Source organism: Niveispirillum sp. GW835-FHT14G11, from assembly GCF_058793615.1.
Map to the genome: position 1 here is coordinate 1 of NZ_JBXAFZ010000009.1, position 55,984 is coordinate 55,984.

The window sequence follows — 55,984 nt, forward strand, 5'->3', positions numbered from 1 at the left end:
CTGACCACCCTGGGTGCGGCCGCCAAGATCGGTGGCGAGACGCATATGCTGGTCGCCGGTTCCGGCGTGGCCGAGGCAGCCCAGGCCGCGGCCCAGGCGGCCGGCGTTTCCAAGGCCCTGGTCGCCGACGCTGCCGAATATGCCCACCCGCTGGCGGAGAATTTCGCGCCGCTGGTGGTGGCCGCCGTCAAGGCCGGCGGCTACAGCCATGTGCTGTTCACCGCCACGACCTTCGGCAAGAATCTGGCGCCGCGCGTCGCCGCCCTGCTGGATGTACAGCAGATCAGCGAAATCAGCGCGGTGATCGATGCCGACACGTTCGAACGGCCGATCTATGCCGGCAACGCCATCGCCACCGTGAAATCGTCCGACGCCATCAAGGTCATCACCGTGCGCGGCACGGCGTTCGAGGCGGCGGGCGAGACCGGTGGGGCCGGTACGGTTGAAGCCATTGCCGCCACCGGCGATGCCGGCCTGTCCAGCTTCGTCAGTGCCGAGCTGACCAAGTCGGAACGTCCGGAACTGACCAGCGCCCGCATCATCGTCTCGGGTGGCCGCGGCATGCAGTCGGGCGACAATTTCCCGCTGCTGGACGCGTTGGCTGACAAGCTGGGGGCGGCGGTCGGCGCATCCCGCGCGGCGGTGGATGCCGGTTTCGTGCCCAATGATTATCAGGTCGGCCAGACCGGCAAGATCGTGGCCCCGGAACTGTACATCGCCGTCGGCATCAGCGGCGCCATCCAGCATCTGGCCGGCATGAAGGACAGCAAGGTCATCGTCGCCATCAACAAGGACGAGGAGGCACCGATGTTCCAGGTCGCCGACTACGGCCTGGTTGGCGACCTGTTCAAGATCGTCCCGGAGCTGACAGAGGCGTTGGGGTGATCATGGGCAAGAACCTGCGCCAGGGCAAGCGGTCCCCGGCGCGGGTTTCCTGCCGAATGATTGGACGAATGTCGCCGGGACGCGGGGCGCGCGTTCATGCGACAACTATCACAGACAGAATTCCAACCCTGAATGGGGACTGCGATGATCGAGAAGGTGGGTGTGATCGGGGCCGGCCAGATGGGCAGCGGCATCACGCAGGTCTGCGCCGCGGCGGGCCTGTCGGTGGCGCTGTCGGACATCAATGCCGAACAGCTGACCAGCGCCGTGGCCGGCATCGCCCGCAATCTCGAACGCCAGGTCGCCAAGGGCAAGCTGATTGAGGCGGAGAAGGACGCAGCCCTGGCGCGCATCACCATTTCCACCGACCTGTCCGTGTTCAAGGACAGCGATCTGGTGGTGGAGGCGGCGACCGAGTCGGAGGATGTCAAGCGCCTGATCCTGAAGGCCTTGGTGCCCAACCTTTCGCCCACCGCCATCATCGCCACCAATACCAGCTCCATCTCCATCACCCGTCTGGCCGCCGCCACCGACCGGCCGCACCGCTTCATCGGCATGCATTTCATGAACCCGGTGCCGGTGATGCAACTGGTGGAGATCATCCGCGGCATCGCCACGGATGACGAAACCTTCCAGCTGATCAAGGCGCTGACGGCCCGGCTGGGCAAGACGGCGGCCATGGCGGAGGATTTCCCCGCCTTCATCGTCAACCGCATCCTGCTGCCCATGATCAACGAGGCGGTCTATACGCTGTATGAGGGCGTGGGCGGGGTGGAGGCCATCGACACGGCCATGAAGCTGGGCGCCAACCACCCGATGGGCCCGCTGGAACTGGCCGATTTCATCGGTCTGGACACCTGCCTGTCGATCATGCAGGTCCTGCATGAGGGCCTGTCCGACAGCAAGTACCGCCCCTGCCCGCTGATGGTGAAATATGTCGAGGCGGGCTGGCTGGGCCGCAAGGTCGGCCGCGGCTTCTACGACTATTCCGGCCCGGTCCCGCGCCCGACGCGGTGAGATCGTCACTCATCAGCAATTCGGATATCAAACGCCAGCCGGCCCTACACCGGCTGGCGTTTTCATTGCTGCCGGCGCCTGTGGCCTTATTGTTCAAATTGGCATATTATGTTATCTTCTTATAGGTGAGTTTGTCATTCACATGAGCATCCATCTCAAATAAAAAATTGAGCTGTTTCCATCATTTGCCCCCATTCCTTGATAAGTGGGAATCCCGGAAAGATTTCGAGCCTAAAGCTTCCGTTAGGCTTCCACCCACATCTGGATTCCCGCTTTTATGAGAATGACAACACGTAGGACAATTTACCAAGGGCGGATGGGCATGGGCTGACTGGCAGCATGATTGGGCAGATATCACAACCTGAAAAGATGCACCCAACCGGTTTCCCGTTTTCAACGCTTAAAGGTGGCTGACAATGTCCTGGAAAGCTGTGCTTGGTATGGCATTAACCTTTGTCCTACTCAGCAGCATACATGCCTTTGCTGAAGTTGTTGTCATAAGTGATAAATTTTCGAATGCGCCACTCGATAACAATCTTCCAACGGTTAAAATAAAAATGGAGAGCCGACATTTTACCAGAAATTTGTTGTGCGGGAAAATCCAAATGGAAAATAACTTGGATGACTACGTCATAATAACGGAAGAGATTTCCTTTTCTGAATTAAAAAATTGTCACTATGATAGAAATTTGGTCTCTGAATTTTTTGTTGGATATGATTCCGCTATATTGACGAGTACGAATAAGGAGATTCTGTCCAACAAGAACTTTACCGTGGCGCATATATGGCTTGCCATTGCCGCAGAGGTGCCAGTGAATGGCCAAATTGTCAATAATCCATATAAAACATGGTCGCAAATAGATAATCAGCTTCCAAATATACCAATTGAAATTTTTATTCCTCCACCGACTGATAATATAAGAAGTATGATTGACAAAACAGTAATTATTACTGGGTGTATGAAATCGGGAAAAATACAAAATTCAAATACACAATCTTGTACAAAACTGAGAAATGACGGAATAGTATCAGAATCTGGTGAAACGGACCATATTTCTTATGAAAACTCCATTTCGATAACAGACTATAAAAGCTATAAGCAGAGTAAATTTAATTATTCAAAGCTCGGAAATATTGCATTGGATGGCGTTCATCCATCTCCTGAGACCATCGCCGAGGCGAAGTACCCGGCAATTTTGCCGATATATGCCTATATAAAGCGAAATCCAATTTCCCCATCATCGCTGAATGATGCGCTTTCGGCGCTAGGGCGGGCTACTTCGCCGAATGGCCGCCTCGAGCAGCTCAACATGATGATCGCGCCCCGCCCCGACGATAAATGCGACCCACCCAAGCCACGATGCCCGAAGGATGGCAACTGTCCCCAAAGCATGCGGCCACCGGTTCTCCATTGCTGCCCCAAGAACGGCAATTGCCCGCAATAAGCTGCAAGTGCAAGGAGGCTATAATCATGTCAACCCCGGAAAATCCCGCCAATCAGGCCATCGATTTGTCGGGCCCGCAGAAATTCAACATCTTCGGCTATGAAATCGGCGAATGGTCGACGGGTTTGGCCCTGATCCTGTCCATCGTCGGTCTGCTATGGCAGGCGACGTCATGGTTCATCGGTGCCGATATCTCCCTGCTGCCGTTCCAGACTGTGGAGTTCACCTGTCCGCTCAGCACGGATGAGAATGGAGGGGAAACGATCTGCAATCCCGATCGCCCCTACCTCATTCTTGCGGTCGGTCGGTTGAATGTCGTGAATTCAGGATCTGATGGGTACGACACGTTCATCGATGCCGGCCAAGTGAAGATCGACTTCCTCAATAAAGATCAGAAATCCTTGAAATCCATCACCTTGCAGGCCCTGTATTTCTCCGACCGTACCGACAGCGGGACGTCGCAGGTTGCAGCATCCCCCCTTTATGTCAAGGCAGGGTCGGTATCAAGCACCGAGGTTGAATATTATCCGCGCAAACTGATCAACAAGGAAGGGGCGGTTGATCGACGTAACTTCCTCTCCTACGATGACTTCAAAAAGCTCGTATCGGTCGGCGAAAGTCAGAATTCTGTAAAATACATTGAAATAATTATGGAAATTAATGAGATAGAAGATAAACATAAGGAATACAAAATTCAATGTAAATTGCAGATTGACGATGAATTCAGGAATAATGCAATGGACCCCGAGAGGCTGAATTTCATCAGGGACTGCATGTAAAGGCGCGGCACGTAGCTGACGATTTCACCAGATCTTGATTCTGGAAAGCATGGCTAGTCCAACGAGATCGGGGTCTAGCCGGTGCACCCAGCCTGCTCTATCCAATCTTTCGGGGGGGTGGTACGCTGTTGCACCTGTGTTGTGTCCGTCGGAGATGCTGGTGCGTGTTGTCGCGTTATGTTGCCTGGGCGCCCTGCTACTGACCGCCCCCGCGCTGGCGGCACCCCCAGGCCCCGACTTCCCCAGCGCCCTGCAGCAGCGGTTGAACAGCGGGGTCGGCACGCCGGAGAATGACCGCGACAGCCAGGATCTGCTGACGCTCGGCCGTTTCTATGAGAAGCGGCAGTACGCGCCGGCCTGGATGGAACAGGGCCAGCCCTCGCCCCGCGCCCGCCTGCTGCTGATGGCCCTGCAGAAGGCCGCGTCGGAGGGGTTGAACCCGTCCGATTATGGCGTAGCCCGCATCGCCACCCTGCTGGAACGGGGCGACAGCCCCGATGCCCTGGCGGAGCTGGAGGTGATGCTGTCGCATGGCGCCCTGGATTATGGCCGCGATCTGGCCACCGGCCGGCTGGCCCCCATGGCCATCGACAGCGAGCTTTATGTCGAAAAGCGGGAGATCGACCTTCTAACCTTGCTGAGCCGGCTGGCCATGCTGCCCGATCCGGGTGTGGAACTGGCCGAACTGCCGCCGCGCCGGGCGGAGTACCAGCGCCTGAAGGGCGCCCTGCAGCTTTATCGTGAGCTGGCGGCGGCCGGCGGATGGAAACCCGTGCCCCTGGCCGAAGCCTCGCTGAAGCCCGGCGGCAATGATGAGCGGCTGCCGGCGCTGAGGGCCCGGCTGCATGTCACGGGCGAACTGCCGGCCGACGCACCCGTGCCGGAAGACCCGAGCCTGTTTGATGAGGCAACCATTGCGGCCCTGAAAATCTTCCAGGCCCACCATGGGCTGGAACCGGATGGGGTGCTGGGCCGGCAGACGCTGCTGGCACTCAACATCACGGCCGAACAGCGCGTGGCCCAGATCGCCATGAACATGGAACGCTGGCGCTGGATGCCGGTGGATATGGGCCCGTCCTATATCCTGGTCAATCTGGCCGCCTTCCATCTGTCGATCTTTGAGCAGGGGACGGTGGTGCACGAGGCGCGTGTGGTGGTGGGCACCAGTTCCACCCGCACACCGGTATTTTCACGCAAGATGAGCTATCTGGAGGTCAATCCCTATTGGCATGTCCCGGCCAAGATCGTGCGGGACGAGATTTTCCCCAAGGCCAAGCGCGACCCCTCCTATCTGGCCCAGCATAATTATGAACTGCTGTCCGACTGGACGGAATCGGCCGTGCCGGTCGATCCCAGGACGCTGGACTGGGCGCACATGACGCGGCTGCCCTATCGCGTGCGCCAGGCGCCGGGCGACAAGAACAGTCTGGGCCGCATCAAGATGATGTTCCCCAACCAGTTCGACGTGTACCTGCACGACACGCCATCCAAAAGCCTGTTCAACCGCGCCAACCGCAGCTTCAGCCATGGCTGCATCCGGGTGGAGCATCCGTTCGACGTAGCGGAGGTCATCCTGCGCCTGTCGGGCACCAGTGACTGGCCGCGCACCCGTCTGGATGAGGCACTGGCCAGCGGACAGCGCACCGTGGTGCGCCTGAAGCAGCCTATCCCCATCCATATCAGCTATGTCACATCCTTCGTGGCCGATGATGGATCGGTGAATTTCCGGTCCGACATCTATGGCCGCGACCGCAAGCTGGCCACGGCCATAAGGGCATCACGCGTGAAGTGGGATGCGGTGGAAGCCGAAGCCCGCATGGCCCCCGGCGGGGCCGCCGCCGGACGGGGTAGCGACAGCGGCAGCCGCTGATCACCCGGCCGGGGTGACCAATGGTCGGAGTATCTGACCAATGGTACGGCGGCGCCCGGCGATTGAGGGCGCAAGGTGATGAGTCCTTAAGAGATAGGCTGGAAATAGGCCGGAAGGGTGGATTTCCGCTTGCACCGTCTATGTCGTTCTGCCATGACTGCAATTGTGTCCTGCTTGTGACGCGGGACATTTGGCGAAATCTTGGACGAGAGTGTCTCTGGCGCAACGGACGCCGGGGTGGCTACTTCGGGGCTTGAGGGGGCAAGGGGCATGGTGGCACGGCCGAACATTATCGACCTGACCATTGGACATGAGTCCGTTTCCCCGCCGCAGCCGTCCATTTCCCCCGTCATCGATTTGGGTGCCGATACCGGCCGCCGCGGCTTCCTGCGCGGCCTGGGTGGCCTGTTCCTGGGTGCCGGGGCGGCCATCGCCGCCCCCACCATCATCACCAATCCCGCTGACGCCGCCCCGGTCAGCGCCCCGCGCCGGCAGCTGTCCTTCGTGTCGCTGCACACGAATGAGAAGCTGAAGGTCACGTACTTCACCAACGGTTCCTATGACCGTTCGGCCCTGAAGGACGTGAACCACATGCTGCGCGACTGGCGCACGGGCGAAGTGGGCAGGATGGACCCCAAGCTGCTGGACCTGCTGTTCCAGCTGCGCCAGCGCCTGCGCACGGAAGAGCCGTTCCAGATCATTTCCGGCTATCGCTGCCCCAAGACCAACGCCATGCTGGCATCGAAGTCGGAAGGCGTGGCCACCAAGAGCCTGCATATGGAAGGCAAGGCCATCGACATCACCATGGCCGGCCGGCAGCTGAGCCGCATCCGCCAGGAAGCCCTGAACCTGCGGCTGGGTGGCGTCGGCATCTATTCCAAGACCGGTTTCGTGCATGTCGATACCGGCCGCGTCCGCCAGTGGGGCGTGTGACGCCTCTCCCATACGAGACCTGCTGTCCTCTGGCCCGCCTCTGCTAAGATGCGGGCCGGTTCGTTTTCGAGCGGAGGCATCATGCGTCGGGTGGGATGGGGGCTTCTGGCCCTGGCTCTGGGCTCCGGCCCCAGCTTCGCTGCCGATAGCACGGCACCGGCCCCCCAGACCCTGCGCACGCCCGGCAAGGGCGACCCGGAGCCCATCGGTTCCTACGCCAATGGCTGCGTCCGTGGTGCGGTGTCGCTACCGACGGATGGAAAGGGGTTCCAGGTGATGAACCTGTCCCGCCGCCGCAATTACGGCCATCCCAGCCTGATCACCTATCTGAAGGCCCTGGCGGCGGAGGTGGAGCGGGAACAGCTGGGCATCCTGTCGGTGGGTGACCTGTCCATGGTGCGCGGCGGGCGCATGCCCACCGGTCATGCCAGCCACCAGATGGGGTTGGACGCCGATATCTGGTTCCCGCTGGACCTAGGCCGCCTGCCCGTCACGGACCGGGAGCGGGAGGATTTCGCCAGCATGGTCGATCCCAAGGCGCAGCGGGTGAACAGCAATTTCGGCCCCGCCCAGGTGCGGCTGCTGCGGCTGGCAGCATCGGCCCCCACCGTCACCCGCATCTTCGTGAACCCCGCCATCAAGCTGGCCCTGTGCCAGGGGGAGAAGGGCGACAGGGCCTGGCTGGGCAAGCTGCGCCCCTGGTTCGGCCATGCCGCCCATTTCCATGTCCGGCTGGCCTGCCCGCCCAATGCCGGCCAATGCGCGGCACAGGAAGCCCCGCCCGAGGGCGATGGCTGCGGCGAGGAACTGCTGAGCTGGTTCAGGCCGCCCCCGCCCTCCACCGGCCCCACCCCGCCGCCAAAGCCACCCCCGCCACCGCCGGCCGCCTGTCTGGCGCTGTATGCGGAGAAAGACCTCCCGTAGGTCGAACACGCAAACCCGCCCCCTGGTGTCGTGCGGTCGCCGCGAGGCGGCTTCATCACCATACACACCTTGTTGCGCTGAAATAGCATATATCTATATCTCCTTTATGATTAAATATTTGTTGAAACATTCCTGAAAATTTATATTCTTCAGACGTAATTTCCCTTTGGGTGTCAAATACTGGCGATATGCAACACTCCGATCAACGCGGTGACGATAGAGGTGGGATATGTCAACCATGCACCGTCCGGCGCTCGCATTGCTCACGTTGCTTCTGACGGGCTGCGGCACAAATGCCTTGCGGATCGAATATGCGACGGATGTCGTGTCCAAGGCTAGGACGACGGTCGAGGTCTATAATCAATACCTTATGAAAGTAAATGAAAGGCGCATAGCGCTGAATATCGAGATCATTTCCTTGGACCCCGCCTGTATTCCGAACGAGATCATATATAAAAATCCGGCAAATATTGCATTGCTGGAAAAATCGTTGGAAAAGAACAAAGACGCATATCCCAGGGGCTGGCTATGCGAAACGGCAGATGAAAAAATTAGATCCAGCCAGAACAAGATGTCGATTGCACCGGTTGGCAATGAAGTTTACCCGACATTGCTGCTGCTGAAATCCATCAGTTCCTATGCTGCCGGTATTGCCAAGATAATCGACGGCAAGGCTCCGGATCCGCTCAAGGACATCAACGAGGCCCTGGCCTTGGCCAGGTCTGCGGAAAAGCTGCTCTCGAACCTGACATCTGTTCCGACCCTGATACCGGCCGGCAACGACAAGCGCCTATCGGCAGTCGGTGCCTTCATAAAGTTGCTTTCTGGTCTGGCCGATGAGCAAAAGAAGGTGGAGGATCTTCAGAAATACCTGAAGGAGAACGCAATAAGCAAAGGCATCATCGTCAATTTGCAAGATCATTTAGAGACGTGGACAGGATTATTGAAATCAGATCAAAATCTACAATCTGGTTTATCCACTGTACTTGTCGGTGTTTTCCAGAGGGTGGATCCACCACTGCCAATTGCTCGTCGTCGCGAAATGGCGGCTCGCTATTATGAAACCAAGGCGGAAACATCGAATATCGATATCGTGCACGCAGCGGTAGACGCCGCTCTGACGGAGCTTTCAAAAACAGACGAGAATTTTCAGCGGATAATGGAGGAATCTCCAAAACTCACGGAAGAAGAAAAGCGAAGAAAGCTTGAAATAGAACGGAAAAGGATTGGCGAGATATTCGACGGCATCACGAATATCCTGATATCATTCAAAGGAGCGTGATCATGGCGACGAAAAAAGCCCTGCGCGGCGCGTTCAACAGCCTTTCCGACACGCTGGCGAGCCGCTTCAGCCCGAGTTTTCCGGAAGATGTCGCGGGCAGGTGGCTGGGTGTCATGGTCCATGCGGCAGCGGTCGGGCGCCGGATATCCGAATGGCATGCGCTGCCGGACAGTTCCGACCAGTATGACGCGGTCATCAAGTTGTTGAGCGAAGCGGCCAACGCGCTCGCGGCGGCCGATGAGGACCACGAGCGCATGGCCGCCTTGAACCTTGCGGAGGCGGCGCTGGACAGTTTGGACAGGCTCCTCGACAACCCTCCCGCATAGACGCCTTCCGTGTAGAGGCAATGCCCCTCACTTCCGCCGCGTCAACTGCCCCACATCACGCACGGCCCCCTTGGCGGCCGAAGTGGTCAGCGCCGCATAGGCCTTCAGCGCCTGGGAGACATAGCGCTCGCGCTTCTCGGTGGGCTGCCAGGCGGCCTGTCCCTTGGCCTCTTCGGCTTCACGACGGCGGGCCAGTTCTTCGTCCGACACGGCCAGATGGATGCGGCGGTTGGGGATGTCGATTTCGATCCGGTCGCCTTCCTGCACCAGGCCGATGGTGCCGCCCTCGGCGGCTTCCGGGCTGGCATGGCCGATGGACAGGCCCGACGTGCCGCCGGAGAAGCGGCCATCGGTGATCAGGGCGCAGGCCTTGCCCAGCCCCTTCGACTTTAGATAGCTGGTCGGATACAGCATCTCCTGCATGCCGGGCCCGCCCTTGGGCCCTTCATAGCGGATCAGCACCACGTCGCCGGCCTGGATGCGGTTGCCCAGAATGGCGGACACCGCCGCATCCTGGCTTTCGAACACACGGGCCGGCCCCGCGAAGACCAGGGAGGACGCATCCACACCCGCCGTCTTCACGATGCAGCCCTCTTCCGCCAGATTGCCGAACAGCACGGCCAAGCCGCCATCCTTGGAGAACGCGTTCTCCGTGGTGCGGATCACGCCCTTGGCGCGGTCCAGGTCCAGTTCCTGATACCGGCTGGCCTGGCTGAAGGCCATTGTGGTGCGCACGCCGCCGGGGGCGGCCTTGAAGAAATGCTGCACGTCGGGATTGTTGGTCTGGGCCACGTCCCAGCGGGCCAGCGCCTCGGCCAGCGACGGGGCGTCGATGCGCTTCACATCCGTGTGCAGCAGGCCGCCGCGCGCCAGTTCACCCAGGATGCCCATGATGCCGCCGGCCCGGTGCACATCCTCGATATGCACGTCGGCCACGGCCGGCGCCACCTTGCAGATATTGGGCACGCGGCGCGACAGCCGGTCGATGTCGGCCATGGTGAAATTCACCTCGCCCTCATGCGCGGCGGCCAGCAGGTGCAGCACGGTGTTGGTCGACCCGCCCATGGCGATGTCCAGCGCGATGGCATTCTCGAACGCCTGGAAGGTGGCGATGGAACGCGGCAGCACGCCGTCATCGTCCCCCTCGTAATATTGCCTGGCCAGACCGACGATGCGGCGGCCGGCTTCCTCGAACAGGCGGCGGCGGTCGGCATGGGTGGCCAGCACGGTGCCATTGCCGGGCAGCGCCAAACCGAGGGCCTCCGTCAGGCAGTTCATGGAATTGGCGGTGAACATGCCGGAGCAGGAACCGCAGGTCGGGCAGGCCGACCGTTCGATGACCTTGACCTCTTCATCGCTGTACTTGTCGTCGGCGGCGGCGACCATGGCGTCGATCAGGTCGATGGCGATCTCCTTGCCTTTGACCTGCGCCTTGCCAGCTTCCATCGGGCCGCCCGACACGAAGATGGTGGGGATGTTGAGGCGCAGTGCGGCCATCAGCATGCCCGGCGTGATCTTGTCGCAGTTGGAGATGCAGACCAGGGCGTCGGCGCAATGGGCATTGACCATGTACTCCACCGCGTCGGCGATCACCTCGCGCGAGGGCAGGGAATAGAGCATGCCGTCATGGCCCATGGCGATGCCGTCATCCACCGCGATGGTGTTGAATTCCTTGGCCACGCCGCCGGCGGCATAGACCTCTTCCGCCACCAGCTGGCCCAGATCCTTCAGATGCACATGGCCGGGCACGAACTGGGTGAAGGAATTGGCGATGGCCACGATGGGCTTGCCGAAATCCTCGTCCTTCATGCCGGTGGCACGCCACAGGCCACGGGCGCCGGCCATGTTGCGGCCATGGGTGCTTTTGCGGGAGCGAAGCTGCGGCACGGGGGTATTCCTTCAGGCTTGGTACGAAGATTTCAAAAATGGATCGCTGCTGGACAGAATAATATGAACGCGGCCGCCAAACCGCATCCAACATTCCTGCAACCCGTATATGACACCATCAGGGGCCGGTTCAAGCCGCCGCAGCCGCCAGTGTCACGGCCAGGGCGCGGCGGCGCACGACACGTTCGGCGAATTCCGACAGGCCGATCAGGATCACCATGCCCAGCACCAGCCAGACGGGCAGCACCACCAGCCCCAGATGCTGGGCCAGCCAGCCCAGCGCGCCCGGCACCAGGGTGGCACCCGCCCCCGCCGCCGTCATCTGGAACCCCACCGCATGCGGGGCGATTGCATCACCCACCCGCAGCGGGGTCAGGGAGACCAAGGTGGGGAAGGTCGGCGCCAGACCGAAACCCAGGCCCAGTGCCGCCGCCATGCCCACGGCCGGCGTGGGGAACCAGGCGAACAGGCATGCCGACACCAGGGCGATGGCCAGCCCGGCGCGCAGTGCTGTCAGCGGCCTTACCCGCGCCGTCACCTGCCCGAACACCAGCCGCCCGAAGGTCAGCGCCCCCCAATAGAGCCCGGCGATGGTGCCGGCCGTCCCCACATCGATCCCGTGCTGGCGGGTCAGCAGCGTGAACAGCCATTGGCCGGCCGCCATCTCCACCCCGCAATAGACCATGAACAGCCCGGCATTCAGCCACAGCACCGGGTGGCGCATTGCGGCGGCAAACGGTGCCACGGCCATGGCCGCCGCACCCTCCGGCGAAGAGCCATCACGCCCTTCCTCCCAACGCCGCATGGTCAGCAGGAACATCAGCCCCATCGCACCCAACAGGACGGCAATCAGGGCATAGCCCCAACGCCAGCCGGCCCCGCCGGTGATCGCCGCCGTCATCAGCAGTGGCCCGGCCGTGGCGCCCAGGCCCCAGGACCCGTGCAGCCAGTTCATGACGCGGGGGCTGAAGCGGCGGGCCCCATAGAGATTGATGCCGGTATCAATGGCCCCGCTGGCCAGCCCGCCCAGGATGGCGGCCGGGATCAGCAGATAGAAGGAGGGGGTGAGCGCATAGGTCAGGAGTGTGGTGACCATGGCGGCACTGCTGACCACCAGCACCAGGCCCAGCCCGGCGCGCCGCACCAAAGAGCCGCCGGCCAGACCGGAGAACAGGTAACCACCCGTGCCGCAGACCAGCAGGATGCCCAGATTGCCCAGCGGCCGGTCGAACGCCTCGCGGATGAAAGGCCATGTCACGCCGGGCAGCCCGTCGGGCAGGCCCAGGCTGATGAAGGCCAGGAACGCCATGGCGATCAGGGCGACCGGCATGCTGGAACGGGGGCGGGGAGGGGTCATGATTCTGGCGGCGGGGGGCAGCAGAGGGATCGATACCATGGGGTCAGCATCAGGGACAAGGCATGCCCCGGTATGGCTGGGGGTGCCGCAGCGCGGACAGGCCCCGATGGTCTTCGCCGGTCTGGACAGGGACGGCCCGCCCGCCTAATCCTGTCGCACCCCCATCCCCGACGCCTGAGGTCCCGCCCGTGCGTATCGCCACCTGGAACATCAATTCCGTCCGCCTGCGCATCGACATCGTGGGCAAGCTGCTGGACGAGCATAAGCCCGACATCCTGTGCCTGCAGGAAACCAAGGTGGTGGACGACGCCTTCCCGCGCGCCGCCTTCAAGGATCGCGGGTACGAGCATATCCATATCCACGGGATGAAGAGCTATAACGGCGTGGCCATCCTGTCGCGCATCCCGTTCTCGTCCAGCGATATCCGCCATTCCTGCGGTAAGGAGGATTGCCGCCACGTCCTGGCCACACTGCAGAACGGAGTGGAGATCCATAATCTCTACATCCCCGCCGGCGGCGACATTCCCGACCCGGCCGTGAACGACAAGTTCGCCCACAAGCTCCAGTTCCTGGATGAGATGCAGGCCTGGTTCCAGGAAAAGCGTTCGCCGAACCAGCCGATGATTCTGGTGGGCGATCTGAACATCGCACCGCTGGAACATGATGTCTGGTCGCACAAGCAGCTGCTGGACGTCGTCTCCCACACGCCGATCGAGGTGGAGAAGCTGACGGCGTTGCAGAACAGCCTGAACTGGGTCGATGCCGTGCGCCATTTCGTGCCGGCCGATGAAAAGCTCTACAGCTGGTGGTCCTATCGCGCCGCCGACTGGAACCTGTCCAACAAGGGCCGCCGACTGGACCATATCTGGGTCACCCCGCCACTGGCCACGGGGCTGAAGGGCCAGACCATCCTGCGCGAGGCGCGCGGCTGGGAACCCAAGCCCAGCGACCATGTGCCGGTGATCGTCGATCTGGATATCTGACCCGCTCCCCCTGGATACTGCCGCAATGGCCCGCCGGCCCCCCCGGCGGGCCTTTCTGCTTTCGCGCTTAAATTGTTTTCCTGTACATCCAAAGGTGGAAACCACCTGGACTCCATAAGACGTTCCTATATGATTGGTTGTTGCTTGGTCGCTTTGATGAAATCACAGATTGCTATGCCGACAAGGGGGAACCACATGTCCAATCACAAGCTCTGGATCGTCACCAACAACACGGGCGAGGATCTGGCCTTCAGGAACCTGGAATGCGCCGCCGACGATATGACCGTGGCCAAGGACGGGGCCAGCAACACGCCGGGCCAGAAGGGCAAGGGCTGCGACATCCCGGATTGCAGCGGACCGGAATGGTGGAACGAGCACCGGATGACCTTCACCTCCACCGACTATGAATTCAGCCTGTGGAAGGACAACAACATCATCTATTTCGCGGTGGGCGATACCTATCCCAACCCCCTGCCGCAGGGCGTGAAGGTCAGCGACAATGTCAACCTGACGATCTATCCCGGCAGCGACACCATCGAGGAGACCACCGACGGCGGCAAGAATATCGGCGTCGGCGACGTGCTGGTGAAGGTCGGCAAGGTGGTGGTCGAGGTGGTGGCGGCCGTCGTCTGAGCGACCGCCCTATCACACATGCAGCCGCGTCGGCAGCCGGATGCTGACGTTGGTGCCTTCGCCCGGCACGCTGTCGATGGACAGGGTGCCGCCATGCAGCTCCACCAGCGATTTGGCCACGGGCAGGCCCAGGCCCGTGCCTTCGGCGGTGCGGGTCAGGTGGCTGTTGACCTGGCGGAAGGGTTCCATGGCCATGGCCACCTCCGTCGGCGTCATGCCGCAGCCGGTATCGGCCACCCGCATCACCATGTAATCGTCGGGCCAGAGCGGGTCGCGCTCCACCGACACGGTGATGCTGCCGCCGGACGGGGTATATTTCACGGCATTGTTGATCAGGTTCAGCAGCACCTGGCGCAGCTTCATGGCATCGGCGCGCAAATGCGGGGCCTTTTCATCCGCCGATACGACGCGCATTTCCAGCGCCGCCGCCTCCACCCGCCCCCGCATCAGCCGCACGCATTCGGTGGCCAGGTTGGGCAGGTCCACCGGCTCCAGCCGCAATTCCATGCGCCCGGCCTCGATTTTCGACAAATCCAGGATGTCGTTGATCAGCGCCAGCAGATGCAGGCCGGAACTGCGGATATCCTCGGCATATTCGGCATATTTGGGGTTGCCCATCGGCCCGTGGATACGGTGCACCATCACTTCGGCAAAGCCGATGATGGCGTTCAGCGGCGTGCGCAGTTCGTGCGACGCCACGGCCAGGAACTGCGACTTGGCGGCCGTGGCCTGCTCGGCCTCCGCCCTGGCCACCCGCGCCGCTGTCTCGCTGGCTTCCAGCTTGGCGACATAGCGGCGAACCAGCACCACCAGGGCCAGCACCAGGATGGTGCCGAACGTGCCTTGCAAAAGCGTCTGGTTGCGGAACTGGCGGTAGGGCCGCAGCACATGGTCCATGTCCTGACCCACCGACACCAGCAGCCGCGTGCCGGCCAGCAGCTCATATGAGGCGATGCGATCCTCCCCGTCGATGGGGCTGACGGCGCGGATGATGCCATGGCCATCGCCCTCCCTGGCCGCCCCCACGTCGGGCAGATCGGGATAGGATTGTCCCACGATGCCGGGGGTGGAGGCGCCGCGGGCATAGACGGTGCCGTCCAGGTCCATCAGCGTGGCCACCGCGCCCAGATCCAGGTCCACGGCGGAGAAGAAGCCCGCGAAATATTCCGACAGCACGTCGCCGACAACCACGGCGATCAGGCTGCCGTCCGGTGCCTCCACCCGCACCCAGAAGGGGATGGAGGACATCAGCGGTGTGCGTCCGATGATCGGCTTGCCGAAACCCAGGCGCGGCGATCCCGGCTCCGTCGCCTGACGGAAATAATCGCTGTCGGACATGTCCAGGCCCACGGCCCCCGGCCGCGTGGCATCCACGACGATGCCGCGCGCATCCATGATGCCCAGGAATTTCGACACCCGGTCCAGCCCCGCCACGCGGCGGCGCATCACCTCCAGATCGGCGGGATAACCCGCCTCCACCCGGTCTGACACTTCCTGCAGCAACTGCTGCACCTGGCTGACGGTACGGCTGACATGCTGGCCGAAGGCGCGGGTCAGGTTGGCCGTGTCGCGCTCCGCATCGGCCAGGGCGTCAAGGTAGGAGGAATGGATCTGCCAACCGACGAGCAGCCACAACCCGCCCAGCACCATGGCCGACAGCAGGTTGATGCCGGTCCGGCCCAGCAGCGCCGGCGGCCGGCGGAAGCGGCCACCATCGTCTCGGGTTCTTTGTCCCATCAAACGGTTGTATAACATGCGGCGATGGCCGCGTCACGCCACCACCAATTCGCCCGCCAGTTGCAGCATCAGGGCCAGATCCGTGTCACGCGACAGGCGATGGTCGCCATCCTTGACCAGCGTGACCCGTACATCCTCTGTTTCCAGAGCGTCGGCCAGTTCCAGACTGGTGCGCCAGGGAATGTCCGGATCGCGCTGCCCATGCAGCAGCCGCACGGGGCAGCGGATGGGAATGGGACCCGGCAGCAGCAGATGGTCCCGCGCCTCCTCCAGCAGATGGCGGGTGATCGGGTATCCGGCCGGGTCATAGGCCGATGGCGCGATGAACCGCCCGTCGCGTTCCAGCGCTTCGATCTCCGCCGGCCCCAGGCGCGGCCAGATCATCCGCTCGGTGAAATCCGGTGCCGGCGCGATGCCCAACAGCCCCACCACCCGTTCCGGCCGCAGCAGCGCCAGCAGCAGGGCGATCCACCCGCCCATGGAGGACCCGACCAGGATCTGCGGCCCCTGGGCCACCTGATCCAGCACCGCCAACGCATCACCGCGCCAGCGGCCGATGGATCCATCCGCCCAGTCACCCCCGCTCAACCCGTGGGCATGATAGTCGAAGCGGGTGAAGGCCCGGCCCCGCTCCCGCGCCCAGCGTTCCAGAGCCACGGCCTTGCCGCCGCCCATGTCGGAGCGGAAACCGGTCAGGAACAGCAACCCCGGCCCCACACCGGGACTGTGGCGATAGGCTATGGCGGTGCCGGCCCGATCCAGGCTATGTATCCCCACCTCGCCTTCCAAGGCTGTCCTGATCATTCGTCCGAAATCCCGCCCATGCCGCCCCAAGATGACGCCGGCACCCTAGCCGGCGATGTGCCGCCGGACAATCCCGGCCTCGACGCCGCCAGCCTGTTCGGCGGCGGCAAGCCCGTCATCCTGCAGATCATCCCCACGCTGGTCACCGGCGGGGCGGAGCGCGGCTGCATCGATATGGCGGCCGCCATCCAGCGGGCCGGTGGCACCGCCATCGTGGTATCGGCCGGCGGCGCCATGGCGCGCGAACTGGACCGGTATGGGGCCAAGCATATCCAGCTGCCAGTACAGTCCAAGAACCCGCTGACCATGCGCCGCAATGCCAAGAAACTGGTCGATCTGATCCGCCAGCACGGCGTCGACCTGATCCATGCCCGCTCCCGCGCCCCGGCCTGGAGCGCCTATTGGGCGGCAAAGGATACCGGCACCCCCTTCGTCACCACCTTCCACGCGCCCTATAACTTCAAGGGCCGACTGAAGAAATGGTATAATTCCGTCATGGCCAAGGGCGACCGGATCATCGCCGTCTCCCGCTTCGTGCAGGACCATGTGGCGACGGAATATGGCGTGGGCCCCGACCGGTTGCGCCTGATCCATCGCGGTGTGGATATCGACATCATGTCGCCCGACAAGGTGACCCAGGCCCGCATGGCGCAGCTGATCCAGCAATGGCGCCTGCCGGAGGATCAGCGCATCGTGCTGCTGCCCGGCCGCCTGACCCGCTGGAAGGGGCAGGGGGTACTGATCGACGCGATTGCCCGCCTGGGAAGGCCCGATGTGCGCGCCGTCCTGGTCGGCGACGATCAGGGCCGTGACGGGTATCGCCAGGAACTGGAGGACCATATCCGCCGCCTGAACCTGGGCGGACAGGTCACCATCGCCGGCCACTGCAACGACATGGCCGCCGCCTATATGCTGTCCGACATCGTGGTCAACGCGTCGGTCGAACCCGAAGCCTTCGGCCGCGTCATCGCCGAGGCCCAGGCCATGGGCCGCCCGGTCATCGTGTCGGATCTGGGCGCGGTGAAGGAAACGGTGATCAATGGCGAAACCGGCCTGGTGGTGCCACCGGGCGATCCCGACGCCCTGGCCGGCGCCATCCGCGCCGCCCTGGACCTGGACCCTTTGCAGCGCCAGGCCGTGGGTCTGGACGGCATGCGCCATGTCCGCGCCAACTTCACCAAGGCCGGCATGTGCGCCGCCACGCTCGCGGTCTATGCGGAGTTGCTGGGGTAGAGCCCGCCCCATTGCTGACTTTCTGGCGGCGGCATGCTATGATTGGCTCATCAACACTATAGGCATGTCCGCATTGTCCGGCGCCAGTCCAGGCCCCGTGCAACATGGAACGGTTTTGTGTTGCACGATGTTGCGTAAGGGGCCGCGGAATTCGGAGCGGCTGCGATTGATGCTCTGAAACACGCCCGATTTTGTGTTGCACGGCGTTTCACATCGCCGGTTTGGTCGGAGCGCTCAAGACGGCATCTCCGAAAGCCTGGGGGCTATGCCATCTATCCTAACCGCTTGGGTTTTGATAGAATGGAACCATGCCAACCGTCGCCCGATTTGATGGCCTGCGCGTGGTCATCTACCCCAATGATCATCGGCCGGCCCATGTCCATGTGACAGGCCATGGTGGAGAGGCGATCTTCGTCCTGAACTGCCCCGGTGGACCCGTGAGCTTAAGGGAAAGTTTCGGCTTCGGGCGGGTGGAACTGGCACGAATGGCGTCGACCATTGATGCAATGGTCGCCAGCCTGTGTGGAGAATGGAGAATCATCCATGGTGATCACTGACCAACAGGTCACGGAAGCGGAAACTCTGATGGCTGCCCTTCGCGAGGCCGGACATGTTCTGGCCGCCCGCTATGATGTGGCCACCGACCGCATAATCGTCAGTCTCAACACCGGCCTGGACCTCGTCTTCCCGCCCTCTCTGGCTGAAGGGCTGGCCGGCGCCGATGCCGGCGGCCTGTCCCGGATCGAGATCAGCGCCAGCGGCCTGGGTCTGCATTGGCCGGCACTGGATGCCGATCTCTACGTACCGGGGCTGCTGCAGGGACAGTTCGGCAGCCGGCATTGGATGGCGGAGATGGGTGAACGGGGCGGGCGGGTACGATCATCCATCAAGGCCGACGCCGCCCGCGCCAATGGCCGCAAGGGAGGACGCCCGCGCAAGACCGGTTCATGATGAGTTCCATCTCATCACAAACCGCTACGCCGGCCATGGGGGCCGCTGATCTCTTGCGATCAGCGGGACATGACATCGGTCGATTTCCGTCTGATCCGCATTTTCCCGCGCCAGAATCCCGCCTTGATTGCCGTGTAAGCAGCAACTCCGTCTTCGGGGCGAACCGCCCGGCCTTGCCTAGTGCCGGCTTTTTTGCTCTAAGGATGGCTCCATATCTCCGCTGGCGTTACCCGGGTGGTCTTCCCATGTCCTTGCGTGCCCTGTCCGTGATCGGTCGTTCCGCCCTGCTGGGCACCCTGGCGCTGGGTCTCTCCGGCTGCTCCACGCTGGAAAGCCTGGGTCTTGGCGGTGGGGAGCCCGAGGCTCCCAACACGCAGATCCTGCGCCAGAACAATGACGGCGAGGCCGGCATGAACGCCGCCGCCCGTCCCGCCGGCACCGTGACGGTGAATGCCTATCTGTGGCGCGCCGCTCTGGACACCGTCACCTTCATGCCGCTGATCCAGGCCGACCCCTATGGCGGCGTGATCCTGACCGACTGGTACAGCCCGCCGGCCACGCCCAGCGAGCGGTTCAAGGTCAATCTCTACATCCTGGACGCCGCCCTGCGCGCCGATGGCGTGCGCGCCACCGTTTTCCGCCAGGAACTGAAGAACGGTGTGTGGATCGATGCCGCCGTCACGGCCGAAACCGGCACGCAGATGGAAGACACCATCCTGACCCGCGCCCGCCAGCTACGTCAGCAGTCGGCGGCCCCCGCCAACTGAGTTTGAACCAAGCGCCGGGCGATGGCCCCCTGTTACGGGTGACGCCCGGCGAAGCGACACCCGTTCGACAGGACCCGTTCCATGTCCCGCTACAACGTCCGTGAAACCGAAGCCAAGTGGCAGTCCGTCTGGGACGAACGCCGCAGCTTCGCTGTCACCGCCGATCCGTCCAAGCCCAAGACCTATGTGCTGGAGATGTTCCCCTATCCGTCGGGGCGCATCCATATGGGCCATGTGCGCAATTACACGATCGGCGACGTGATCGCCCGCTACAAGCGGGCCAAAGGCTTCAATGTCCTGCACCCGATGGGCTGGGACGCGTTCGGCCTGCCGGCGGAAAACGCGGCCCTGGAGCGCAACACCCATCCAGGATCCTGGACCTACGAGAATATCGCGGCCATGCGCGCCCAGCTGAAGACGATGGGTCTGGCCATCGACTGGGAACGCGAGATCGCCACCTGCAGGCCGGAATATTACCGGTTCGAACAGAAGATGTTCCTGGATTTCCTGAAGGCCGGTCTGGCCTATCGCAAGGAAAGCTGGGTCAACTGGGACCCCGTGGACAATACCGTCCTGGCCAACGAACAGGTGATCGACGGCCGCGGCTGGCGCACCGGTGCCCTGGTGGAAAAGCGCAAGCTGTCCCAGTGGTTCCTGAAGATCACCCATTTCGCCGATGAGCTGCTGTCGGCCATCACCACGCTGGATCGCTGGCCCGAGAAGGTCCGCATCATGCAGGAGAACTGGATCGGCAAGTCCACGGGCTGCCGGTTCTTCTTCCAGCTTTCCGATGGCCATCCGGACCTGGAAGTCTTCACCACCCGCCCGGACACGCTGTTCGGCGCCTCCTTCGTGGCCATCAGCCCCAACCACCCGCTGGCCGCCAAGCTGGCCGAGAATGATGACGGCCTGGCCAGCTTCATCGCCGAATGCAACAGCATGGGCACCAGCGAAGCGACGCTGGAACAGGCGGAAAAGAAAGGCTGGCGCACGCCGGTGACGGCCGAGCATCCCTTCGTGAAGGGCTGGAACCTGCCGGTCTATGTCGCCAATTTCGTGCTGATGGAATATGGCACGGGTGCCATCTTCGGCTGCCCGGCCCATGACCAGCGCGATCTGGACTTCGCCCGCAAGTATGATCTGCCGGTGAAGCCGGTGGTCGTGCCGGAAAGCGAGGATCCTGCGACTTTCGCGGTCGGCACCGAGGCCTATACCGGCCCCGGCAGCATCCGCAATTCCGACTTCCTGGACGGCAAGTCCGTGGAAGACGGCAAGAAGGCCGCCGTCGCCAAGATCGAGGAACTGGGCCGCGGGCAGGGGACGACCATGTTCCGCCTGCGTGACTGGGGCGTGTCGCGTCAGCGCTACTGGGGCTGCCCCATCCCCATCATCCATTGCCCCGATTGCGGCGTGGTGCCGGTGCCGGAAGACCAGCTTCCCGTCACCCTGCCGGACGACGTCACCTTCGATGCCCCCGGCAACCCCCTGGCCCGCCATGCCACCTGGAAGCATGTGAAGTGCCCGTCCTGCGGCAAGGATGCGGAGCGGGAGACGGATACGTTCGACACGTTCATCGAGTCGAGCTGGTATTTCCTACGCTTCGCCGACCCGCGCAACGAGACCGTGGCCTTCGACAAGGAATTGGTGAACTATTGGCTGCCCGTCGACAATTACATTGGCGGCATTGAGCATGCGGTCCTGCACCTGCTCTATTCCCGGTTCTGGACGCGCGCCCTGTCCCATGTCGGCTATCTGGACCTGGCCGAACCGTTCGCAGGATTGTTCACCCAGGGCATGGTGACCCACGCCACCTTCCAGGATAGTGACGGCAAATGGGTGTTCCCGGTTGACGTGGATATCCAGGGCGCCAAGGCCACCAAGATCGCCGATGGCAGCCCCATCACGGTCGGCCCCGTCATCAAGATGTCGAAGTCCAAGAAGAATGTCGTGGACCCGGAAGGCATTATCGGCAGCTATGGCGCCGATGCCGCCCGCCTGTTCATGATGTCCGACAGCCCGCCCGACCGCGACCTGGAATGGACCGAGGCCGGCATCGATGGTGCCTGGCGCTATATCAGCCGCCTGTGGCGTCTGGTGACGGAGCCGGGCTTCGCCCTTCCGGCCGCCGGTACGGCGTCACCGGCCAGCTTCGGGCCTGAGGCCACCGCCATTCGCCGCGCCGCCCACAAGGCGGCGGCGGCCGTGGCCGATGATGTCGAAGGCTACCGCTTCAACAGCTCCGTGGCCAAGCTGCGCACCTTCACCAATGCCCTGGGCGACGCGCTGTCGAAGATCGCCGCCAACGGCGAGGTGCCGGCCGACGAGGGCTGGGCAGCGCGCGAGGCGTTGGAATATATGGCGCAGATCGTTCAGCCGGTGATGCCGCATCTGGCCCAGCAGATGTGGGAAGAGCTGGGCCATGGCGACCTGCTGGTCGACCGCACCTGGCCCATCTCCGATCCCACCCTGGTGGTGGATGACAGCGCCACCGTCGCCGTGCAGGTCAATGGCAAGCTGCGCGCCACCCTGACCCTGCCGCGCGACTGTGCGGAAGCCGTCGCCAAGGAGGCCGCGCTGGCCGATGTCAATGTCCAGCGCGCCATGGACGGCAAGGAACCGCGCAAGATCATCGTGGTGCCGAACCGTATCGTGAATATCGTTGTATGAGTGAAAGGGGCGGAAGGTTGAGGCTTGGTTCAACCTTCCAGCCTGGTTTTCGGGATATTCCCGTCGGAATGGCCCAAATTCCTTGAACCAAGCCTCAAAGAGGCGCGCCATGTCCCACCGTTCTTACCGCCTTGCCGTCCCCCTGCTGCTGGCCCTGCTGCCGGCGGTGCTGGGGGCCTGCGGGTTCAAGCCGGTCTATGGCACCGGCGCGCATGAGAGTGCGGTGGGCGCGGCCCTGGCCAATGTCCAGATCGACCCGATCGTCGATCGCAACGGCCAGGTGCTGCGCAACAACCTGATCGACCGGTTCTATACCGATGGCCGGCCGGACAGCCCGCGCTACCGCCTGTCGGTGGCGCTCGCCGCGACGGAGGAGGAGCTGGGCATCCAGAAGGATGCCACGGCCACCCGCGCCCGCCTGCGCCTGCAGGCCAGTTACGAGTTGATCGAGATCAGCACGGGCCAGGTGGTCTATCGCACCTTCTCCCGCTCCGTGGTCAGCTTCAACCTGCTGGACAGCCAGTTCGCGGTGCTGGCCACCCGCCAGGACGCCTATGATCGCGGCCTGACCGAACTGGCCGACGATATCCGCACCCGCCTGTCGCTCTATTTCGCCCGAGACAAGCAATGATGAGGGGGAGGGCGTCTTGAAGGTCCAGCCCCGGAACGCCGACGCCTTCGCCAAGCGCCCGCCACCCGCCACGCGGCTGGTCCTGCTCTACGGCCCCGACCAGGGACTGGTGCGCGAAAGGGGTAAGGCGGCGGCGCAGTCGGCCTGTGAGGACCTGTCCGACCCCTTCCGCGTGACGGAGATGAAGGCCGACCAAGCCGTGTCCGATGCCGCCCGCCTGCGGGACGAACTGTCGGCCATCGCCCTGACCGGCGGGCGCCGCGTGGTGCGCCTGCGTGATGGCGACGACAAGCTGGCCCCTGCCGTCGCCGCGCTGCTGAAGGGCTTTCCCGCTGGCGATACGCTGCTGGTGATCGAAGCCGGGGAGCTGGACGCCCGCTCCAAGCTGCGCAAGGCGGTGGAGGATGCCGGCGACATCGCCGGGGCCGTCGCCTGCTATGTGGAAAGCGAGGATGAACTGGCCGGCACCATCGCCCGCATCATGGCCGACCATGGAATGCAGATCGACATGGATGCCCGCGACTGGCTGGCCGGCAATCTGGTGGGCGACCGGTCGATGGCCCGTGGCGAGATCGACAAGCTGGCGCTCTACATGCTGGGCCGCAAACAGGTGACCCTGGCCGATGCCCGCGCCGTGATCGGCGACAGCGCCGCCCTGGACCTGGATGAACCGGCACAGGCCGCGGCGACCGGCGATATGGCGGAGGTGGACCGTTCCTTGCGCCGCCTCTATGCCGATGGCACGGCCACGGTGGGCATCCTGCGGGCCGCCCAGCGCTATTTCCAGCGCCTGCACATCGCCGTGGCCCATGTGGCCAAGGGCCAGACCCCGCAGGCCGCCATAAAGGCCCTGCGCCCGCCCGTGTTCTTCAAACTGGAACCCATCCTGACGGCCCAGATCCGCAACTGGACCCTGCCCAAGCTGCACCAGGCCCTGGACCGGCTGCAGGAGGCGGAAGCCGAATGCAAGCGCACCCATATGCCGGATGAGACCATCTGCTCCCGCGCCTTCTTCCAGCTGGCGCAACTGGCCCGACGCCCGAACTAGAAAGAAGAGGGGGAGAGCCATCATGAACATCGTCATGCTGCTCTATCCCCGCCTGACCCAGTTGGACCTGAACGGCCTGTTCGAGGTGAGGACACGGGCAGCGGGCCTGCAGGAGAAATGCTGGATGGCCGCAAGGGCAACGGCGGCACAGTTGCGGCTGGCTCCGTCTTCGAACAAAAATTCGTGAACCGGTGCCTTTCTGGATAGATTTTCAAGAAGTCCGATCAAAATTTCGGATGATACCCCCGGCTCAGACATATTCTCGTGAGACTGAACAAGAACTTGTGGCACGCTGTGGTCAGAGACAAATTCCCATCGGCTTCGCGTCATGCCGGACCGCAAGGCGCAACTGTCCGTCAATCTGGTGATCAGCAATGGCCGCATCGGCGCCGATAAGCGGCAGCGGCACTTCCCGGACCTGACGGATGAAGAGGTAGAACGGTTTGAGGAGGCAGTGCGGGCCGCCAAGCAGGCCGCTACACCACCAGCCGATGCCCCGCCGCCGTCAGCGCCGTGGTCGCCGCCTCCAACGTTTCGGCCCGTACCAGCACATAATCCGTGTCATAAGTGGCGATGGCGAACAGGCTGATGCCGGCAATGGCAAGCGGGGCCGTCAGGGCGGCCAGGATGCCGGTCAGGGCGAAATCCAGGGGTCCTTGCACCTTCAGCGCCCGCCATGGCCCCACGGCCACCATATCAACCGGCACGCGGTCCTGACGCACCACGATGGACAGTTCCTCGTCGGTGCGGGTGATGCTGACAAAGCCTGGACCCGCCACCCAGGCGGGCAGCGGGGCATCAGGGGGCAGGCGACAGATGGCCAGCGGGTCCGGCAGCAGGGTCAGCGGCAGGGATGGCATCAGGCGCCGGCCGGCAGCTTCACCGGTTCTTCGTATGAGATCACGACGGCCACGCGCCAGCCGGCATCCACGTCGCGGCGCAGGACGTAGGAGGTGGAGAAACGCATGATCTCCGCCCGGTCGGCGGAGCGCAGCAGCCACAGCACCTCCGCCCGCGCCAGATCATCGCCGCAGGGCCAGGCCCAGACCGCCGCCGGCACCGGCCAGGCCAAGCCTATATGGCGATAGGTATCCAGCATACTATCGACATAGGCGCGCACAGCATCCAGATCGCCATACACAATGGGCTTGGTCGCCGTCAGGACCGTCAGGGGCTGATCGAACAGGGCGGCGACACGGTCCGTGTCATAGGCCGCGAAGGCCGCGCTATAGCCGTTGAAATAGGCGGCGGCCTCGGCCCCGATCTGGCTGCTGTCGGTCATTCTTCCCTCTGGATTGCTTGTTACTTTGAATGAGGAGGGGCCGGACATGCCCTTCGTTCCGGCCCATTACCCTATCGCTTCAAAATGCGATTCAGAACCCCGTCCAGCTGGTCCAGCGTGCGGTAATGGATCTGCAAGGTGCCCTTCTTGCCGGTGCCGCTCAGCGACACTTTCAGGCCCAGCGCCAGGGACACTTCACGCTCCAGCGCCACGGTGTCCGGCGCCTTCTCCTTCACCGGCTTGGTCAGGACCAGCGGTTCAGCCGACATCTGCTTCACCAGCGCTTCGGTCTGGCGGACATTCAGCTCCCGCTTGATCACCTCTTGTGCGGCGATGACGGGGTTGGGGGCGGTCAGCAGGGCGCGGGCATGGCCCATGGACAACTGCCCGTCCTGCACCATCTGCTTCACCTCATCCGGCAGGGCCAGCAGGCGCAGCATGTTGGCCACATGCGACCGGCTCTTGCCCACCGAACGGGCCAAATCCTCCTGGGTGTGGTTGAATTCGTCCATCAGCCGCTTATAGCCTTCAGCCTCTTCCAGGGGCGTCAGGTCGGCACGCTGGATATTCTCCACCAGCGCGATTTCCAGCGCCTCGCGGTCCGACAGGGTACGGACCAGCACCGGCACCTCATGCAACCCGGCCAATTGCGCGGCCCGCCAGCGGCGTTCACCGGCGATGATCTCATAGGAGCTGTTGCCCGGCAGGGCGGTCGGGTCCTTGCGCACCAGCAGCGGCTGCAGGATGCCACGCTCACGCACGCTTTCCACTAGCGCGGTCAACGCCTCTTCGTCGAAGTGGCGGCGCGGCTGGAACTTGCCGGGATGAACCTGGTCGATGGGCAGCAGGCGGGTCAGGCGGACGCGGTCGACCTGCTGTTCCTCCTCATTGCCCGCCGCCTCCCCGAACAGGGCGGACAGGCCGCGGCCCAGACCAGTGCGCGAATTGTTCTTTCTTGGTTCATCCATAAGCCAACTGCCGCTTCCGCTCGCGCTTCAACATCTCGCCTGCCAGATGGATATAGGCCTGGGCGCCGGCCGACTTGTGGTCGTACAGCAGCACCGGCTTCCCATGGCTGGGCGCCTCGGACACCCGCACATTGCGGGGGATCACCGTCTCATAGACTTTTTCACCGAAGAAGCCACGTACGTCGGCGGCCACCATGTCGGACAGGTTGTTGCGACGGTCGAACATCGTCAGGACCACGCCGTTGATGTCCAGCGTGGGGTTGAAGGCGCGCTTCACGCGCTCAATGGTACGAACCAGATGCGACAGCCCTTCCAGGGCGTAGAATTCACACTGAAGGGGCACCAGTACGGCATCGGCCGCCGCCAGCGCATTGAGGGTCAGCAGGCCCAGGGCCGGGGGGCAGTCGATCAGGATATAGTCGAAACCGCCCGACGATTTTTCCAGGCTGTCCTTCAGGCGGAATTCGCGGCGTTCCACATTGACCAGTTCAACCTCCGCGCCCGACAGGTCGACATTTGCCGTCACGACCCACAGACCGGGAACGGACGTAGCCACCGCCACCTCCTCCACCGTCAGGTCGGCGAACAACAGGTCATAGATACCGAATTCGCGGTTACTCTGCGGAATGCCCAGGCCGGTGGAGGCGTTGCCCTGCGGATCATTGTCGATGATCAGCACGCGCTTGCCGCAAGCGGCCAGCGCGGTGGCCAGATTGATCGTGGTCGTGGTCTTACCCACGCCACCCTTCTGGTTGGCAAGCGCAATGATACGGGCACGGGCGGCGGGGATAGGCAGGGCGGCGCTCGACACTGACATTCAACCTCTGCTGTACGGCTGGTGGCGAGGCAGGCTCACTTCGGCGAAAGATCGCTGATGCGAAGAATTGTTCCGGCCGGATCGGTCTGGCTCGGAAACCTTTCGATCCGCATATTCCAGGAATCCGTCACCGCGGTCAATTCATCCTCGGCCGTCCTGCCCTTAGGAAATAGGCAGGTGCCACCCGGCTTCAGCATTGAATGGGCCCAGGGCAGCAATAGTGTCAGTTCCGCCAGCGCGCGGGCCGATACGATATCGGCCTCCGGCACGTCCGCCATCTCGATCCGCACGGGATGGATGGTGGCCGGCGCCTCGGTGACCCGCGCCACCTCCCGCAGAAAGGCGGCCTTGCGCACATCCGATTCGACCAGATGCACCGACGGCACGCCTAGAATGGCCAGGACCAGGCCGGGGAATCCTGCACCGGAGCCCAGATCGACCAGCACCTTCGTGCCTTCGGGCACCAGGGAGAAGACCTGGGCGCTATCGGCCAGATGCCGACTCCACAGATCCTCCAGCGTACTGGTGGACACCAGATTGATGGCCGGGTTCCACTTGCGCAAATGCGCCGCATAGACCTCCAGCTTCTCCAGTGTTTCACGTGAAACACCGAACTTTTCCTGAAACTGGGCGGGGGTCATCGGCGGCGGTGCCCCGGCAGGGCGGGGCATGGGCGGCAGTTTCAGCGGCTTGGACGGCTTACGCTGCACCACGATCGCTCCCCCGTTTCCTGACATGCCGCAACAAAGCCGTGAGGGCCGCCGGGGTCATACCCGGAATGCGCGCAGCCGCACCTAGCGTCGCCGGCCTTGTGTTCTTCAGCTTCTGGCGGACTTCCGCCGACAAGGACGCGATTCTGTCCGGGTCCAGGTCCACCGGCAGTTCGAGCGCCTCATCCTTGCGGAAGGCGCGGATATCGGCCTCCTGCCGGTCCAGATATCCCGCATATTTGCCGTCGATCTCCACCTGTTCGGCGATGTCGGGCGACAGAGCGGACAGTTCAGGCCAGACTTGGCACAGGCGCGGGAAATCGATTTCCGGATAGCGCAACAGGTCCAGCGCCGTGCGACGCACGCCATCCTTGTTGATGTGCAGCCCGTGCTTCTCCAACTCATTCGGCGTCGCAGACAGGCCGGTGACCATGTCCCGCGCCTGGGCCAACGCCGCCTTCTTTGCCGCCCAATGGCCGGCACGTGCGAACCCGACAATTCCGGTATCCAGGCCACGGTTGGTCAGCCGCTGGTCGGCATTGTCGGCCCGCAACAGCAACCGATACTCGGCGCGACTGGTGAACATGCGATAGGGCTCTGACGTACCACGGGTGATCAGATCATCAATCAGAACCCCGATATAAGCCTCGGCGCGGTCCAACACGAAGGGCGCGGAGCCGGTCACGGCTAGGGCGGCATTGACGCCCGCCACCAACCCCTGGGCCGCCGCCTCCTCATACCCCGTGGTACCATTGATCTGCCCAGCCAGGAACAGACGGGGCAGGCGACGCGTTTCCAGCGTGCGGGTCAGCTCCCGCGGATCGACATAATCGTACTCGATGGCATAGCCAGGCCGGATCATGCGCACATGTTCCAGACCGGGAATATTCTTCAGGATTTCCAGCTGCACGTCGCGGGGAAGGGAGGTGGAGATGCCGTTGGGGTAGACGGTGTCATCGTCCAGGCCTTCCGGCTCCAGGAAGATCTGGTGACGTTCCTTGTCGGCAAAACGGACGACCTTGTCCTCCACGCTGGGACAATAGCGCGGGCCCACGCCTTCGATCTGGCCGGAATACATCGGCGCGCGGTGGATATTCTCCCGGATGATCCGGTGCACCTCCGACGTGGTGTAGGTGATGGCGCAGTCGATCTGCGGCGTAGTGATCCGGTCGGTCAGAGTGGAGAAGGGCGGGGGCGGATTGTCGCCCGGCTGCATATCCAGGCCGGCCCAATCGATAGTCTTGCCATCCAGACGCGCCGGTGTGCCGGTTTTCAGGCGGCCCAGGTTAAAGCCCAGCTTTTCCAGGGTCAGGGACAGGCCGATGGCCGGTTCCTCGCCCACACGGCCGGCGGGGATTTTCTCCTCCCCGATATGGATCAGGCCGCGCAGGAAAGTGCCGGTGGTCAGCACCACGGCACCCCCTCGGATTTCCCGTCCGTCACCGGTCACGATCCCGGCACAGGTGCCAAAGGCATCGATGACCAGATCTTCGACCGCCGCGGCGATGATGTCCAGGTTGGCCTGTTCGGCCAGGGCCTTCTGCATGGCCTGGCGATAGAGCTTGCGGTCGGCTTGCGCACGGGGCCCGCGCACGGCCGGACCCTTGGAACGGTTCAGAACGCGGAACTGGATGCCGCCCTGGTCGGTCACCCGCCCCATCAGGCCGTCCAGCGCGTCGATCTCGCGGACGAGATGGCCCTTGCCCAGGCCACCGATGGCCGGGTTGCACGACATCTCGCCAATGGTTTCGATCTTGTGGGTCACCAGCGCTGTACGGGCCCCCGCACGCGCCGCCGCGGCCGCCGCCTCGCATCCCGCATGGCCGCCGCCAACCACGATCACATCATAGTGCTGCATGGCGCGGACCATAAGGCCGGCGGCGCGTTGAGTCAAAGGGTGGGGTGCGCATGACGCCCCGTCACTTGCCGATGCAGAAATCCCGGAAGATCACGTCCAGAAGGTCTTCCACATCGACCCGCCCCGTGATGCGCCCCAGCGCCCGCACCGCAAGCCGCACATCCTCCGCCGCCAGTTCGGGCAAGGGGGCCCGCAGCGCCCGCTGCAAATTCCCCTGGCATTCCTCCAACGCCGACCGGTGGCGGGCACGGGTCAGGGCAGGGGCGCCGGAGGGGACGTAACGGGCGGCGACCGCCTGCTCCAGCGCGGTCAGCAAGGCGGGCAGCCCTTCGCCGGTGCGGGCGGAGACAGGCAGGATGGGACGGCCAACCAAAGGGGCGGCCGCCCCCGTCAGGTCGGCCTTATTCATGACCAGCAGCGCATCCTCATCCACCAGCGCCAGGGTGGCCGGGTCCGGCAGTTCCCCACCATCGAAAACCAACAGCTTAAGATCGGCCTTGGCGGCCCGGTCCAGGGCGCGGCGAATGCCCTCGCCCTCCACCTGATCCACAGCATCGCGCAGGCCGGCCGTGTCGGCTAGCAGAACCGGGTATCCACCCAAGTCCAACTGCACCTCGATCACGTCGCGGGTCGTGCCGGCCTGATTGGAGACTATGGCCACGTCGCGCCGGGCGATGGCATTCAGCAGGCTGGACTTGCCGGCATTGGGGGCGCCCAGAATGGCGATGGAAATACCGTCCCGCAGCCGCTCCCCGCGTCCTTGATCGGCCAGATGCGCCGACAGTTCAGTCACCAGGGCGCTCACAACCGGCCGTACAGCGTCTGACAGGCCGCCGGGCAGGTCTTCATCGGGAAAGTCGATATCGGCCTCCAGATGGGCCAGCGCGCGGGTGAGCCGGTGGCGCCAGCCATCATAGAGTTGGCCCAAGGCGCCTTCCATCTGGCGTAGGGCCTGGCGGCGCTGTGCGGCCGTTTCAGCATCTACCAGATCGGCGATGGCTTCGGCTTCTGTCAGATCCAGCTTGCCATGTTCGAAGGCGCGGCGGCTGAACTCCCCCGGCTCCGCCACCCTTACCCCCAGGTCGGCGAGAGCCGTGGTGGCCGCCGACAGGACGGCGCGGCCGCCATGCAGGTGCAGCTCCACCACATCCTCACCGGTGAAGCTGGTCGGGGCAGCGAAATACAGGACCAAGGCCTTGTCGAACAGTTCCGCCGTGACCGGGTCACGCAGCCCCACCAGAGAGGCCAGGCGCGGTGCGGGCAGCGGCCGGCCGGACAAGGCCTGCAGCACGCGGCCGGCATCGGGACCGGAGATGCGGATCACCTGCACACCGGCGCGGCCAGGGGCGGATGCCAGGGCGAATATGGTATCGGTCCGCATCATGCGTGTTTCACGTGAAACATCACTCGGCCGCCGCCGCGTGACGGGCGGCGATATCGGTCGGTAATTTATCGGTGGGGGCCAGCATCAAGCGCTCCACCCGGCCGCCCTCAGCCAGATGGGTCTGCAGCACCTCATCCACATCGGCCTTGCTGGTGATGCTGTACCAGACGCCTTCCGGATAAATCACCATACAAGGACCCAGTTCGCAGCGATCCAGGCAGCCGGCATTGTTGATGCGCACAGACTTGCCCAAGCCCAGGCCGGTGGCCTTCTTCTTCATATAGTCGCGCAGCTCATCCCCGCCCTTGCTGCGACAACAGCCGCGGGGATGGCCGCGCTCGCGCTCGTTCGTGCAGACGAAGACATGGGCGCGGTAGTAGGGGGCGGGATCGCCCTTCGCGATGTCGCTCACTTCTTAGCATCCTTGGTGGACGTACCGCCCATGGCATTGGACATCTGCGACCACATCAGTTTTTGGAATTGCTCGAAACCCTGCATGCCCACGGGCAGCCAGGTCTTCATCATGGTCTCCGGATCCATAGCCTTCATGTTGGCCGACAGCTGATCTTGCATCTGCTGCATCAGCGCATCCTGCATGGGCTGCACATCGGGCAGGCCCAGGAAGGTTCGCGCCTCCTCCGGCGTGCAATCGATATTGACGGTGACCTTCATGCCGGTGGCTCCCCAAACGGTCGCAAAGACGTGAAGCGATTTTTCCCCGCACCCTGGGTTCGACACAAGGATAAACTATCTGTTCATCATCGGCCCGTCACAGACAGGCGGCATGATACCGGCCCAGCAAAAGGATGATCCATGGCCATGGCCAAAACGCAAGCCCATCGCGGCGCCGGCAATATGCTGCACCGGGAAACCAGCCCCTATCTGCGCCAGCATATGGACAATCCCGTCGACTGGATGGGGTGGGGTGCGGAAGCATTGGCAAAGGCGAAAATCGAGGGCAAGCCCATTCTGCTGTCGGTCGGCTATGCCGCCTGCCATTGGTGCCATGTGATGGCGCATGAAAGCTTTGAGAACCCCGCCATCGCCGGCCTGATGAACCAGCTGTTCGTCAATATCAAGGTGGACCGCGAGGAACGGCCCGACCTGGACCATATCTACCAGCAGGCGCTCAGTTTGCTGGGGCAGCAGGGCGGCTGGCCGCTGACCATGTTCCTGACGCCCGACGGGCATCCGTTCTGGGGCGGGACCTATTTTCCGCCGGAACGGCGCTGGGGCCGGCCCGGCTTTCCGGAGGTGCTGCGCACGGTTGCCCAGACCTATGTGGAGGAGCCGGGCAAGGTGCAGCGCAATGTCCAAGCCCTGGCCAGCGCCATGGACAATCTGGCCGCCGGCCAGCCGGGCGACGCCCTGACCGCCGACACGCTGATCCAAGTTGCCGAACAGCTGGTGCGGGAGGTGGACCCTGTGCAGGGCGGCATCGGCGGTGCTCCGAAATTCCCGCAGCCGGGCATCTTCGAGCTGTTGTGGCGTGCCTTTCGCCATACCGGCCGGCCGCAATTCGCCACGGCCACCATACAGACCCTGACCCGCATGGCGCAGGGCGGCATCTATGACCATCTGGGCGGCGGCTTCGCCCGCTATTCGGTGGATGCCGAATGGCTGGTCCCGCATTTCGAAAAGATGCTCTATGACAATGCCCAGCTGATCGACCTGATGCTCACCGTCTGGCAGGAGACGCGCGATCCGCTGCTGAAGGTCCGCATCGCGGAGACGGCCGATTGGATACTGGCCGAGATGCTGGCCGAGGGCGGGGGCTTCGCCGCTTCCCTGGATGCCGACAGCGAAGGGGAAGAGGGCCGGTTCTATGTCTGGACCGAGGGCGAGATCCGTCGCCTGCTGCCCGCCGACGCCGCCGACCTGTTCTGCCGTACCTACGACGTGACCGCCGATGGCAATTGGGAAGGCCATACGATCCTCAACCGCATGCGGGAGGATGGCTTGGCCGACGCCGGCACGGAAGCCGTGCTTGCCACCTGTCGCGCGCTTCTGTTGAAAGCCCGGGCAGGCCGCGAGCGGCCGGGCTGGGACGACAAGGTGCTGGCCGACTGGAACGGGCTGATGATCACCGCGCTGGCCAGGGCAGGGGCGGTCTTGGAGCGACCGGATTGGCTGGAGGCGGCCAAACGGGCCTTTGCCTTTGTCGTGGATCACATGTCCACACCAGACGGTCGCCTGTGGCATGGATACCGTGATGGGCAGGCCCGCCATCGCGGCACGCTGGAAGACCATGCCAACATGGCCCGCGCCGCCGTCGCCCTGTTCGAAGTGACGGGAGAAAGCCTTTATCTGGATCGGGCTGTCGGCTGGCTGGAGAACATCCAGACGCATTTCCATGATGACGCCGACGGCGGCTACTTCATCACCCCGGACGATGCCGACGATCTGATCCGCCGCCCGCGCCATGCCCATGACAATGCCGTGCCCGCCGGCAATGGCACCCTGGTGGGGTTGTTCAGCCGACTGTGGCTGATTACCGGGCAGGATCTATGGCGGCAGCGGGCGGACGCCCTGATCACCGCCTTCGCGGGCGAGGTGGGGCGGAACTTCTTCCCGCTGGCCGGGTTCCTGAACGGTGTGGATCTGCGGATGCACGGCCAGGTGCTGGTGATTGCCGGCCCGGCTAATGATGCGGAGGTGATGGCGATGCGGCGGGTGGCACTGGAACGGTCGCGGCCCAATCTCGTCCTGTTCCACCTGGAAGATGGTGGGGTATCGCTGCCCCCGCTGCATCCCGCCGCAGGTAAAACCATGGTTAAAGGACGCGCGACCGCTTATCTTTGTCACGAACAGCATTGTTCGGCCCCCGTGACGGCGGCCACAGACTTGGCCGCCTTCCTGGGCGGATGATCCGATCCTATTTCATGCATCCCATACGACGAAGGATATCGCCATGCCCGACGTTTCGATCCAGACCGATGATGGCAGCTTCAGCGCCTATCTCGCGCCCCCGGCCAACGGCACGGGTCCGGCCATTGTCGTCATCCAGGAGATTTTCGGCGTCAACGCCAACCTCCGCGCCGTCGCCGACAGTTACGCGGCGGCCGGTTATTTCGCCATCGCGCCCGACCTGTTCTGGCGCCAGGAACCCGGCATCCAGATCACCGATCAGACCGAGGCCGAATGGCAGAAGGCCTTTCAACTGTACCAGGGCTTCAATGAGGTGAAGGGGGTTGAGGATCTGGCCGCCACGCTGGCCTTTATCCGTAGATATCCCGGTGTCACGGGCAAGGTGGGCGCCGTCGGCTTCTGCCTGGGCGGGAAGCTGGCCTACCTGATGGCCACCCGGACCGACGTGGATGCCTCCGTCAGCTATTACGGCGTCGGCATCGACAAGGATATCGGCGAGGTGTCGGCCATCACCAAGCCGCTGCTGCTGCACATTGCCGGCAAGGATGGGTTTGTGCCGCCGGAAGCGCAAACCGCGATCAAGGAAGCGGTGGCCGGCAATTTCCTGGTGGAAGTGCATGTCTACCCGGAACGCGACCACGCCTTCACCCGCGTCGGCGGCAAGCATTACGACGATGCCGATGCCAAGCTGGCCCACGGCCGCTCGGCCGAATTCTTCAAGAAGCATCTGGGCTGACCCATCGCCCCGCCGGGATGCGGATATGCCGCATCCCGGCCCCTGATCCAGGATCACATCATGACCCATGCCATCACCGTCGAGCAGACCGGTGGACCCGAGATGCTGCGCTGGACCAGCGTGGATGTGGGCAAACCGGGGCCGGAACAGGTCTTGGTCCGGCACACCGCCATCGGCCTGAATTTCATCGATGTCTATTACCGCACGGGCCTCTATCCCGCCCCGCTGCCCTTAACCCCCGGCATGGAGGCGGCCGGCATCGTGGAGGCGGTGGGCGAGGGAGTGACCGATCTGGCACCCGGCGACCGCGTCGGCTATGGCCAATCACCCCTGGGTGCCTATGCCGAACGCCGCCTGGTGCCAGCCGACAAGCTGATCAAGCTGCCCAACTGGATACCGGACGAGGTGGCGGCGGCCCTGCTGCTGCAGGGGCTGACGGCGCAATATCTGCTGCGCCAGACATTCCACGTGAAACACGGCGATACGGTGCTGATCCATGCCGCGGCCGGTGGCGTGGGCTTGTTGGCCAGCCAGTGGGCCAACGCCCTGGGCGCCACCGTGATCGGCACGGTGGGATCGGCCGAAAAGGCAGCCCTGGCCGCCGCCCACGGCTGCCACCATGTCATCTTGTACCGGGAAGAGGATGTCGTGGCCCGCGTCAGGGAGATCACGGGCGGGCAGGGGGTGGATGTCGTCTATGACGGCGTCGGCAAAGATACATTCGAACGGTCGCTGGATAGTTTGCGTCGGCGCGGCCTGATGGTCAGCTATGGAAACGCCTCGGGCGCCGTGCCGCCCTTCGATATCGGGCTGCTGAACCGCAAGGGCGGGCTGTTCCTGACCCGCCCGTCGGTGCAGCATTACGCCGGCACGCGGGCCGAACTGCTTGCCATGGCCGATGACCTGTTCGCCGTGGTCAAGGCGGGGCAGGTGAAGGTGAACATCCACCAGCGTTTCGCCCTGCGTGACGCCGCCGATGCCCACCGTGCCCTGGAATCCCGCACCACGACGGGCGCGACGGTGCTGGTCCCCTAAACCGTCTTTACCCAGTCTTCCACGACCCGTTCCAGCACCGACAGCGGCACCGACCCGTTGGCCAGGACCGTGTCGTGGAAACGCTTGATATCGAACTTGACACCCAGCTTCTTGCGCGCTGCCCCCCGCAACTCCAGGATCTTCTGCATGCCGATATAATAGGCGCAGGCCTGGCCGGGATAGACGATGTAGCGATCAACCTCCCGCTCCGCGACCTCACGCGTGAAGGCGGAATTGGTCACGAAATAATCGATGGCCTGCGCCCGGGTCCAGCGCTTGGCATGGATGCCGGTATCCATGACCAGACGTAATGCCCGCCACAGGGCGAAGGTCAGGCGGCCGAAATCGGAATAGGGATCGGCATAGAAGCCCAGCTCCTTGGGCAGTCGTTCCGAGTACAGCCCCCAGCCTTCCACATAGGCCGTGTGGAAATCGTGGCGGCGGAAATCCGGCAGGCCCGCCGCCTCCTGCGCCAGGGCGATCTGCATATGGTGGCCGGGAACGCCTTCATGGAAGGCCAGGACCTCCATCTGCCAGATCGGCATCTCTTTCATGTTGGAAAGGTTGACATAATAGATGCCGGGGCGGGAACCGTCGGTGGCCGGCTGGCTATAGCGGGCGATGGTCTCGCTGGCCTCCCGGTACCGTTCGAACCGCTGCACGACGAGAGGTGCCTTGGGCTTCAGGTTGAACTGCCCGTCCAGCACCTGCTTCACCCGGTCCAACACCAGGTTGGCACCCTTCAGATAGGCATCGTGCCCAGCATCATCGTCGGTGAAATAGAAGCGCTTGTCGCTGCGCAGGAACTGGTTGAAGGCCGGCAGGTCGCCCTTGAAGCCGACCTTGTCCTTGATGATCTCCATCTCCGCATGGATGCGCTTCACCTCCGCCAAGCCCAGATCGTGCACAGCATCGGGCTTCAGGGGCAGGGTGGTGTGGCGGGACAGGCAATATTGGTAATAGGCGGCGCCATCGGGCAGCTTCCATACCCCGTCGCGATCATCCGTCTGGCCCAGCAGCCGTTGCATCGTTGCCCGCAGGCGGGTCCAGGCGGGCGCGAATCGGGTGGAGAGCAACATCCCCGCCTCCGCCACCAAAGCCGCCTTCTCGGTGGCGGGCAGGTCCAACGCCTCCACCTTGCGACGGAACCCGGCTAGCAGCGCCGTCTCCTCTGCGGCAGCCGATACGAAGGGCCGGCCGGTCAGGACGTTGCCCACGGCTACCAGGGCCTTCTCCACGGAAAAGCGCGGCGGAATGACGCCCCGTGCGGCGCGGGTTTCCAATGCTGCGGTCAACTGATCGACGGGTTGGTCGATAGATTTGACCCGCGCCAACCACGCCTGTGCCCCCACCTTGTCCCGGATCGGGTGATAGGTGGTCAGGGTGTCGATGATGTCGCCATGGCGGCCGTTGAAATGGTCGGCGGGATAGGTATTGGCACGCCAACGCGCAGCGGCCAGCTTCTCTTCCGCCTGATACTCCCAGAGTTTTTTGTTAAGCCTGTCCGCTGCCGACAGCTTGGCCTCGGGGAAATCGCGGCGCAGCCGGGCCAGGTCGGCCGACAATTCCTGGTCATTGGCGGCTAGGGCTGCGTCGGACAGGTCATCCCACGATCCCTGGTCGCCAGGCAGGCCCAGGGCTGTGCGCAGTTCCGGCGATTTTGCCACCTGCCGGGCAAAGGTATCGGTAAAGAACGCGTTCAGTGCCGGATCGCCATCACTCGCATGCGCCGGGCCCGCCAACAGGCCGCCGGTGATGCTCCAGACCGCCAGACCGCAGCAGGAACAGAGAAAACCACGCCGGCCTATATTCGGATTGCCGCTTGACCGATCCATCCCATCCCCCAATCGATGTCATGGAGAGTGAAGATGACAGCAAGCCCGGGCGGCGGGCAAGGGGCTGCCCGCCGCGGGAAAATAACGGTCAACGCGTGGCGGCGAAGCGCGCTTCCATCGCGTCCCACAGCACGGATTCCAGCGCGGACCCGTCCAGCTGGTTGATCTGCTGGATACCGGTGGGACTGGTGACGTTGATCTCCGTCAGGTAATCGCCGATGACGTCGATGCCGACGAAGATCATGCCCTGTTCGCGCAGGGTGGGGCCAATGGTCTCGCAAATCTCCTGCTCGCGCTTGGTCAGCACGGTCTTGCCCGCACTGCCGCCGGCATGGAAGTTGGCGCGGGCCTCGCCATCCATCGGGATGCGGGAAACGGCACCGGCGGGCTTGCCATCGATCAGGATGATGCGCTTGTCACCCTTGCGGATCTCCGGCAGGTATTTCTGCACAATGATCGGCTCTCGATAAAGCTGGGTAAAGGTTTCCAGCAGCGCGCCCAGGTTCTCGTCATTGGGTTTCACGTGAAACACACCCGAACCGCCGTTGCCGAACAAGGGCTTGACGATAATATCCTTCCATTCCGCCCGTGCCGTCAGCACCTCTTCATGCGATGAGGTGATCACCGTCGGTGGCATCAGGTCAGGGAAATGCGTGACGAACAGCTTTTCCGGCGCGTTGCGCACAGCGGCCGGATCGTTCACCACCAGTGTTTTGGGATGGATATGTTCCAGCAGATGGGTGGCGGTGATATAGGCCATGTCAAACGGCGGGTCCTGGCGCATCAACACCATGTCGAATGTCGACAGATCGACAATTTCCGCAGCACCCATGCTGTGATGGTTGCCGTACTCGCGCCGCACCTGCATCGGCCGGACCTTGGCGAACAGCTTGTTGCCGCGCAGCGCCAGATCGCGGGGGTGATAGTGCCACAGGTCATGGCCACGGCGCTGCGCCTCCAACGCCATCATGAAGGTGCTGTCGGTATCGATATTGATGGACTCGATCGGGTCCATCTGGATGGCGACCTTGAGGGTCATGTCGGGATGTCTCCGGCAGACGGAAAGGGGATGGCGGCAGGAAAGCACAAGCCGGCGACACGCGCCATGCGTGCCGTCACAGGGTGGGGGCTTAATTCAGCCGCCCGCGCAGCTGGCGCAGCAGATTACGCGTATGGTCCAGCAGCTGGGCTGAGGCACCGCGTTCCTGTCCGATGCGCAGGAAATTCTCGAACGCCTGGATACCGGCCGTCAGTTTGCCTAGATGCGCATTCAACAGCCCGGATTCACGCCACAGGCCGATATGGTCCGGCGCGAACAGCAGCATATCCTCGATCACCGCCAGGGCCTTGTCGGGCTGATCGGCCGACAGGTGGCGGAGCTTCAGGTTATTCTGGAGACGCAGTAGAACCTCGCGATTTGATACCGGCGCGTAATGGTCGGGCGTCAGCTCCGCTTCCAGCCCGGCCGTTTGCTTCAACATTTCCCGCAATGCGCGCGGGTCGGTTGCGGCAACGCCTGCAAAAGGGTCCAGGATCTGGCGACCACCGGCATGGTCCAGACGCAACAGGAAATGGCCGGGGAAGTTCAACCCCATGACCGTCCAGCCCTGGGCGCGGGCTGCCGCCATCACCAGGATGCCCAGGGAAACGGGCAGGCCCCGCCGTCGGTCGATCACCCGCAGCAGATTGGCATTCTGGAGATCCTCATACGTCTCGCTATCGCCCTGATAGCCGTGCTTGGCCAAAAGCTGACCCAAGGCCGCCACACGATCTTCCAGCCCATCGGGCATGCCCATCATCATCTGACCCAGATCGGCGGCCATGATGGCCAAATGGGCGCGGTAGGGCGCTAGATCGGCGGAATGGTCCAGCACGGCCAGTGCCAGGGCGGCTTCGCCCAGGTCGATATCCTTGTCCGCCGCCTGTCCGATGCGGCGCAGATAATCCAGGGCCTGTAGGCGCGGCGTCACGGGCGGGATGCTCGTTATCAAGGTCGATCGCGCTTCCCATAGCGCAGCCGGGGCGCGGGTGTCGAGCCCCAAGGCGCAACCCGCCCTGCCATCTGGTCTGACCGGCGCATTGCCATGTTGCCTTGGTAACACCATTAGCTCTAGATAAACACTCAACCCGATATAGGGTTAAGATAAAGTTAACCAATAACCTCGGTTTCCGGAACAAAATCATGCCGATCCCCCCCGTGGTCGCAACGGATATTGAAAGCGAGTTTCCAGCCTCCCGCGTAAGGCAGACGCCCAAGAGCATTGCCACGCACCAGCGGATCATCGAGGCGGCGATCCGCTGCTTTCTGGAAATCGGCTATCACCGCACCACGACATCGGAAATCGCCAAGCAGGCGCGGGTGACCCGCGGGGCTGTACAATATTACTTCCCCACCACGCCGGAGGTGCTGCGCGCCACCGTCGATCACATCATCCAGCGCTTTACGGCCGAATATCTGGCCGCCACGGCCAATGTCGCACATGAGGGCGGGGAGGGGCTGGATCAGGGGATCGAAGCGCTGTGGCATGCCGCGCACAGCCCCTTCTGGACCGCCTGGAAAGAGCTGGAGGCCGCCGCCCGCACCGATACGGAGCTGGCGGCCATCATGGGCCCGGCCAAGGCCACCTTCGCCGCCCGCTGGGAACAGACCTCAAAGGATCTGTACGGCTCCTTCCTGGAAGCCGATCCGGTGAAGTTCGAAATGGGACGGCATCTGGCCTGGCAGTTCCTGCAGGCGCTGGCCGGCAGTCACTTTTCTCCGACCGAGGACGATCATGCCATCAAGGCCCGTCTGCTGGCGGAGTTCAAGCGCCTGATCCGGCAATATTGGGGAATGGTGGGCTGAAGCCGTTTCATGGCTCCAGCAGCTTCAGTCCGGCAACACCTGCCAGGATCAGCAGAGAGCAGAACACGCGGCCGGGGCTGAAGCCATCACCGGCCAGGAACATGCCGACCAGCACAGCGCCGACACTGCCAATCCCGGTCCAGATGGCATAGGCCGTGCCTAACGGCAGGGTGCGCATAGCCAGCGCCAGCAGCCACAGGCTGGTGCCTAAGCAGGCAATCATGATGACCGACGGGCCGGGCCGGGACAGGCCATGACTGGCCTTCAGACCCACGGCAAAGCCAATTTCGAACAGACCGGCGGCCAGCAGATATACCCAGGCCATGGAGCATCCTCCATCGCGCAGGGCCGTCCCCGACTTTGTCACGGCACCGGCGGGGTCGTCCCCGGCGGCCGGTATCAGGCAATGATACCGATATCGCGCATCATATTGCGGCAGACAGGCCCGGCTTCAACCCGCCATTGTGGCATGGCCTGTATGCCCCATCTTACCAAGGTGACAGATTAGACCTAGGAAAACTGTTTGCGCAGAAAGACTTACCCTTGCGCAGCCGGCCCGGCTGGGGCAATCTCAAATGGTCAAACAAAGGTGGCCATGGGCCCGGACCTTCTGCCCAGCCATCCGCGCGGTCGATGAAGGTCGGGTCCGGAAGGCTTCACGTCCCAGGGGGGATTAACAGGCATGACCAAGTCGGAACTGATCCAGCGACTGGCCGAACGCAATCCGCATCTGTATCAGCGTGACGTCGAAAAGATCGTCACCACGATCTTCGATGAGATCACGGAAGCCCTGGCCCGCGGCGACCGGGTCGAGTTGCGTGGCTTTGGTGCTTTCTCCGTGAAGCGCCGCGACGCCCGCACCGGCCGCAACCCGCGCACCGGCGAAAGCGTGGATGTCGATGAGAAGGTGATTCCCTTCTTCAAGACCGGCAAGCAGCTGCGCGAGCGTCTGAACACGGACGAATAAGGGGTTTCCCCTGTACTGCACAGTACCCCCATGAAAGACCCCGCCAACCGGATGGCTGGCGGGGTGCTGTCAGGTCTATAGGATAGGGCCAGCCTTACAACACCTGGCACACATCCTCGAAATCAAAGCGCGGGCTGCGTTCGAACAGGCTGGATGGGTCGCCATAGCCCAGGTTGCAGATGAAATTCACCTTGAAGCGACCGTCGGGGAAGAACTCGGCGTTCAGCTTGCCCTGGTCGAAGCCCGACATGGGGCCGCAATCCAGACCCAAGGCCCGCGCCGCCATCAGGAAATAGCCGCCCTGCAGGCTGCTGTTGCGGAACGCCGTCTCGAACGCCACGTCCGGATTGGCAAACCAGGGGCGGGCATCGACATGTGGGAACAGGCGGGGCAGATGCTCCGCGAACTTCGTGTCATAGGCCAGGATGGCCGTGACGGGCGCCGCCATCGTCTTGGCCAGGTTGCCCGATGACAGTGCCGGACGCAGCCGTTCCTTGGCCTCCGGTGTCGTGAGAAAGACAATGCGAAGCGGGCTGCAATTGGCGCTGGTGGGCCCCCAGCGCACCAGATCATGGATCTGGCGCAGGGTTTCCGGCGCTACCGGCTTGTCAGTGAAACCGTTATAGGTGCGGGCAGAACGAAAAAGCTGATCCAGCGTGGTGTCGGAAAGCGTGTCCGTCATCTTTGCATCCTTGGGGAAGAGACCCTGAGGCCGTTCGTGCCTGTGGTATGGGTCAACAAGGGCCACAACGGCAAGGGGCAAAGACGGGGTATGGTTCAGCGACGCAGGCTGGCCGACACCAGGCCCGGCATGATCCCGCGATCTTGAGCCCGGTCTTGAACCGGATCATTGGCCAGCTCCGCCCGGGTCCGGGGGCCTAGCACCTCTTCCATCTGGTCGTCGCTCAACACCGCCTTGTCGAAGTCGGACAGCGCGTTGACCCGGATCAGCGATCGGATGGTGCGCAGATAATCCTCCCCCCGCTCCGAATAGGCGCCCAGCGCGTTGACCAGGGCCAGACCGCTGATCGGCTTGTCCTGGCTGCGCAGACTGGCCCGCATCTGCCGGAACTGGGTGTAGGCACGATGGGTATTGAGGTTATGGATGTAACTATCGACACTTCCCCTGGGATCGTCGAAGGACTTGAAGCGGTGGGTCTCACCCTGGCGACGGTTGCGGGGTACGATACCCTGGTCCTCTGCCTTGAAGGTCAGTTGCCCGAACAGGGCATTGCCCTTCTGGGCAAAGCGCGATGTCCCCCAGCCGCTCTCCTCTGCCGCCTGGGCCAGCGCCAGGGAGACGGGAACGACATCCACGCGCTGCAGCAGCGCCTTGGTATTGACCTCGCCATCGGCGGTCAGGCCATAACGGGTGGCCAGATCGGCCAGCCAGCGCCGATCCTGTGGTGCCAGGCCTTGCCCAGCCTGCCGAACGGCATGCAGCCGACGCAGCCGTTCACGGTCCTGGCTGATCCGCTCATTGGTCATCAAGATCAGCGGCAGCAGCGTCTTCACGAACAGCGCCTTGCGATCATCCGTGCTTTCCATTGCCGTCATGCCCGTGGGCAGGTCGGTCAGCACCAGGCGCGGCACCGACATCTCCCCGCTGCGCACCGTTTCGATCCGGTATTCGCGCGAATGGAAAAGGTCCAGCGTGGATTTGGCATCCAGCTTGAAGGACGGGTCGTGGCGCGTCGTGGCGGCCGCAATCTCCACCGTGAAGCCTGGATCGGGCCGCAGCACCGGCAGCAGGAATTCCCGCGCCGTGCGGTCCAGCGAACGGCTGGACGCGCTGATGAACATTGTTGCCGGAAGAACGGCGGTGATGAGCATGAAAAGGGCGGACACGCCCCAGATGCGGGCAGCCGTATAGCGGGGGCTCTCAAGGCCCTCGTTCGCGTCTGTCAGCATGTTTGTTTCAATCCCTTACAGTCCAAGCCGAATGGACGTCCCGCGCAGCCAATCACATGGCGCGCGTCCGTCATTTTGCCGGAGCAAACTCCGCACTTTGGCACTTGGCCCCAAATAAGGCCGGCCCAACAGCGTCAGTGGTAACACCTGTCAGCAGGACCCATCCCAATGGGGTAACCCGCTGCCCAGACTTCATGCCGGTGGGGTCAAATTTCCCCGCAAAGGGGCCCCAAACCCCCCGGCATGCCGTCCGTCGACGCATGATATCCCAACCCATTGCGACCGAATTGAGGCGCGTTTCAGGGGAAGGGAGTTGCACCTTATCGGATTTGCTGAACCTCGACAACCTCAGGAATGTAATAGCGCAGCATGTTTTCGATGCCGGCCTTCAGCGTGGCGGTACTGCTGGGGCAACCGGCGCAGGCGCCCTTCATCGCCAGATAGACGACGCCCTTGTCAAAACCATGGAAGGTGATGTCCCCGCCATCCTGGGCCACGGCCGGGCGCACCTTGGCGTCCAGCAGTTCCTTGATCTGGGCGACGATCTCATCGTCATCCTCAGCGATCTCGTTATCGTCGGCCTTGGCCTGGATCAGCACGGGCTTGCCGGTAGCGAAATGCTCCATGATAGCGCCCAGGATACCGGGCTTCATCACGTACCAGTCGCGGCCGCCATCCTTGGTGACAGTGATGAAATCACCGGCGAGGAACACGCGCGTCACCCCCTCCACCGCGAACAGCCGGTCGGCCAGCGGGGAACGGGCGGCTGCGTCGGCTGCGTCGGTGAAATCGGCGGTCCCGGTGCCCAGAACGTCCCGGCCCGGCAGGAACTTCAGCGTGGCCGGGTTCGGGGTCTCTTCGGTCTGGATGAACATCTGGTGCGATCCTGATCATGCCGTTGCGGCGTTAACCCCGAAATTGGGGCCAACAGCTGGCATAATCAAGCCATGGCGGCATCACGCATGGCAGCCACCGCCATGCGCCGATAGGGGCAGTGCAGGTGATCGTCGGGACACAGGCGCCGCCCGAAGCCCGCACAGACCCCCGGCCGGCCGGCCAGGGCCTGACGCACCAGCGGCGCCAGTTCTGCCCCTTCGGCCAGGGCCGGGCGGGCCAGGGTCATTGACAGGATGCCGGATGCGGCACCCAGGTCGCGCCATTCCTCCTCCAACGCCGTCCATTGCGCGCGGATAAGCGGCCAGGGCGATAGCGGCAGGATGGCAAGCGACGGGGTGCGGCAGCGCCGAATGGCCTGTTCCACACTCGGCAGACCACCATCATCGAAGCCGGGCACATCCAGCCGGGCGGTGCCGATACGCCCCACCGGCACATCCAGCAGCTTGGCCAGCTCATCCGCCAGCCGCTGCATCTGCCAGGACAGCGGATCGCCGCCGACCCAGGCCGTGCCGGGGGCAACCAGCAGCAACGATCCCGTGCCACCGGGCGCCAGCACCCCCTGCGCCCGGCTGGCAAGGGCGCGCAACACAGCAGCGTCAGTGGGGTGACAGCACAGGCTGCTGGTCGGCACGTCCAGCCCCGCTGCCTTCGCGGCCCGGTTCCAAGCCTGCAGGGCAAGGCCGTTCAGCCCGCCGGAAAACAAGGGCGAAGGGGGCACCAGCACCAGCCGGCCAGGTTTGAACGCCGCCACCTCATGGGCGATGGCGATGGGTGAGGGCGGGGCGAACAAGCCGGCTGTGAAAACCTGGACGATGCCGTCGCCCCACAGGGCGTTTTCCAGCCCGCTGGCCATCGGTTCCTCAACCACCGCCGCCAGCTCATCAAGCACGAAATGGCGGGCCAGCAGCCGGGCGCGCAGGCCCAGCAACGGACGCAATGGCAAGGCAGGGGGACGCGGGCGTGCTGCCGCCAGCAAGGCCCGAAGATAAGGCAATACCAATCCATCAGCCGCCGGCTGGCCCGGCTGCATCAGAATGACGGCAATGCGGTCCCGCAGACTGTTGGTCACCACAGGCACACAAATTATGGGATTGAGTAATCAACCCCTTGTGGCAGGCTTCCAGTCCCGGATCAATCCAGCCAAACGGGATACGTTTTCCGGTGGGGTTTCCTTGATGATGCCGTGGCCCAGATTGAAGATGAAGGGCCCATGCCCCAGCGTGTCCAGCAGGTCCAGCACGGCATGGTCCATGGCCTCGCCACCGGCGATCAGCAGCACAGGGTCAAGGTTGCCCTGCACGGCCACCTTGCCCTGCAGCTTTTCCGCCGCCCAGGCGGCCGGCACGCTGGGGTCCAGCGACACGGCATCGACGCCAGCCTGTTCCACGAAGCTTTCCAGGTTCAGCCCGGCCATGCGCGGAAAACCGATGATCGGGGTCTCCGGATGCTTTTCCTTCAGCGCCGCCGTGATGCGCCTTGTGGGCGCCACGACGAAGCGCTGGAAATCGGCCGCGGACAGGGCACCGGCCCAGCTGTCGAACAGTTGCACCAGTTCGGCACCCGCCTGGATCTGCATCGACAGATATTCCACCGTCGCCTCTACCAGGATGTCGATCAGCCGGTTGAAACCGATGGGATCGGTATAGGCGAAGCGCTTCACATGCGCATATTCCTTCGATCCTGCCCCTTCCACCATGTAGCAGGCGACAGTCCAGGGCGATCCCGCGAAGCCGATCAGGGCCGTCCGTTCATCCAGGGCAGCCCGAATGCGTGACACCGTCTCATAGACCGGTGCCGCTCGTCGGTGCAGACCACCCAGATCCAGCTTCAACAGGCCCTGCTGGTCCCGGATGGCGTCCAGCACCGGCCCTTCACCTTCGGCAAAGCGCAGGCCCTGGCCCAGGGCATGGGGCACGATCAGGATATCGGAGAACAGGATGGCCGCGTCCATGCCGTACCGGCGCAGGGGCTGCAGCGTGACCTCGCATGCCAGTTCCGGGTTCATGCACAGGTCCAGGAAGCCGCCCGCTTGGGCCCGTAGCTGTCGATATTCGGGCAGATAACGCCCGGCCTGACGCATCAGCCAGAAGGGCGGCGGGGTCTGGGGATGGCCGGACAGGGCGGCCAGCATCTTCTTGGGCGAAATGGCAGACAGGGACGTCATGGATAGGGAACCTGGATCGCGAAGGGTAAATCCTGCCGATTTTATCCCATGCCCCTCCTTAAAACTTAAATATTTTAGTTAAAGGATTGAGGGTGTAGTAGGGCCTGTGGATAACGGTAATTCCATTTTGTCCGCAAATTTTTCCACAAGCTGGTTCCACAGCGCAGGGTGTGGAAAAAAATTGTGGAAAACTTTATGGACCTTCTGTCAAGAGCCGCAGAAACCAAGGCATCTCCGCGATCATTGCGATGTGGGGACAATCCCTGTGCCACACCCGATTCGTCCTTGATTCACAGGCAAACCCGTCGGCTTAATCCCAAGCCGCGCAACCGGCCTGATAAAACCGGGCTTGCCAGGGATGGAAAAGCCCGGCTACGCATTTCAAGCCCGTTCACACACATCCATCCCCGACATATCCCCAGGAGCGGCACACAGGATGCATCCCGGCGATCATCATGGCGGCCATATCAAGGCCCCCTCTGCACCCCGGAACTTCCACCTGCATCTGGTTTCCGATGCGACGGGGGAGACGATTAATTCCGTCGCCCGCGCCTGCGTCAGCCAGTTCGACCAGGTCCATCCGATCGAGCATTTCTGGAATCTGGTGCGCACCGAGCGCCAGCTGGACATGGTGCTGGAAGGCATCCGCGAACATCCAGGCCTGGTCATGTTCACCCTGGTGAACGAGAAGCTGCGCCATAAATTGCAGGATACCTGCCGGGAGCTGGGTATTCCCAGCATCTCCGTCCTGGACCCGCTGATCGCGGCTGTGGGCAACTATCTGGGACAGCAGAGCCAGAGCAAGCCGGGGCGCCAGCATGCGCTGACGGCTGAATATTTCGGCCGCATCGATGCCATGGACTTTGCGCTGAACCATGATGACGGGCAAAGCGCCTGGGGCCTGCATGATGCCGACGTCATCCTGGTCGGCGTCAGCCGGACCTCCAAGACCCCGACTTGCATCTATCTGGCCAATCGCGGCATCAAGGCGGCGAACATTCCCTATGTCCCGAACATCCCCCTGCCGCCGGAGCTGGACCAGCTGACCCGCCCGTTGATTGTTGGGCTGACCAAGGACCCTGAGCGGCTGGTGCAGATCAGACGCAATCGACTGAAGCTGCTGAACCAGGGGGATGATACCAACTATACCGATCCCGAACGGGTGCGGGAGGAGTTGCTGGAGGCCCGTCGCCTATTCACGCGCAAGGGGTGGGCCGTCATCGACGTGTCACGCCGCTCGATCGAGGAGACTGCGGCCGAAGTCATGATGCTGTTGGCTCGACGCCGTCCACAGGCGGTCCCCGGTGTGGCGGGGGATGTTTGATGCCCACGTTCCTGACATCCGAACCGATCATCCTGGCATCGGCCAGCGCCTCGCGTCGCCGCATGCTGGAAGCTGCGGGCGTAGAGGTGCATGCCGAAGCCGCCCGCGTGGATGAGGAGGAGATCAAGCATTCAGGCAAAGCCGCCGGCATGAAGCCACCGGAAGTGGCCGAGGCTTTGGCTGACCTGAAGGCATCGAAGCTGGCCCGCAAATATACCGCCGGTTATGTGGTGGGCGGCGACCAGATGCTGGAATGCGACGGGTGCTGGTTCGACAAGCCGGTGGACCGGGCTGATGCCGCCAGCCATCTGCGCCTGCTGTCGGGGCGGACCCATACGCTTTATTGCGCCGTGGTGGTTTTCCACAATGGCGTGCGCGTCTGGCACCATATCGACCATGCCACCCTGACCATGCGGACCCTGTCGGATGGGTTCATCGACCGCTATCTGGACGCGGCGGGCGACGCGGTGCTGTCCTGCGCCGGGTCTTATCAGCTGGAAGGGCTGGGGGCACAGCTGTTCAACAAGGTGAAGGGCGACCATTTCACCATCCAGGGCCTGCCCCTGCTGCCGCTGCTGGATTTTCTGCGCGTGCGGCGGGTGCTGCCGTCCTGATCGGGAGAGATTTTGAATGTTGACGGGTAAGGGGCTGGTCGCGGGCGTCATGGGCTGGCCCATCAGCCATTCGCGCAGCCCGCTGCTGCACGGGTTCTGGCTGCGCCAGTATGGGATCGACGGTGCCTATGTGCCTCTGGCCGTGCCACCCGACCGGGCCGAACAGGCGATCCGCGCCCTGCCTGCCATGGGTTTCCGGGGCTGCAACGTCACCATCCCGCATAAGGAGGTGGCGTTCCGCATCGTCGACCGGCTGCATGGCTGTGCCCGACGCATCGGGGCCGTGAACACCATCATCGTGGCCGAAGATGGCACCCTGGAGGGTCGCAATACCGATGCGTTCGGCTTCTTGGAAAATCTGGCGGCCACTGTGCCTGCGGGCTGGTCGGTGACCGCCGGTCCGTCGGTGGTGCTGGGGGCAGGGGGGGCGGCGCGGGCCATCGTCGTGGCCCTGCTGGATGCGGGTTCACCGGAGATCCGGCTGCTGAACCGTACCCAGGCGCGGGCGGCGGAGATCGCGGCCGACCTGGGCGACCCGCGCATCCGCGTCGGGGCCTGGGATGGGCGCGATCAGGCGCTGGACGGCGCCGTGCTGCTGGTCAACAGCACCAGCCAGGGCATGAATGGCTATCCACCGCTGGAGATCGACCTGTCGGCCCTGCCCATGGATGCCGTGGTCACCGATATCGTCTATGTCCCGCTGGTCACGCCGCTGCTTGCCGCCGCATCGGCGCGCGGCAACCCGACCGTGGATGGTCTGGGCATGCTGCTGCATCAGGCGCGGCCCGGCTTCCATGCCTGGTTCGGGCGCGACCCGCAGGTCAGCGACGATCTGCGCCGTTTCGTGCTGGACCCACGATGATCATCCTGGGCCTCACCGGCTCCATCGGCATGGGCAAGTCCACGGCGGCATCCATGCTGCGCCGGATGGGTGTGCCCGTGCATGATGCCGATGCCTGCGTCCATCGCCTCTATGCGCAAGGTGGCAAGGCGGTGGCGAAGGTCCAGGCTCTGTTTCCCGACGCGGTGAAGAATGGCGCCGTGGACCGCACCGCCCTTTCCGCTGCCGTGCTGGGCAAGCCGGTGGAACTGAAGCGGCTGGAGGCAGCGGTACATCCGCTGACCCGCGCCGATGCGCAGGACTTCCTGAAACGCTGCGCCCGCCGTCGCGTACCCGTGGCGGTGATGGATATCCCGCTGCTGTATGAGACGAAGGGGGAGCGGCGGGTGGACGCCGTTATCGTGGTGTCGGCCCCGGCCTGGCTGCAGCGCCAGCGCGTCCTGGCCCGGTCGGGCATGAGCCCGGCCAAGCTGGCCAATATCCTGGCCCGGCAGGTACCCGATGCGGTGAAGCGCCGGCGGGCGGATTTCGTGGTGCCCACGGGCCTCGGCCGGCGCTTGACGCTGACCCACCTGCGCCGCATCGTGGCGGCCATGAAGGGGCAAAAGGGCAGCGCCTGGACACCCGCACGGAAGGCTTGAGACACATGCGCGAGATCGTACTGGACACCGAAACCACGGGCATCGACCCGTTGAACGGCGACCGCGTCGTGGAAATCGGCTGTGTCGAGCTGTTCAACCATGTGGCCACGGGCAAACATTACCACACCTATCTGAACCCCGAGCGCGACATGCCGGCGGAAGCCGAAGCGGTGCACGGCCTGTCGGCGGCGTTCCTGTCCGACAAACCGATTTTCCCTGCCGTGGTGGGCGCGTTCCAGGAATTCATCGGCGACAGTCAGCTTGTCATCCACAATGCCTCCTTCGATATCGGCTTCCTGAATATGGAGCTGGTGCGCATCGGCATGGGGAAGCTGACCAACCCTGTCGTCGATACGGTGAAGATCGCCCGCAAGCGCTTCCCCGGCGCGCCGGCCAGCCTGGATGCGCTCTGCCGCCGGTTCGAAATCGACAATTCCAACCGCACTCTGCACGGCGCCCTGCTGGACAGCCAATTGCTGGCGGAAGTGTATCTGGAGCTGATGGGCGGGCGGCAGCCGGATCTGGTGCTGGCTGGTGGCCCGGCACAGACCCAGACGGTCGCCGATCTCGGGCCGGTGAAGCTGGAACGCGCCTTCCGACCCGCCCGTGCCCATGCGCCGCTGCCCGACGAGCTGGCCGCGCATGAGGCGTTCGTGAAGGGGTTGAAGAATGCCGCCTGGCTGGCGTCGTGATCCCGGATTGGCGCCCATGTTTCATGTGAAACACGGTTATCCATAGCGTTCAAAGAACAACCAACGGAACAGCAATCCATGCATTACAGCATCTCCCGCCGTCAGCTGATGGCCGGTGCGGCCGGCCTTTCCCTGGCCAGCGCCGTCCCGCTGCGATCCTTCGCGCAAGGCCTACCGGGTCCGCTCTCCCTGTCGGATGCCGCCACACCCAGGGGTAAGGGCGATGCGGCCGCTCTGCACGCCTTCTTCGCGGAAGTCTACGAGGCCGACCTGTCGCTGTCGCCGGAAACGCAGACCGAACGGGGCCGCAAGACCGCCTATGACCGCTGGGACGATGGCAGCGACGCCTTTGCCGATGCCGCCATCACCCGCACGCGCCAGGCGTTGGACCTGCTGCGCCGGGGTTGGGACCCGGCGGCGCTGTCCGCCACCGACCGGCTGAATTTCCGCCTGTTCGAGGCGCAGTGCGAGGCGGAGATCGAGGGACACCGCTGGCGCAATTACCGTTATCCGATCAACCATCTCTATGGCCGCCATACCGGTATCCCCAGCTTCCTGGCCAACCAGCATGCGGTGGCGGATATTTCCGATGCCCACGCCTATCTTGCCCGCCTGAATGGAATCTCTGCCGTCATTCAGAACGTGATCCGCCGGGGGGAGGATGCGGCCGTGCGCGGCGTGGTGCCGCCGAAATTCTCGCTGGCCAAGATGCGGCCCGACATCCGCTCCGTCATCACCGGGGCGCCGTTCGACCAGGGGCCGGATAGCGCCCTCTATGCCGATTTCAAGAAGAAGGTCGGGGCGCTTGCCATTCCGCAGGCGGAGAAGGATAAGCTGGTGGCCGAGGGGGCGGCGATCCTGACCGCCAAGGTCAAGCCAGCCTATGAGGCGCTGGACGCCGCCGTCGCCAAGCTGGAGGCCAATGCCACCCAGGATGACGGCGTGTGGAAGCTGCCCGATGGCGACGCCTATTACCGCTTCTGCGTGAAGAGCAGCACGACGACGGCGATGAGCCCGGTCGAGGTGCATGAACTGGGGCTGAAGCATGTCGGCCTGCTGCAGAAGGACATGCACGCCATCATGCAGAAGGTGGAATTCAAGGGCAGCCTGCGGGAGTTCTTCGACCATCTGCGCAATGATCCAAAATTCTATTTCAGCAATGATGATGCCGGCCGGGCCGCCTATCTGGCACATTGCGAGAAAGTGATCGGCGATTACAGCCAGCGCCTGGACGAATGGTTCATCACCAAGCCCAAGGCGCCGGTTATCGTGAAGCGGGTGGAACCCTACCGCGAAAAGTCGGCGCCACCCGCCTTCTACAACCAGCCCTCGCCCGACGGCTCACGCCCCGGCATCTTCTACGCCAATCTGGCCGACATGCGGGAAATGGCCAAATGGCAGGCCGATGCCATCGTCTATCACGAGGCGATCCCCGGCCATCACATGCAGATCGCCATTTCCCAGGAATTGGGCGACGTGCCGGATTTCCGCCGCTACAGCTTCTTCGGCGCCTATATCGAAGGCTGGGGGCTGTATGCGGAACGCCTGCCCAAGGAGTACGGCTTCTACCAGGACCCCTATGCCGATTTCGGCCGCCTGACGACGCAGATCTGGCGGGCGGTCCGGCTGGTCGTGGATAGCGGCATTCATGCCAAGCGCTGGACTAGGCAACAGGCCATCACCTATTTCGTGGAAAACACGCCGCTGAACCGCGATCAGGTCATCCGCGAGGTCGATCGCTATATTGTCAGCCCCGGCCAGGCCACGTCCTACTATGTCGGCATGCTGAAGATCCTGGACCTGCGGGACAAGGCCAGGCAGGCGCTTGGGGCCAGGTTCGACCTGCGCGGCTTCCACGATCTGGTGCTGCGCACCGGGGCCGTGCCGCTGGAGGTGCTGGGCGAGCAGGTGGATGCCTGGGTCAAGGCGCAGAAGGGTTGAGGACAGGAATGGGGAGGGGAACACCTCCCCATTGACGGCGGTCGGGCCGGTCGCCACCATGCGCATCCCGCATTGCAACATGAATGGCGCCTCTCATGACCCGGCTGATCACCGCTCTGTTGACCCTGTTGCTCATCCTGGCGCCGGCGCGGGCGGAATGGCTGGACCCCACACCGCGCACGGCGGTGATGTCAGCCTTCGCACCGGAACTGGTGACCCTGCTGGCCGCCACCAAGGACAAGAAGACGATCAGCGTGCAGGGGGTGGACTTCACCCTGGGCACGCTGTCGGGCCGGCCGGTGGTGCTGGTCCTGTCGGGCGTCAGCATGGTGAACGCCGCCATGACCACGCAGATGCTGGTCGACCGGTTCAAACTGGATGCGCTGCTGTTCAGTGGCATTGCCGGCGGCCTGGACCCGGCCCTGCATATCGGCGACGTCACCGTACCCCGCCGCTGGGGCCAGTATCTGGAAAGCCATTTCGTGCGGGAAGGGGCCGATGGCAAGCTGCAGCCCGCCCCCTGGGCCAGCCTGCCCTATCCCGCCTATGGCGTGATCCAGCCGTCCAACGCCTATGTTCGCCAGGCCGGCAAGACCGAGACCCTGCGCAAATTCTGGTTCGAGGCAGATGGCGGGCTGCTGGCCCTGGCGGACACGGTCGTTCCCGGCGTCAAGCTGGACACATGCGCCGCCAACAAGACCTGTCTTGAGACAAGTCCCAAGATCGTCATGGGGGGTGACGGGGTGTCGGGCCCGGCCTTCATGGACAATGCCGGCTGGCGCGCCTATCTGCATGGCACCGTCGGCGCCCAGGTCGTGGATATGGAAAGTGCGGCGGTGGCGCTGGTCGCCGAACAGAATGGCGTCCCCTACATCATCTTCCGCTCCGTCTCCGACCTGGCGGGCGCCGATCCGGACGAAAACCGCATGCACACCTTCATGGCCCTGGCCGCCAGCAATGCCGCCAAGGTGGTGACGGCGTTCCTGGCGGCGATGCCCGCGCTGAATTGAACAGCCTCAATCGCCGGCGCGGCTTTACAAAGCCGCTCTATCGCGCCGCCTGGTCCATGAAGCTGGCCATCTCGATATCCAGCCGGCTGATGCCGCCGACATCGTGGGTGTTCAAGGTGACATCGACGCGGTTATAGACATTGAACCACTCGGGATGATGGTCGATCTTGTCGGCCATAATGGCGACGCGCGTCATGAAGCCGAACGCCTCGTTGAAGTCCTTGAAGCGGAAGCCCTTGAGGATGGCCGCGCCATCCTCGCGCAGGGTCCAGCCATGCAGGGCCTTCAGGGCATCGTTGACCGCGGCCGCGTCCAGCTTGGTTGGGCGTCCGGATTGGGCTTGCGTCATCTCTTCCTCCTGGCCAGATTTGTGGACCTGTAGGTGGACCGGCCCAAGGCCGCCGTCAAGCCGTTGCCGCCCGTCCTACCTCGTTTGCCCGGACCCAGGCCCATGACATCGCTTCGCCGCTTCACCACCGCACCCACCCTGGAGGAGATGGAAATCATCGCCGCCCGCGCGGCTGATGCCATCCCGGAAGCCCTGCGCAGCCATGTCCGCAATGTCCTGATCCGGGTGGAGGATTTCCCGGACGAGGAGACGGAGCGCGAAATGGGCCTGGAAAGCCCGTTCGACCTGCTGGGACTTTATCGCGGCGTGGGCATGCCCTGGCAGAGCCTGACCCAGCCCCGCCTGGAACCAGACCTGATCTTCCTCTATCGCCGTCCCATCCTGGATTACTGGTGCGAGACGGGGGAAGACCTGGACCATTTGGTCCGCCATGTCCTGATCCATGAGGTCGGCCACCATTTCGGATTCAGCGACGCCGACATGGAAGCGCTGGAAGCCGAGGGCGATAGCGAGGCGGGATAACCCCTTCCTGCTTGCAGGCCGTATTTGCGCACTATTCTGTCGATTTGCCGCACGAGCCATGCGCGTGCGCCGCCTTTGTGACGATCCGCTGCAACTTACTCATGACTGATTTTGATTGATCTGGTCATATGACGTGACATATAGGTTTATGTGTCTGCATATTGCTTTATGCGGACATATGCTCCCGGCCAGTCATAAGGAGGCATCCGTGCCGCCGCGTTCCAAGCGATTTTCAACCGAAGAACTGCCCGATGGCAGCAGCACCCTGGTCATCCGCAACGTCGTGGTCCTGGGCAAGCGCACCAGCCTCCGGATGGAGCCGGAAATGTGGGATGCACTGGCGGATGTTGCGGCACGTGAAGGGCATAATGTCCACGATATCTGCACCCGCATCGTGGAGAGGAAGCCCGGGGCCGCATCCCTGACGGCGGCGATCCGGGTGTTCCTGGTCAATTATTATCGTCTGGCCTCAACCGCTGAGGGCCATGCCAAGGCCGGACACGGGCGGGGTGACATCGACATCATCGCCGCCGCGCTGGCGTTGCAGCCCGGTGCCGTCAGCCCGCCGCCATGACTACTAGAAGATGAAATCATAATAGAGAAGGTGCCGGTACTCTATGTGCCACCCTGCACGAAGCAGGTGCAGGTGCCGTGGGCATAGAGCCGGCCGTTATCACGGCCGACCAGCCGACCTTCGGCCAAAACAAGGGTACGGCCCGCATTGATCACCTTGCCTTCCACCCGCACTACCCCGGCATCGCGCAGGATGGGACGCAGGAAGCTGATCTTCAGATCCACCGTGCCATAGCCGACAGCCGGCGGCAGCAGCGTATGCACGGCGCAGCCCATGGCACTGTCCAGCAGCGTGGCGGCGAAACCGCCATGCACGGTGCCCAGGGGGTTCAGCACATGGTCGGCCGGTTCGCCCTCGAACACCACGCGGCCTTCCTCTACTTCGCCTTCCAGCAGCGACATGCCCAGGGTGACGGCCATGCTGGGGGCCGGCAACTCGCCCCTGGCGATGCGACGGACGATCTCGATCCCCGGCAGGGTGGCCAGCAGGGCGGGGTCCAGTGGCGTGGCATCCCAATCATAGGTGCGGGTGCGACGGGTCATGGGTTTCCATCCATAAAAAGAACGAACGATCGTATTATACTCAACAAGCAAAGTGGGTCAATCATTCGCGACACTGCATTGTTATGCCCAATTCTCTAGCGTAGGGTGTAAGCCTTTCAGGCAATGACGCTGGTTTCACCAGGGCAATGACAATGACCGAGCATGCACCGCCGACTCGCGACCTGGATTTCCTGCGCAAGGAATTCCAGCTTCACCGTCAATGGCTTGATGGCAAGGGCGGCCGGCGTGCGGAATTGCAGTTCCAGGACCTGTCCGGTCTGGCCCTGAAGGGTGCGCGCCTGGCGGAGGCGAAGCTGGCCGGTGCCAATCTGTCGGGGTGCAACCTGGAGGGTGCGGATCTGGCCCGTGCCGACCTGTTCGGCGCCGACCTGGAGGGGGTGGAACTGACGGGCGCCAACCTGTCCGGGGCCGATCTGCGTGGCGCCAACCTGCACCGGGCCACCCTGAACGACGTCATCCTGCGCGGCGCGGATTTCC

Annotated in this window: 58 protein-coding genes (1 of these 58 cut by a window edge); 34 read left to right on the plus strand and 24 right to left on the minus strand. The window is 63.5% G+C overall.

What is annotated here, in order from left to right; translation table 11 throughout:
• From AC1Q7F_RS17020 to AC1Q7F_RS17060, 9 genes are all read left to right on the plus strand, one after another.
• A partial coding sequence (locus AC1Q7F_RS17020) for an electron transfer flavoprotein subunit alpha/FixB family protein (RefSeq protein WP_492508964.1) occupies positions 1-885 on the plus strand: 885 nt, incomplete at its 5' end.
• Between the two features lie 144 nt (positions 886-1,029).
• Positions 1,030-1,902 (plus strand): 3-hydroxybutyryl-CoA dehydrogenase, encoded by an 873-nt coding sequence (locus AC1Q7F_RS17025; protein ID WP_492508966.1) that lies wholly within the window; start codon positions 1,030-1,032, stop codon positions 1,900-1,902.
• A 416-nt stretch (positions 1,903-2,318) separates the two neighbouring features.
• Positions 2,319-3,347: a substrate-binding domain-containing protein gene (locus AC1Q7F_RS17030; RefSeq protein ID WP_492508968.1), complete on the plus strand. Its 1,029-nt coding sequence runs from the start codon at positions 2,319-2,321 to the stop codon at positions 3,345-3,347.
• 26 nt (positions 3,348-3,373) lie between these two features.
• The gene (locus AC1Q7F_RS17035) at positions 3,374-4,126 is read left to right on the plus strand and encodes a hypothetical protein (RefSeq protein ID WP_492508970.1); all 753 of its coding nucleotides are present in this window, start codon (positions 3,374-3,376) and stop codon (positions 4,124-4,126) included.
• A 160-nt stretch (positions 4,127-4,286) separates the two neighbouring features.
• The gene (locus tag AC1Q7F_RS17040; protein ID WP_492508972.1) at positions 4,287-5,996 is read left to right on the plus strand and encodes a L,D-transpeptidase family protein; all 1,710 of its coding nucleotides are present in this window, start codon (positions 4,287-4,289) and stop codon (positions 5,994-5,996) included.
• Positions 5,997-6,266: 270 nt separating this feature from the next.
• Positions 6,267-6,929 carry a peptidoglycan L,D-endopeptidase MepK gene (mepK, locus tag AC1Q7F_RS17045; RefSeq protein WP_492508974.1) on the plus strand — a complete coding sequence of 221 codons (663 nt, stop codon included), beginning with the start codon at positions 6,267-6,269 and terminating at the stop codon, positions 6,927-6,929.
• Positions 6,930-7,010: 81 nt separating this feature from the next.
• Positions 7,011-7,853, plus strand: coding sequence for a penicillin-insensitive murein endopeptidase (gene mepA / locus AC1Q7F_RS17050; RefSeq protein ID WP_492508976.1), 843 nt, complete (start codon positions 7,011-7,013; stop codon positions 7,851-7,853).
• 238 nt (positions 7,854-8,091) lie between these two features.
• Positions 8,092-9,135 (plus strand): hypothetical protein, encoded by a 1,044-nt coding sequence (locus AC1Q7F_RS17055; RefSeq protein ID WP_492508978.1) that lies wholly within the window; start codon positions 8,092-8,094, stop codon positions 9,133-9,135.
• 2 nt (positions 9,136-9,137) lie between these two features.
• Positions 9,138-9,461 (plus strand): hypothetical protein, encoded by a 324-nt coding sequence (locus tag AC1Q7F_RS17060; protein ID WP_492508980.1) that lies wholly within the window; start codon positions 9,138-9,140, stop codon positions 9,459-9,461.
• Between the two features lie 27 nt (positions 9,462-9,488).
• Here the strand turns inward: AC1Q7F_RS17060 and ilvD are convergent, their stop codons facing one another.
• Positions 9,489-11,348: a dihydroxy-acid dehydratase gene (gene ilvD / locus AC1Q7F_RS17065; protein ID WP_492508982.1), complete on the minus strand. Its 1,860-nt coding sequence runs from the start codon at positions 11,346-11,348 to the stop codon at positions 9,489-9,491.
• Positions 11,349-11,478: 130 nt separating this feature from the next.
• A complete protein-coding gene (locus AC1Q7F_RS17070) occupies positions 11,479-12,705 on the minus strand; it encodes an MFS transporter (protein WP_492508984.1) in 1,227 nt (408 codons plus the stop codon).
• A 188-nt stretch (positions 12,706-12,893) separates the two neighbouring features.
• Here AC1Q7F_RS17070 and xth point away from each other — a divergent pair, with 188 nt between their 5' ends.
• Positions 12,894-13,688: an exodeoxyribonuclease III gene (gene xth, locus AC1Q7F_RS17075; protein WP_492508986.1), complete on the plus strand. Its 795-nt coding sequence runs from the start codon at positions 12,894-12,896 to the stop codon at positions 13,686-13,688.
• 195 nt (positions 13,689-13,883) lie between these two features.
• Positions 13,884-14,321 carry a hypothetical protein gene (locus tag AC1Q7F_RS17080; protein WP_492508988.1) on the plus strand — a complete coding sequence of 146 codons (438 nt, stop codon included), beginning with the start codon at positions 13,884-13,886 and terminating at the stop codon, positions 14,319-14,321.
• A 12-nt stretch (positions 14,322-14,333) separates the two neighbouring features.
• Here AC1Q7F_RS17080 and AC1Q7F_RS17085 read toward each other — a convergent pair whose 3' ends face one another.
• Entirely contained in the window at positions 14,334-16,058 is a 1,725-nt protein-coding gene (locus tag AC1Q7F_RS17085; protein WP_492508990.1) for a sensor histidine kinase, read from the minus strand.
• Positions 16,059-16,091: 33 nt separating this feature from the next.
• On the minus strand, positions 16,092-16,862 hold the full coding sequence (locus AC1Q7F_RS17090; protein WP_492508992.1) for an alpha/beta hydrolase: 771 nt from the start codon (positions 16,860-16,862) through the stop codon (positions 16,092-16,094).
• An 18-nt stretch (positions 16,863-16,880) separates the two neighbouring features.
• On the opposite strand from AC1Q7F_RS17090, the gene AC1Q7F_RS17095 reads away from it, so the two are divergent.
• From AC1Q7F_RS17095 to AC1Q7F_RS17130, 8 genes are all read left to right on the plus strand, one after another.
• Positions 16,881-18,095 carry a glycosyltransferase family 4 protein gene (locus AC1Q7F_RS17095; RefSeq protein ID WP_492508994.1) on the plus strand — a complete coding sequence of 405 codons (1,215 nt, stop codon included), beginning with the start codon at positions 16,881-16,883 and terminating at the stop codon, positions 18,093-18,095.
• Positions 18,096-18,403: 308 nt separating this feature from the next.
• Positions 18,404-18,652: a DUF4160 domain-containing protein gene (locus tag AC1Q7F_RS17100; protein ID WP_492508996.1), complete on the plus strand. Its 249-nt coding sequence runs from the start codon at positions 18,404-18,406 to the stop codon at positions 18,650-18,652.
• A gap of 28 nt (positions 18,653-18,680) precedes the next feature.
• Positions 18,681-19,046, plus strand: a complete 366-nt coding sequence (locus AC1Q7F_RS17105) for a DUF2442 domain-containing protein (protein ID WP_492508998.1) — start codon at positions 18,681-18,683, stop codon at positions 19,044-19,046.
• 245 nt (positions 19,047-19,291) lie between these two features.
• Positions 19,292-19,813 carry a DUF3576 domain-containing protein gene (locus AC1Q7F_RS17110; protein WP_492509000.1) on the plus strand — a complete coding sequence of 174 codons (522 nt, stop codon included), beginning with the start codon at positions 19,292-19,294 and terminating at the stop codon, positions 19,811-19,813.
• 81 nt (positions 19,814-19,894) lie between these two features.
• The gene (gene leuS / locus AC1Q7F_RS17115; RefSeq protein ID WP_492509002.1) at positions 19,895-22,480 is read left to right on the plus strand and encodes a leucine--tRNA ligase; all 2,586 of its coding nucleotides are present in this window, start codon (positions 19,895-19,897) and stop codon (positions 22,478-22,480) included.
• A 109-nt stretch (positions 22,481-22,589) separates the two neighbouring features.
• On the plus strand, positions 22,590-23,111 hold the full coding sequence (gene lptE / locus AC1Q7F_RS17120; protein WP_492509004.1) for an LPS assembly lipoprotein LptE: 522 nt from the start codon (positions 22,590-22,592) through the stop codon (positions 23,109-23,111).
• A 16-nt stretch (positions 23,112-23,127) separates the two neighbouring features.
• Complete coding sequence (gene holA, locus AC1Q7F_RS17125; RefSeq protein WP_492509006.1) at positions 23,128-24,159, plus strand: DNA polymerase III subunit delta; 1,032 nt, start codon at positions 23,128-23,130, stop codon at positions 24,157-24,159.
• A gap of 22 nt (positions 24,160-24,181) precedes the next feature.
• On the plus strand, positions 24,182-24,346 hold the full coding sequence (locus AC1Q7F_RS17130; RefSeq protein ID WP_492509008.1) for a hypothetical protein: 165 nt from the start codon (positions 24,182-24,184) through the stop codon (positions 24,344-24,346).
• A gap of 289 nt (positions 24,347-24,635) precedes the next feature.
• Here AC1Q7F_RS17130 and AC1Q7F_RS17135 read toward each other — a convergent pair whose 3' ends face one another.
• The 9 genes from AC1Q7F_RS17135 to AC1Q7F_RS17175 form a co-directional block, all read right to left on the minus strand.
• Positions 24,636-25,019: an ACT domain-containing protein gene (locus AC1Q7F_RS17135; RefSeq protein WP_492509010.1), complete on the minus strand. Its 384-nt coding sequence runs from the start codon at positions 25,017-25,019 to the stop codon at positions 24,636-24,638.
• Complete coding sequence (locus AC1Q7F_RS17140) at positions 25,019-25,441, minus strand: DUF6841 family protein (protein ID WP_492509012.1); 423 nt, start codon at positions 25,439-25,441, stop codon at positions 25,019-25,021. Before AC1Q7F_RS17140 ends, AC1Q7F_RS17135 begins: the two co-directional genes overlap by 1 nt.
• A 71-nt stretch (positions 25,442-25,512) precedes the next feature.
• Positions 25,513-26,409 (minus strand): ParB/RepB/Spo0J family partition protein, encoded by an 897-nt coding sequence (locus tag AC1Q7F_RS17145; protein ID WP_492509014.1) that lies wholly within the window; start codon positions 26,407-26,409, stop codon positions 25,513-25,515.
• Positions 26,402-27,226, minus strand: coding sequence for a ParA family protein (locus AC1Q7F_RS17150; RefSeq protein ID WP_492509016.1), 825 nt, complete (start codon positions 27,224-27,226; stop codon positions 26,402-26,404). The genes AC1Q7F_RS17145 and AC1Q7F_RS17150 overlap by 8 nt, the downstream gene beginning before the upstream one ends.
• Positions 27,227-27,261: 35 nt before the next feature.
• Positions 27,262-27,867 carry a 16S rRNA (guanine(527)-N(7))-methyltransferase RsmG gene (gene rsmG, locus AC1Q7F_RS17155; protein WP_492509540.1) on the minus strand — a complete coding sequence of 202 codons (606 nt, stop codon included), beginning with the start codon at positions 27,865-27,867 and terminating at the stop codon, positions 27,262-27,264.
• A gap of 58 nt (positions 27,868-27,925) precedes the next feature.
• Positions 27,926-29,794: a tRNA uridine-5-carboxymethylaminomethyl(34) synthesis enzyme MnmG gene (gene mnmG / locus AC1Q7F_RS17160; RefSeq protein WP_492509018.1), complete on the minus strand. Its 1,869-nt coding sequence runs from the start codon at positions 29,792-29,794 to the stop codon at positions 27,926-27,928.
• A gap of 61 nt (positions 29,795-29,855) precedes the next feature.
• The gene (mnmE, locus tag AC1Q7F_RS17165) at positions 29,856-31,175 is read right to left on the minus strand and encodes a tRNA uridine-5-carboxymethylaminomethyl(34) synthesis GTPase MnmE (RefSeq protein WP_492509542.1); all 1,320 of its coding nucleotides are present in this window, start codon (positions 31,173-31,175) and stop codon (positions 29,856-29,858) included.
• Positions 31,176-31,197: 22 nt separating this feature from the next.
• Positions 31,198-31,590, minus strand: coding sequence for a (2Fe-2S) ferredoxin domain-containing protein (locus AC1Q7F_RS17170; RefSeq protein ID WP_492509020.1), 393 nt, complete (start codon positions 31,588-31,590; stop codon positions 31,198-31,200).
• Complete coding sequence (locus AC1Q7F_RS17175; protein ID WP_492509022.1) at positions 31,587-31,850, minus strand: DUF6489 family protein; 264 nt, start codon at positions 31,848-31,850, stop codon at positions 31,587-31,589. Before AC1Q7F_RS17175 ends, AC1Q7F_RS17170 begins: the two co-directional genes overlap by 4 nt.
• Before the next feature lie 141 nt (positions 31,851-31,991).
• Between AC1Q7F_RS17175 and AC1Q7F_RS17180 the strand changes: the two genes are divergently transcribed.
• The 3 genes from AC1Q7F_RS17180 to AC1Q7F_RS17190 are packed head-to-tail and all read left to right on the plus strand — an operon-like array spanning position 31,992 to position 35,817.
• A complete protein-coding gene (locus tag AC1Q7F_RS17180) occupies positions 31,992-34,046 on the plus strand; it encodes a thioredoxin domain-containing protein (protein WP_492509024.1) in 2,055 nt (684 codons plus the stop codon).
• A 43-nt stretch (positions 34,047-34,089) separates the two neighbouring features.
• Complete coding sequence (locus AC1Q7F_RS17185) at positions 34,090-34,782, plus strand: dienelactone hydrolase family protein (protein ID WP_492509026.1); 693 nt, start codon at positions 34,090-34,092, stop codon at positions 34,780-34,782.
• Positions 34,783-34,842: 60 nt separating this feature from the next.
• Positions 34,843-35,817, plus strand: a complete 975-nt coding sequence (locus AC1Q7F_RS17190; RefSeq protein ID WP_492509028.1) for a quinone oxidoreductase family protein — start codon at positions 34,843-34,845, stop codon at positions 35,815-35,817.
• Here the strand turns inward: AC1Q7F_RS17190 and AC1Q7F_RS17195 are convergent.
• The 3 genes from AC1Q7F_RS17195 to AC1Q7F_RS17205 form a co-directional block, all read right to left on the minus strand.
• Positions 35,814-37,652 (minus strand): DUF885 domain-containing protein, encoded by a 1,839-nt coding sequence (locus AC1Q7F_RS17195; protein ID WP_492509030.1) that lies wholly within the window; start codon positions 37,650-37,652, stop codon positions 35,814-35,816. The genes AC1Q7F_RS17190 and AC1Q7F_RS17195 overlap by 4 nt on opposite strands.
• Positions 37,653-37,740: 88 nt before the next feature.
• Positions 37,741-38,691, minus strand: coding sequence for a glutathione synthase (gene gshB, locus AC1Q7F_RS17200; RefSeq protein WP_492509032.1), 951 nt, complete (start codon positions 38,689-38,691; stop codon positions 37,741-37,743).
• Between the two features lie 91 nt (positions 38,692-38,782).
• Positions 38,783-39,622, minus strand: coding sequence for a SirB1 family protein (locus AC1Q7F_RS17205; protein WP_492509034.1), 840 nt, complete (start codon positions 39,620-39,622; stop codon positions 38,783-38,785).
• 212 nt (positions 39,623-39,834) lie between these two features.
• Here AC1Q7F_RS17205 and AC1Q7F_RS17210 point away from each other — a divergent pair, with 212 nt between their 5' ends.
• Positions 39,835-40,497, plus strand: coding sequence for a TetR/AcrR family transcriptional regulator (locus AC1Q7F_RS17210; RefSeq protein WP_492509036.1), 663 nt, complete (start codon positions 39,835-39,837; stop codon positions 40,495-40,497).
• Positions 40,498-40,504: 7 nt separating this feature from the next.
• Here the strand turns inward: AC1Q7F_RS17210 and AC1Q7F_RS17215 are convergent, their stop codons facing one another.
• Positions 40,505-40,822, minus strand: coding sequence for a DMT family transporter (locus AC1Q7F_RS17215; RefSeq protein WP_492509038.1), 318 nt, complete (start codon positions 40,820-40,822; stop codon positions 40,505-40,507).
• 357 nt (positions 40,823-41,179) lie between these two features.
• Between AC1Q7F_RS17215 and ihfB the strand changes: the two genes are divergently transcribed.
• Positions 41,180-41,464 (plus strand): integration host factor subunit beta, encoded by a 285-nt coding sequence (gene ihfB, locus AC1Q7F_RS17220; RefSeq protein ID WP_054168028.1) that lies wholly within the window; start codon positions 41,180-41,182, stop codon positions 41,462-41,464.
• A gap of 94 nt (positions 41,465-41,558) precedes the next feature.
• Here the strand turns inward: ihfB and AC1Q7F_RS17225 are convergent, their stop codons facing one another.
• From AC1Q7F_RS17225 to hemE, 5 genes are all read right to left on the minus strand, one after another.
• Positions 41,559-42,146, minus strand: coding sequence for a malonic semialdehyde reductase (locus AC1Q7F_RS17225; RefSeq protein ID WP_492509040.1), 588 nt, complete (start codon positions 42,144-42,146; stop codon positions 41,559-41,561).
• A 95-nt stretch (positions 42,147-42,241) separates the two neighbouring features.
• Positions 42,242-43,375 carry a glucosaminidase domain-containing protein gene (locus AC1Q7F_RS17230; protein WP_492509042.1) on the minus strand — a complete coding sequence of 378 codons (1,134 nt, stop codon included), beginning with the start codon at positions 43,373-43,375 and terminating at the stop codon, positions 42,242-42,244.
• 320 nt (positions 43,376-43,695) lie between these two features.
• Positions 43,696-44,250, minus strand: coding sequence for a NifU family protein (locus AC1Q7F_RS17235; protein ID WP_492509044.1), 555 nt, complete (start codon positions 44,248-44,250; stop codon positions 43,696-43,698).
• Positions 44,251-44,315: 65 nt separating this feature from the next.
• Positions 44,316-45,341 carry a hypothetical protein gene (locus tag AC1Q7F_RS17240; protein ID WP_492509046.1) on the minus strand — a complete coding sequence of 342 codons (1,026 nt, stop codon included), beginning with the start codon at positions 45,339-45,341 and terminating at the stop codon, positions 44,316-44,318.
• A gap of 30 nt (positions 45,342-45,371) precedes the next feature.
• Positions 45,372-46,436, minus strand: coding sequence for a uroporphyrinogen decarboxylase (gene hemE, locus AC1Q7F_RS17245; RefSeq protein WP_492509048.1), 1,065 nt, complete (start codon positions 46,434-46,436; stop codon positions 45,372-45,374).
• A 436-nt stretch (positions 46,437-46,872) separates the two neighbouring features.
• Here hemE and AC1Q7F_RS17250 point away from each other — a divergent pair, with 436 nt between their 5' ends.
• The 7 genes from AC1Q7F_RS17250 to AC1Q7F_RS17280 all read left to right on the plus strand — a co-directional run bounded on the left by AC1Q7F_RS17250 (position 46,873) and on the right by AC1Q7F_RS17280 (position 53,499).
• Entirely contained in the window at positions 46,873-47,760 is an 888-nt protein-coding gene (locus AC1Q7F_RS17250) for a pyruvate, water dikinase regulatory protein (RefSeq protein ID WP_492509050.1), read from the plus strand.
• The gene (locus AC1Q7F_RS17255) at positions 47,760-48,374 is read left to right on the plus strand and encodes a Maf family protein (RefSeq protein ID WP_492509052.1); all 615 of its coding nucleotides are present in this window, start codon (positions 47,760-47,762) and stop codon (positions 48,372-48,374) included. Before AC1Q7F_RS17250 ends, AC1Q7F_RS17255 begins: the two co-directional genes overlap by 1 nt.
• A gap of 16 nt (positions 48,375-48,390) precedes the next feature.
• A complete protein-coding gene (locus AC1Q7F_RS17260) occupies positions 48,391-49,236 on the plus strand; it encodes a shikimate dehydrogenase (protein WP_492509054.1) in 846 nt (281 codons plus the stop codon).
• Positions 49,233-49,856, plus strand: coding sequence for a dephospho-CoA kinase (gene coaE / locus AC1Q7F_RS17265; protein ID WP_492509056.1), 624 nt, complete (start codon positions 49,233-49,235; stop codon positions 49,854-49,856). The genes AC1Q7F_RS17260 and coaE overlap by 4 nt, the downstream gene beginning before the upstream one ends.
• 5 nt (positions 49,857-49,861) lie before the next feature.
• On the plus strand, positions 49,862-50,548 hold the full coding sequence (gene dnaQ / locus AC1Q7F_RS17270; RefSeq protein WP_492509058.1) for a DNA polymerase III subunit epsilon: 687 nt from the start codon (positions 49,862-49,864) through the stop codon (positions 50,546-50,548).
• 78 nt (positions 50,549-50,626) lie between these two features.
• Positions 50,627-52,489 carry a DUF885 domain-containing protein gene (locus AC1Q7F_RS17275; RefSeq protein ID WP_492509060.1) on the plus strand — a complete coding sequence of 621 codons (1,863 nt, stop codon included), beginning with the start codon at positions 50,627-50,629 and terminating at the stop codon, positions 52,487-52,489.
• 95 nt (positions 52,490-52,584) lie between these two features.
• Positions 52,585-53,499, plus strand: a complete 915-nt coding sequence (locus tag AC1Q7F_RS17280) for a 5'-methylthioadenosine/S-adenosylhomocysteine nucleosidase (RefSeq protein WP_492509062.1) — start codon at positions 52,585-52,587, stop codon at positions 53,497-53,499.
• 37 nt (positions 53,500-53,536) lie between these two features.
• Here AC1Q7F_RS17280 and AC1Q7F_RS17285 read toward each other — a convergent pair whose 3' ends face one another.
• Positions 53,537-53,848 carry a 4a-hydroxytetrahydrobiopterin dehydratase gene (locus tag AC1Q7F_RS17285; RefSeq protein ID WP_492509064.1) on the minus strand — a complete coding sequence of 104 codons (312 nt, stop codon included), beginning with the start codon at positions 53,846-53,848 and terminating at the stop codon, positions 53,537-53,539.
• A gap of 102 nt (positions 53,849-53,950) precedes the next feature.
• On the opposite strand from AC1Q7F_RS17285, the gene AC1Q7F_RS17290 reads away from it, so the two are divergent.
• On the plus strand, positions 53,951-54,370 hold the full coding sequence (locus AC1Q7F_RS17290; protein ID WP_492509066.1) for a metallopeptidase family protein: 420 nt from the start codon (positions 53,951-53,953) through the stop codon (positions 54,368-54,370).
• 208 nt (positions 54,371-54,578) lie between these two features.
• Positions 54,579-54,944 carry a ribbon-helix-helix domain-containing protein gene (locus AC1Q7F_RS17295; RefSeq protein ID WP_492509068.1) on the plus strand — a complete coding sequence of 122 codons (366 nt, stop codon included), beginning with the start codon at positions 54,579-54,581 and terminating at the stop codon, positions 54,942-54,944.
• 41 nt (positions 54,945-54,985) lie between these two features.
• Here AC1Q7F_RS17295 and AC1Q7F_RS17300 read toward each other — a convergent pair whose 3' ends face one another.
• A complete protein-coding gene (locus AC1Q7F_RS17300; protein WP_492509070.1) occupies positions 54,986-55,486 on the minus strand; it encodes a PaaI family thioesterase in 501 nt (166 codons plus the stop codon).
• 152 nt (positions 55,487-55,638) lie between these two features.
• On the opposite strand from AC1Q7F_RS17300, the gene AC1Q7F_RS17305 reads away from it, so the two are divergent.
• A protein-coding gene (locus AC1Q7F_RS17305) for a pentapeptide repeat-containing protein (protein ID WP_492509072.1) crosses the window boundary here: on the plus strand, positions 55,639-55,984 show its 5' portion. It continues 1,139 nt past the right edge of the window; only the first 346 of its 1,485 coding nucleotides appear in the window; it begins with the start codon at positions 55,639-55,641; its stop codon lies off the right edge, out of view.

Coding starts and splice junctions, on each gene's coding strand:
- AC1Q7F_RS17025 (WP_492508966.1), top strand. CDS start 1,030: ATGATCGAGAAGGTGGGTGTGATCGGGGCCGGCCAGATGGGCAGCGGC.
- AC1Q7F_RS17030 (WP_492508968.1), top strand. CDS start 2,319: ATGTCCTGGAAAGCTGTGCTTGGTATGGCATTAACCTTTGTCCTACTC.
- AC1Q7F_RS17035 (WP_492508970.1), top strand. CDS start 3,374: ATGTCAACCCCGGAAAATCCCGCCAATCAGGCCATCGATTTGTCGGGC.
- mepK (WP_492508974.1), top strand. CDS start 6,267: ATGGTGGCACGGCCGAACATTATCGACCTGACCATTGGACATGAGTCC.
- mepA (WP_492508976.1), top strand. CDS start 7,011: ATGCGTCGGGTGGGATGGGGGCTTCTGGCCCTGGCTCTGGGCTCCGGC.
- AC1Q7F_RS17055 (WP_492508978.1), top strand. CDS start 8,092: ATGCACCGTCCGGCGCTCGCATTGCTCACGTTGCTTCTGACGGGCTGC.
- AC1Q7F_RS17060 (WP_492508980.1), top strand. CDS start 9,138: ATGGCGACGAAAAAAGCCCTGCGCGGCGCGTTCAACAGCCTTTCCGAC.
- AC1Q7F_RS17070 (WP_492508984.1), bottom strand. CDS start 12,705: ATGACCCCTCCCCGCCCCCGTTCCAGCATGCCGGTCGCCCTGATCGCC.
- AC1Q7F_RS17080 (WP_492508988.1), top strand. CDS start 13,884: ATGTCCAATCACAAGCTCTGGATCGTCACCAACAACACGGGCGAGGAT.
- AC1Q7F_RS17085 (WP_492508990.1), bottom strand. CDS start 16,058: ATGGGACAAAGAACCCGAGACGATGGTGGCCGCTTCCGCCGGCCGCCG.
- AC1Q7F_RS17090 (WP_492508992.1), bottom strand. CDS start 16,862: ATGATCAGGACAGCCTTGGAAGGCGAGGTGGGGATACATAGCCTGGAT.
- AC1Q7F_RS17095 (WP_492508994.1), top strand. CDS start 16,881: ATGCCGCCCCAAGATGACGCCGGCACCCTAGCCGGCGATGTGCCGCCG.
- AC1Q7F_RS17100 (WP_492508996.1), top strand. CDS start 18,404: ATGCCAACCGTCGCCCGATTTGATGGCCTGCGCGTGGTCATCTACCCC.
- AC1Q7F_RS17105 (WP_492508998.1), top strand. CDS start 18,681: ATGGCTGCCCTTCGCGAGGCCGGACATGTTCTGGCCGCCCGCTATGAT.
- AC1Q7F_RS17110 (WP_492509000.1), top strand. CDS start 19,292: ATGTCCTTGCGTGCCCTGTCCGTGATCGGTCGTTCCGCCCTGCTGGGC.
- leuS (WP_492509002.1), top strand. CDS start 19,895: ATGTCCCGCTACAACGTCCGTGAAACCGAAGCCAAGTGGCAGTCCGTC.
- lptE (WP_492509004.1), top strand. CDS start 22,590: ATGTCCCACCGTTCTTACCGCCTTGCCGTCCCCCTGCTGCTGGCCCTG.
- AC1Q7F_RS17130 (WP_492509008.1), top strand. CDS start 24,182: ATGAACATCGTCATGCTGCTCTATCCCCGCCTGACCCAGTTGGACCTG.
- AC1Q7F_RS17135 (WP_492509010.1), bottom strand. CDS start 25,019: ATGCCATCCCTGCCGCTGACCCTGCTGCCGGACCCGCTGGCCATCTGT.
- AC1Q7F_RS17140 (WP_492509012.1), bottom strand. CDS start 25,441: ATGACCGACAGCAGCCAGATCGGGGCCGAGGCCGCCGCCTATTTCAAC.
- AC1Q7F_RS17145 (WP_492509014.1), bottom strand. CDS start 26,409: ATGGATGAACCAAGAAAGAACAATTCGCGCACTGGTCTGGGCCGCGGC.
- AC1Q7F_RS17150 (WP_492509016.1), bottom strand. CDS start 27,226: ATGTCAGTGTCGAGCGCCGCCCTGCCTATCCCCGCCGCCCGTGCCCGT.
- rsmG (WP_492509540.1), bottom strand. CDS start 27,867: ATGACCCCCGCCCAGTTTCAGGAAAAGTTCGGTGTTTCACGTGAAACA.
- mnmG (WP_492509018.1), bottom strand. CDS start 29,794: ATGCAGCACTATGATGTGATCGTGGTTGGCGGCGGCCATGCGGGATGC.
- mnmE (WP_492509542.1), bottom strand. CDS start 31,175: ATGCGGACCGATACCATATTCGCCCTGGCATCCGCCCCTGGCCGCGCC.
- AC1Q7F_RS17175 (WP_492509022.1), bottom strand. CDS start 31,850: ATGAAGGTCACCGTCAATATCGATTGCACGCCGGAGGAGGCGCGAACC.
- AC1Q7F_RS17180 (WP_492509024.1), top strand. CDS start 31,992: ATGGCCATGGCCAAAACGCAAGCCCATCGCGGCGCCGGCAATATGCTG.
- AC1Q7F_RS17185 (WP_492509026.1), top strand. CDS start 34,090: ATGCCCGACGTTTCGATCCAGACCGATGATGGCAGCTTCAGCGCCTAT.
- AC1Q7F_RS17190 (WP_492509028.1), top strand. CDS start 34,843: ATGACCCATGCCATCACCGTCGAGCAGACCGGTGGACCCGAGATGCTG.
- AC1Q7F_RS17195 (WP_492509030.1), bottom strand. CDS start 37,652: ATGGATCGGTCAAGCGGCAATCCGAATATAGGCCGGCGTGGTTTTCTC.
- gshB (WP_492509032.1), bottom strand. CDS start 38,691: ATGACCCTCAAGGTCGCCATCCAGATGGACCCGATCGAGTCCATCAAT.
- AC1Q7F_RS17210 (WP_492509036.1), top strand. CDS start 39,835: ATGCCGATCCCCCCCGTGGTCGCAACGGATATTGAAAGCGAGTTTCCA.
- AC1Q7F_RS17215 (WP_492509038.1), bottom strand. CDS start 40,822: ATGGCCTGGGTATATCTGCTGGCCGCCGGTCTGTTCGAAATTGGCTTT.
- ihfB (WP_054168028.1), top strand. CDS start 41,180: ATGACCAAGTCGGAACTGATCCAGCGACTGGCCGAACGCAATCCGCAT.
- AC1Q7F_RS17225 (WP_492509040.1), bottom strand. CDS start 42,146: ATGACGGACACGCTTTCCGACACCACGCTGGATCAGCTTTTTCGTTCT.
- AC1Q7F_RS17230 (WP_492509042.1), bottom strand. CDS start 43,375: ATGCTGACAGACGCGAACGAGGGCCTTGAGAGCCCCCGCTATACGGCT.
- AC1Q7F_RS17235 (WP_492509044.1), bottom strand. CDS start 44,250: ATGTTCATCCAGACCGAAGAGACCCCGAACCCGGCCACGCTGAAGTTC.
- hemE (WP_492509048.1), bottom strand. CDS start 46,436: ATGACGTCCCTGTCTGCCATTTCGCCCAAGAAGATGCTGGCCGCCCTG.
- AC1Q7F_RS17250 (WP_492509050.1), top strand. CDS start 46,873: ATGCATCCCGGCGATCATCATGGCGGCCATATCAAGGCCCCCTCTGCA.
- AC1Q7F_RS17255 (WP_492509052.1), top strand. CDS start 47,760: ATGCCCACGTTCCTGACATCCGAACCGATCATCCTGGCATCGGCCAGC.
- AC1Q7F_RS17260 (WP_492509054.1), top strand. CDS start 48,391: ATGTTGACGGGTAAGGGGCTGGTCGCGGGCGTCATGGGCTGGCCCATC.
- coaE (WP_492509056.1), top strand. CDS start 49,233: ATGATCATCCTGGGCCTCACCGGCTCCATCGGCATGGGCAAGTCCACG.
- dnaQ (WP_492509058.1), top strand. CDS start 49,862: ATGCGCGAGATCGTACTGGACACCGAAACCACGGGCATCGACCCGTTG.
- AC1Q7F_RS17275 (WP_492509060.1), top strand. CDS start 50,627: ATGCATTACAGCATCTCCCGCCGTCAGCTGATGGCCGGTGCGGCCGGC.
- AC1Q7F_RS17280 (WP_492509062.1), top strand. CDS start 52,585: ATGACCCGGCTGATCACCGCTCTGTTGACCCTGTTGCTCATCCTGGCG.
- AC1Q7F_RS17285 (WP_492509064.1), bottom strand. CDS start 53,848: ATGACGCAAGCCCAATCCGGACGCCCAACCAAGCTGGACGCGGCCGCG.
- AC1Q7F_RS17290 (WP_492509066.1), top strand. CDS start 53,951: ATGACATCGCTTCGCCGCTTCACCACCGCACCCACCCTGGAGGAGATG.
- AC1Q7F_RS17300 (WP_492509070.1), bottom strand. CDS start 55,486: ATGACCCGTCGCACCCGCACCTATGATTGGGATGCCACGCCACTGGAC.